Origin of the sequence: Streptomyces coeruleorubidus, assembly GCF_008705135.1 — a bacterium.
Taxonomy (GTDB): Bacteria; Actinomycetota; Actinomycetes; order Streptomycetales; family Streptomycetaceae; genus Streptomyces; species Streptomyces coeruleofuscus.
In genome coordinates this window covers 2,915,942-2,972,893 of record NZ_CP023694.1, presented here as the reverse complement: position 1 = coordinate 2,972,893, position 56,952 = coordinate 2,915,942, and the positions used below count along the sequence as shown (strand labels likewise).

The following is a 56,952-nucleotide window of genomic DNA, read 5'->3' as shown; positions in this document are numbered from 1 at the left end:
AGGGGCCGCCCGTCTTGCGCCAGCCGACCGGCGGCCGGGGGAGGCGTCCGTGCCGGGCCAGGCCACGGCCGAACGCGCGCGCCACCGCGCTCCAGCCGACGCGGAAGGCCATCCGGATCGACAGCGGGACGGAGTTGTGGACGGGCGAGCAGACGAGCTGCACCACCCGTGCGTCGGGACCCGGCCCGGACCACGAGGGCTCGGCGATGTAGGCGTGGTGCACGTCCCCGGACAGCACGCACACCGTCGCCGGGGCGTCCCGCCCCGAGCCTGCCTCGGCGATCAGCTCCGCCAGCCCGGCGAACGACTCGGGGAACGCCGACCAGTGCTCCAGGTCGGCGGCCCGCCGCACCTTCTCCCCGACCCGCGCCCAGCGCTCGCCCCGTTCGCCCCGGCACAGCGCCGCGTTCCAGCCCTCGGCGTCGTGCACCAGATGCGGCAGCAGCCAGGGCAGCGAGGTGCCGAGGAGGAGGTGGTCGTACGACCCGGGGTTGTCAAGGACCTGCTCGCGCAGCCAGGCCTCCTCGCCCGGGTCGAGCATCGCGCGGCGGTCCTCGGCGAGGACCCGGGCCGCCCGGCTGTCGATCATCAGCAGGCGTACGCGCCCGAAGTCGCGCCGGTAGCTCCAGCGGGCCGTGGCCGCGTCGGCGTCGGCCCGGGCGGCGAAGGTGCGCAGCACGTCCGTGCCGTCGGGGACCTTGCGGACGCCCTCGTACACCGGGTCGGCCGCCAGTTCCTCCAGTGAGAGGTTCCCCAGGTGCTGGTGGACCCAGTACGACATCAGGCCGCTCAGCAGCCGCTCCTGCCACCAGTCGGTGGCCCGCATGTCGTCGAGCCAGGCGGCGGAGGTGTTCCAGTCGTCGATGACGTCGTGATCGTCGAAGATCATGAAACTGGGCACGGTGGACAGCAGCCAGCGGATGCGGGGGTCGAGCCACGACTCGTAGTAGAGGTGCGTGTATTCCTCGTAGTCCGCCACTCCGTTGCCCGGCGGGTCGTTCAGATCGCGGCGGCCCGCCAGCCAGCGCTGCGTCGTCTCGGAGGTCTCGTCGGCGTACACCTGGTCGCCGAGCAGCAGCAGGACGTCGGGACGCTCGCCCTCCGGGTCCGCGACGAGGCGGGTGGCCAGCGCGTCCAGGGCGTCCGGGCCCACGGGGTCGTGCCCGCCGGCCGGAGGGGCGGCCCAGCGGCAGGAGCCGAAGGCGACACGGAGGCCGCCCTCGCTGCCCGGCGCGTGGATCGCCGACGGCGGGAAGGGGGAGTCGGGCAGGGGCCACACGGGGGTGTCGTCGAGGAGCACCTCGTACGTCGTGGACGTACCGGCCGTGAGGCCGGTCACCGGGATCAGCGCGTAGTGGTGACCCGCCACCTGGAAGGTCGGGGCAGTGCCGCCGGCGCCGTCGGCGCAGCGCACCGCGGCCGTGCACGGACGGCTCGTCTCGACCCATACGGTCGCGGACGAGCCGTCGGTGTACCTCAGCAGCGGTCCGAGCCGCAGTCCGGCCATCGTGGCCCCCTCTCCGTCGCCCCGTACGGTACGGAACGACGGAGGTCAGCGGGGAGGTTCCGACACGGAATCGCGCGTGTCAGCAGTTCGCGAGGTAGTTCTGGAGCGCGGACTTCTCGGCCGAGTCGACCGAGAGGCCGTAGTAGTACTTCACCTGGACCCAGGCGCGGACGTAGGTGCAGCGGTAGGTCGTCCGGGAGGGCATCCAGGTGGCCGGGTCCTGGTCGCCCTTGGCCTGGTTGACGTTGTCGGTGACCGCGATGAGCTGCGGGCGGGTCAGGTCGTTGGCGAAGGACTGGCGGCGGGAGGTCGTCCAGGAGTCGGCGCCGGAGTCCCAGGCCTCGGCCAGCGGGACGAGGTGGTCGATGTCGACGTCGGAGGCGGCGGACCAGGTGGCGCCGTCGTAGACGGAGTACCAGCTGCCGCTGGTGGCGGCGCAGGAGGAGTCCTGCTGGACGTTCGAGCCGTCGCGCTTGAGGACGACCTCGCGGGTGTTGCAGGAGCCGGACTGGGTGATCCAGTGCGGGAAGAGGTCTCGGTTGTAGCCGGTGCGGTCCTCGGTGGCCACGGTGAGCGAGGCGAGGTAGGAGCGGGCGGTGGCCCCGCTGACGGGGGTGGGCAGGGCGGCGGAGGCGGCCGGGCCGTTGAGAAGGCCGGCCGAGGCTATGAGACCGGTGAGGCCCGCGAGTATGCTGAGCCGTCGACGCGCGTAGAACTTCGGCATGCGAACTCCCTTGAGGGGTGGGGGCGTTGGGCTGCGAGCGAGGGAATGCTCGTCGCGCCGTGTTGCGGGGAGGTGTGCGCCCGGTGAGAAGTTAGTGACGCGTGCATGACATGACAAGCTTTAAGGCGGAACTTTTCGCTCCAGGGGTGTCGCGTACCATGGACGGCGCAGAAGGGGAGTAGCTCTTCGCCGGACCGTCGACATACTGCTCAGCCCGCCTGAGCCGGCGCCCGGAGGCAGGTCCTACTGGTCCGTCCAGGGGCCCCGCCAGCGAGACCTTCGGCAAGCAGTGCACGCCCGTGCCCCACGGCACGGGTGCCGAGTGTGCTGCCGTGCCGAGGTGTCGTGTGTGAAGATCCAGCACTCTCGGTGGGGCGGCCCCGACCGATTGAGGAACCCTTGATCAGCCTGACCGTGACGGCCGTCGTCTTCGGCGTCGTCTTTCTCGCCGAACTGCCGGACAAGACCGCCCTGGCCGGCCTCGTCCTCGGCACCCGCTATCGCGCCTCCTACGTCTTCGCCGGTGTCGCCGCCGCGTTCGCGCTGCATGTCGCGCTCGCCGTCGCGGCGGGCAGCGTGCTCACGCTGCTGCCGCAGCAGATCGTGCAGGCGCTGACGGGCGTGCTCTTCCTGGGCGGGGCAGCGGTCCTGCTGCTGAAGAAGGGCGAGGACGAGGAAGAGGTCCGCAAGCCGGAGAACCAGTCCTTCTGGAAGGTCTCGGGCGCGGGGTTCATGCTCATCCTGGTCGCCGAGTTCGGTGACCTCACGCAGATCATGACCGCGAACCTGGCCGCCCGCTACGACGACCCGCTCTCCGTCGGCCTGGGTGCGGTGCTCGCGCTGTGGGCGGTGGCCGGGATCGGCATCGTCGGCGGAAAGGCGCTGATGAAGAAGGTTCCGCTGCGGCTGATCACGCAGATCGCGGCGCTGGTGATGCTCGCTCTCGGGGTGTGGAGCCTGTGGGAGGCCGTGACCGGGTGAGCCGGGGCGACCGGGTGAGCCGGGGGCGAGCTGAACGGTGGGTGAACGTCTGCGGGGGGCCCTGGCGCGATCCGGGGATGTTTTGTACCGTGGAGAAACAAAGTGGCCCTCGCCCGTTTTCCCTGACCGGCGGGCGGGGCCGCCTTGTTCCTCCGGGGGCTGCCGAGTGCCCTCGTCCGAGCCCTGAGCCTTGGAGCTGCCGATGACGGCCACCGCCGTGCTCACCGCCCGCGCCCTCCTGCTGGACATGGACGGCACCCTCGTCAACTCCGACGCCTCGGTCGAACGCGTCTGGCGGCGCTGGTCCGAGCGGCACGGGCTCGACGGGGACGAGGTCATGAAGGTCGTCCACGGACGGCAGGGATACGCGTCGATGGCGCTGCTGCTGCCCGGCCGGCCGATGGAGCAGAACTACGCCGACAACGCCAAGATGCTCGCCGAGGAGACGGCCGACACCGAGGGTGTCGTCCCGATCCCCGGGGCGCCTGAGTTCCTCGCCTCACTGCGGGGGCTGCCGCACGCGCTCGTGACCTCCGCCGACGTCCCGCTCTCGACGGCGCGGATGGCCGCGGCCGGGCTGGACCTGCCCGAGGTGCGGGTGACCGCGGAGTCCGTCGGGGCGAGCAAGCCCGACCCCGAGGGTTTTCTGAAGGGCGCCGCCGAGCTGGGTATGACGCCCGCGGACTGTGTGGTGTTCGAGGACTCCGGGGCCGGGATAGCGGCCGGGCGCTCCGCCGGGATGACGGTGGTCGGGGTCGGGCCCCGGGCCGCGTTCCACGCGCCGGACGTGGTGGTGGACGACCTCACGCAGGTGCGCGTGGAGGCCGCGGGGGACGGGATGATCCGTCTGTACGTCGGGTGACGGACGCTACGGTCATCAGGGGTCGGGTCGGTCAGACGTGGGCGGCGATGGTGCGCGCACACACCAGGGACTCGGTGTGTGTGGTGTCCACCTCCAGGTCGTAGCTCACGCCCTCGTGCACCAGGTGTGCCTGTGAGGCGGCCATGCCCCGGACCCGGTCGCCCCGGGCGATCTCGCGTCCCGCGGCGACCGCGCTGTCGCACCTGACGCCGACCCACAGCACGCCGAGTCCGTCCAGGGCCTTCTGCCAGCGCTGCCTGGAGTGCGGTCCGCCGAGGAAGACGTCGTCGACGATGATCCTGGCGCCGGCGCGGGCCATCGCGGCGATGCCCTCTGCCCAGGCCGCGTCCAGTGCGCGGAACTCCGCGCCTACGCTCACCCCGCCGTCCTGGGCGAAGCTGATCCCTCCGTCCGAGCCCTGCAGCTTCGCGGGCAGCGCATCGACGAACGAGTCGACGCCGAAGGCCAGCCACGGGTCCGGCAGCACCTCTTGCAGGCACCGTACGATCCCGGACTTGCCGGAGCTGGAACCTCCGTTGAGGACGATCACCTGAGTAGTCACGGCGTCACAGTAGGGCGCTCGGGCCGGTCACGGCTCCTTGGTTTCCGACTCCAGCTTGGCCCGCGTCTCCCGGTCGTAGACGCCGAGATCGTCGGTCTGGATGCCGCGTGACCACTGGTACGTGCGGACGGCCTCCTCGAGCCGGCTGTCGTAGTCGCCGTCGGTCTCCTCGTCGTAGAGGTACAACTGGCGCAGCCGGAGCTGGAGTTCGGTGACCTCCGGGCCCCGGTCGCCCGGGCGCAGGACGGTGGAGCCGCCGTTCTGGCGGGACTTGTCCGGGGGCCGGCTCTCGGGACTGGTGGCCGTGGCGGACGTCCGGGGCGCCGACGGGGTGGCCGACTGCGACGGGCTCGGCGAGGCGCTCGGCGTGGACGGCGACGGGGAGGCCGAGGGGCTCCGGGTGGCCGGCGGCGGCGGTACGGCTGGGGCCGGCGGTGCGGCCTGGGCGCTCTCCGCCGGCGGCGTGGACGCCGCGCTGCTCGACGGGGCGTCCGGCACGCTCGCCCTGAGGTCGTCCGGCAGCGCGCTGTTCCGGGACGGCGCCTCGTAGGAGAACATCCCGCTCGCGTACCCGGCCGCGGCCACCACGGCGACACAGGCCCCGGCGGCCGTGGCGAGCAGCGCGTTGCGCCGCCGGCGCCGGGGCCTCCGGCCGGACTCGTCCACTTCCGGCCTGCCCCGGTCCGGTCCACCCGTGCCGTCGAAAAGCCGCAGATCGGTGACGCTGGGCTCGGTCGCCGCGGGGGCCAGGGGCGTCGGCAGGACGGAGGTGTCCGGCGAGGCCGGCAGCACGGAAGTGTCCGGCGAGACCGGCAGCACGGTGGTCGCGTCCGGGTCGACCGGGCGCAGGGGCATGGTCGCGTCGGCGGGGGAGGGCGGTGGCGCGGCACCTTCGGCGCGCCGGGCTTGCCCGGGGTTCATCACGGGCCGTCGCGGGGCGTCGTCGGGCGTCCGCGCGGGGCCGTCGGTGTGCGGGGGCTGCGCGGGGTGGGTCTGGGGCGGTGGGGGAGTGTTGTCGGCTGCCCGCCCGGGGGTTCGCCGCGGGGCGTCGTCGGTGGCCCGCGCGGGGCCGTCGGTGTGCGGGGGCTGCGCGGGGTGGGTCTGGGGCGGTGGGGGAGTGTTGTCGGCTGCCCGCCCGGGGGTTCGCCGCGGGGCGTCGTCGGTGGCCCGCGCGGGGCCGTCGGTGTGCGGGGGCTGCGCAGGGTGGGTCTGGGGCGGTGGGGGAGCGTTGTCGGCTGCCCGCCCGGGGGTTCGCCGCGGGGCGTCGTCGGTGGCCCGCGCGGGGGCTTGGGCGTGCGAGGCCTCGGCGTGCGGCGAGGCGGCCGGACCGTCCGCGCGGGTCCGTCGCGGAGCGCCTTCGCCCGCCCGGGCGGGAGTGTCGGCAGGCGCGGCCTGGCCATGGCGGGGCGAGGCGGAACGGTTCGCCGGGGACGGCTGGGCGGGGTCGTGGGTGTGCGGGGGCTCCGCCGGGTGGGTCTGGGGCGGTAGCGGGCTGTCGTCGGCTGCCCGCCCAGGGCCCCGTCGTGGAGCCCCTTCGGTTGCCCGCGCCGGGAACTCGACGCGCAGGGCCTCCGCGGGCGTGGTCGGACCGTCCGCGTGGCTGCCTCGGGGGGCCCTTTCTCCCGCCCGGGCGGGACCGTCCGCGTGCCGCGGTCCCGCCGGGTGGGTCCGGGGCGGTCGCGGGGCGTCGTCGATCGGGCCCCCGGGTGTCCGGCGCGGGGCGCCTTCGGAGGGCTGCGCCGGGGGCTCGGTGTGGGAGGCCCCTGTAGACGCGGGCCTTCCGGCGGCGTGTGGTCGCCGTGGGGTGCCGTTGGCCGCCCGGGTGGGCTGCTCGGGGCCCGAGGCCGTCGCGTGTGAGGGCGTGGACGGGCCGTCCGCGCGGGTCCGCCGCGCGGGGTTGTCGCCTGCCCGCGTGGGCGCGTCCGTGTGCGAGGGCGACGTGGGCCGGCCCGGCGTGCGCTCGTTCTCAGGGGACCGTGTGGGCGTGTCGGGCGTGAGTTCGACGTAGGGACGGATCCGCAGCGGGTCGAAGTCCTCCGCTGCCGCCGCCTCGGTCGTGCGGGCGTCGCGGAGGGCCTCCGCGGCGCGGTGGGTGCAGGTGCAGGACGGGGTGTTGTCCGGCTGTCTGGGCGTGCCGCACTCCGGGCACGGGTGGCCGTTCGGCTGTTCCACGCGTTCCTCCCTCCCCTCGCGAACTCCAGAGATTATCCAGATCTTCTCCACAGTGCGGATGACGAGCCCCCGGAATGAAAGCTTCCAAAAGGACTCGGCGGGCCATACCCCGTCACACCGGTCACGATGGAAAATGTCACAGGACCCTCGGGAGGTCTCATGGCCGGGCATGTGCACGTCACGAAGGTGTCGGACCAGGGCGCCGCCGACCGGGAGCAGGTGTCCGGGAACGTACTGGTCTCCATCGGCGCCCTGCTCCTCGGGATGCTGCTCGCCGCCCTCGACCAGACCATCGTGTCGACCGCGCTGCCCACCATCGTCAGCGAGCTCGGCGGCATGGATCACCTCTCCTGGGTGGTCACCGCCTACCTGCTGGCCGCGACCGCCGCGACCCCGCTGTGGGGCAAACTCGGCGACCAGTACGGCCGCAAGCGGCTGTTCCAGACGGCGATCGTGATCTTCCTCGCCGGCTCCGCGCTGTGCGGCATGGCGCAGGACATGACGCAGCTCATCGCGTTCCGGGCCGTGCAGGGGCTCGGCGGCGGCGGGCTGATGGTGCTGTCGATGGCCATCGTGGGCGATCTCGTCCCGCCCCGCGAACGCGGGCGCTACCAGGGGCTGTTCGGGGCCGTGTTCGGGGCGACGAGCGTGCTCGGGCCGCTGCTCGGCGGATTGTTCACCCAGCATGTGAGCTGGCGCTGGGTGTTCTACGTCAACCTGCCCGTGGGCATCGTGGCGCTCGCCGTGATCGCGGCCGTGCTGCACATCCCGCGCCGGGCGCAGCGGCACGTCATCGACTACCTCGGCACCTTCCTCATCGCGGCCGTCGCCACCTGCCTGGTGCTCGTCGCCTCCCTCGGGGGCACGACCTGGGGCTGGGGGTCCGCGCAGATCGTCGGGCTCGCGGTGCTCGGCGTCGTCCTCGCCGTCGTCTTCGTGGCCGTCGAGCGGCGGGCCGCCGAACCCGTCCTGCCGCTGAAGCTCTTCCGCGTCCGCACCTTCACGCTCGCCGCCGTGATCAGTTTCGTCGTCGGCTTCGCCATGTTCGGCGCGATGGTCTACCTGCCGACCTTCCTCCAGGTCGTGCAGGGCATCAGCCCGACCATGTCCGGTGTGCACATGCTGCCGATGGTGCTGGGGCTGCTGCTGGCCTCGACGGCCTCCGGGCAGATCGTCAGCCGGACCGGCCGCTGGAAGGTGTTCCCGATCGCCGGCACCGGCGTCACCACCCTCGGGCTGCTCCTGCTCCACCAGCTCGACGAGCGCAGCTCCACCGCCGAGCTGAGCGGTTTCTTCTTCGTCTTCGGCCTCGGGCTCGGCCTGGTGATGCAGGTCCTCGTGCTCATCGTGCAGAACGCCGTCCCGTACGAGGACCTGGGCGTCGCCACCTCCGGCGCGACCTTCTTCCGCTCCATCGGCGCCTCGTTCGGCGTGGCTGTCTTCGGCACGGTCTTCGCGAACCGGCTCGGCGACCAGCTCACGGACGCCTTCCGGGGAGCACAGCTGCCGCCCGGCGTCTCCGTGGCCGCGCTGGAGGCCGACCCGCGCGGCATCGCCGCCCTCCCGCCCGGTCTGCGCCCGCCGGCCCTGCACGCGTACGCCGTCTCCATCACGGACGTCTTCCTGTACGCCGCCCCCGTCGCGCTCCTCGGCTTCGTGCTGGCCTGGTTCCTGAAGGAGGACCGGCTGCGCGGCTCCGTCACCGCGCCCGACGTCACGGAGACCCTGGCCAGCAACCCCGTCCAGCGGTCCTCGCACGACGAGGTGTGCCGCGCGCTGTCGGTGCTCGGCACCCGCGCGGGGCGGCGCGAGATCTACCGGGAGATCACCGCCCGGGCGGGCTACGACCTGCTGCCCGCGGCGAGCTGGGTGCTGCTGCGGATGAGGCGGTACGGCTCGGTGGAACCGGCCGTACTGGCCGAGCAGGCGCCCGTGTCGCTGGCCGTGATCATGAAGGCCGTACGCCAGGTCGAGGAGCGCAGGCTCGCCGTGCGCACGGGCCTCGACATGATCCTGACCGACCGGGGTCGCGAGGTCGCCGAGCGGCTGGCCCAGGCCCGGGAGGAGTCCCTCGCCGCGCTGCTCGGCAACTGGTGGGGGCCGGACCGGCCGACGGATCTGGTGCAGCTCGTGCGGGAGCTGAACGGCGAACTGTGCGGCTCCAGGCGGGAGCGGCCCTCCGAGGTCCGTCCGGTGGAGCACCTCGGCTGAGGCGCCGTCGGCGGGCGGTCAGGTGAGGCGCTTGGTGAACCAGTGCTCGGCGTACGGTTCGTCGTTGTGCGGCTCGGTCTCCGTGTAGCCGAGCCGGGCGTAGAGGGCGCGGGCCTCGACGAGGTCGCCGCGGGTGTCGAGCACGATCCGGTCGGCGCCGAGCGCGCGGGCGGCGTCCTCGGCGGCCCCGACCAGGAGCGCGGCGCCGCCCTTGCCGCGCATCGACTCGCGCAGGAACACCCGCTTGAGCTCGGCGGTCGTGCCGTCCAGCAGCCGTACGCCCGCGGTGCCGGCCGGCTCACCGCCGTACCGGGCGACCAGCAACCGGCCGCGCGGCGGCGCGAGTTCGGCGCCCGGCTGGGCGGCGATCTCCCGCTCCAGCTCGTCCGGGTCGGTCCGGCGCCCCTCGTGCAGCAGGTACCAGCGGTCGCTGACCCCGGTGTAGTACGCCCGCCACAGGGCGGCGGCGACGGGGGAGTCGTACGGTTCCGGGGCCACGGTCCAGGTCATGACCGCCATTCTCGGCGGGGGCCCGGCCAGGGCCGCAACCCGATATCCCGGGGCCGTGCGCGCCCTGGGGGCGGCCCGGGCGCCGTTTGGGGGCCTGCTTCCGGGCTACCCGGTCGGCGAACCGGCTCGCGAGGAGAGCCGGTTGGGCCGAGAACCCGGAAGGCATTCATGTCCACTGGCCTGATCATTGCTCTGATCGTGATCGCGGCGGCCGTCGTCATCATCGCGGCCGTCATGACCCTGCGCGCCCGAGGGGCTCGGCGCGGCCCGAGCCTGAAGCGGCGCTTCGGACCCGAGTACGACCTGGCCGTCGCCCGGCACGACGGCGACGCCAAGGCCGCCGAGCGCGAGCTCGCCGAGCGCGTGGAGCGCCACGGCGACCTGCGCGAACGAGCGCTGGAGCCGACGCAGCGCGAGCAGTACGAGGCGCGCTGGACGGCCGCCCAGGAGCGGTTCGTCGACTCGCCGCGGGAGGCGGTCGCCGAGGCGGACCGGCTGCTCGCGGAGCTCGCCGGCGCCCGGGGCTTCCCGGACGGCGGGCAGTACGAGGAGCAGCTCGCCGCGCTGTCCGTGCACCACGCCCACCACGTGGACGGCTACCGGCGCGTGCACCGCGCGGCGCACCTGCGCGCGGACGACGCCCGGGACGGCGGCACCGGTACGGAAGACATGCGTGAGGCCATGGTGGCGGCCCGCGCCCTGTTCGAGGAGCTGGTACGGCCGGCCCGCCACGATGGCGGAGGCCACGCCGCCGGCCCGCACCTGGGCGGACGCCATGAGGGCGGACGGCACAAGGCCGGGCTGAACGGCGGCCGCAAGGCCCCGGCCACCCGCGACGGACACATGCCGTGGGCGCTCCACCGACGTCAGGCGAAGGAGAGTTGAGATCGATGTCCAACATGACCCCACCGCCCGGCGACGACCCCCGCGGCTCCGCCGGCCCCGACGCCCGTAGCTCCGCCGGTCCCGACGCCCGAGGCGAGACCGCCCTGGGCACCGGCCACGGCACGGCGCCGCACGGCATCGACGGCCCGACGGACCGTGCCACCGGAATGGGGACCTCGGAAACCTCCCGGACCCCCGGGACCACCGGGACCCCCGGGACTCACGGGACCGCCGGGACTCACGGGACTGCGGAGACCGCAGGAACCCCCGGCACCCCCGGAACCTCCCGAGCACACGGCACGCACCTGCTCCCCCACGACGAGTCCGACAAACTCGTCTCCCAGTTGCACCACGCCGTCGCCGAGTTCGTCGACGCCCCCCGGGCCGCCGTCGAGGAGGCCGACCACGTGCTGGAGGAGATCGCGGCCCGGTTCACCGAGGCCGTGACGCAGCGCCGCCGCACCCTGCGCCACTCCTGGCAGTCCGTGGAGGGCGGCGAGGGCAAGCCCGTGTCGAGCGGCGACACCGAGCAGCTCCGTCTGGCCCTGAAGGACTACCGGGAGCTGGCGGAACGGCTGCTGCACGTCTGAGCCGGGTGCTCCCGAGCCCCGGTCACCGGTCCGCCCGGCGCTCCCGCCACTGCCGTACGACGTCCTCGACGTCGTACGGCTTTTTACCGAGCGGGGGCCCGGGCGGTGGCTTGAACATCATGTCGCGGATCTTGTCGTTGATCTCGCCGATGATCTTCCTGACGGCCTGCTCCGAAGGCGCCGCGTACGCGGCCAGGAGCGCGTCCTCCGCCTCCTTGCGCAGTGCCAGCGTCGGCGGCAGGACCGAGAGGCCCTCGCGGGCCATCTTCCGCTTGACCCACCACAGTTCGTCGTAGGTGGAGTCCACATCGGCCGGCAGCGGTTGGCCCGCCCCCGGCAGCCGCTCGAACTCGCCGCGTGTCTCCGCGTCACGGATCTGTTTGTCGACCCAGGACTCGAAGTCGACGCCGGGTGGCTTTCGCTCGGTCATGAACCCATTGTGCCGGACACCGTGCGGCCTGGCGTTCTATCATGCGGCGGGCTTGAAGACCCACCAGGACGTCTCAGAAGGAGCGCACGTGCTCGAACTCACCATGGCCGCCGTGTCCGCGGCGGAGGAGGGTGCCACGGCCGGCATGCTCATGGCCGACGCGCCCAGCGAGCCGGGTGCCGTGCTGCGGGTGGGCCGCGACAAGTCGGTGTGCCGGCTGTCGACGCCGGACGACTGGCTGTTCGTCTCCCGCGTCCACCTGGAGTTCCTGTGCGGGGCCGACGGGACCTGGCATCTGACCTGGCTGCGCGGTTCCCAGCCCGACCCGTCCTCCGAAGTCCGGCTCACGGTGGGGGAGTACGTCCAGCCCCTCGCCTACGGCGGCACCGTCCCGCTGCCCAGGGGCGGCAGCGGCGAGGTCATCGTCCAGGACCGCACCGCCCCGCGCAGCGTCAACGTGGGCTTCTTCCACGAGGTCTGAGCGCCTGACGGGGCACCCGCCGAGATCTGGGCCCAGTTCACCCGGGACGCCCACCGTCGGCCCTACGCCAGCACCCGCGCCAGCGCGAACCCGTCGTACCCCTTCATGCCGACCGTCTGGATCGCCGTACCGCTCAACCTCGGGTGGCTGCCGATCAGTTCGATCGCGGCGCGGGTGCCCGTCACGTCCGGGGCCGTGCTCTCCGTGTCGGTCACGCGGCCGCCGCGGACGACGTTGTCGAGGACGATCAGGCTGCCCGTGCTGGTGAGCTTCAGGGCCCACTCCACGTAGTGCGGGTTGTTGACCTTGTCGGCGTCGATGAAGACCAGGTCGAAGGGGGGCGGGTTCTCGTCGGCCAGCTGGGGCAGCGACTCCAGGGCCGGGCCCACCCGGACCTCGACGAGCTTGTCCAGGCCGGCGCGGGCGATGTTGCGGACGGCGACCTCGGCGTGCTTGGGGTCGTACTCCAGGGAGACCAGCCGCCCGTCGGCGGGCAGGGCGCGGCCCAGCCAGATGGTGCTGTAGCCGCCGAGCGTGCCGATCTCCAGGATGTGGCGGGCGCCCTGGATCTGGGCCAGGAGCTGAAGGAGCTTGCCCTGGTTGCCCGCGACGCTGATGTGCGGCAGCCCGGCGGCGTCGCTGTCGCGCAGGGCGGCCGCCAGGGCTTCGTCGTCCGGGGCGAGGCGGTCGGTGAAGTAGGCGTCGACCTCGTCCCAGACGTGCGACTCGCTCATGCACCTCTACCTTTCGTACGCATAGTTAGCATCCCTAACTAGTGGCGGTGACGAAGATACGTGGTGCACCGGTTCGCTGTCAGTGGGATATCGCCCGGCGTGTCTTGTCTCAGCCGGCCACCGACGGTTCTCGGCCGGCCACCGACGGTGCCGAACCCGGCAGGGGGCGCCCCGCGGACTCGGCCATGCGCCACACCGCGAAACCGCCGACGACGGCCGCGGCCATCATGTAGTACGCGGGCATCATCATGTTCCCGGTCGCGCCGATCAGGGCCGTGACCACCAGCGGCGTCGTGCCGCCGAACAGGGACACGGAGACGTTGAAGCCGATGGACAGGGAGCCGTAGCGGACCTTCGTCGGGAACAGTGCCGGCAGCGCCGAGGGCATGGCCGCCGTGAAGCAGACCAGCAGCAGGCCGAGGGCGCCCATGCCGAGCGCGACGGCCGGCAGGCTGCCCTCGCGGATCAGCAGCAGGGCCGGGACCGACAGCACCAGGAAGCCCGCGCAGCCGGTGGCGATGACCGGACGGCGGCCGATCCGGTCGGTCAGCGCGCCGGCGAACGGCTGGACGATCATCATCAGGGCCATCACGCCGAGCACGACGAGCAGGCCGTGCGTCTCGTCGTAGTGGAGCTGACCGGTCAGGTAGCTCGGCATGTACGACAGCAGCATGTAGTCGGTGACGTTGAAGACCAGCACCAGGCCGACGCAGAGCAGCAACGCGCGCCACTGGCCGGTGATCATCTCGCGCAGCGGCACCTTGGGGCGGTCGGTCTCGGCCTTGGCGACCTCGGCCGCGAACGCCGGGGTCTCCTCCAGGCGCAGCCGCAGGTAGAGGCCGATGATGCCCATCGGGCCCGCGACCAGGAACGGGATGCGCCAGCCCCAGGAGGTCAGGTCGTCGGCGGAGAGCAGGGCGGTCATGAGCGTGACCAGGCCCGCGCCGCCGATGTAACCGGCGAGGGTGCCGAACTCCAGCCAGCTTCCGAGGAAGCCGCGCCGCTTGTCGGGGGCGTACTCGGCGATGAAGGTGGAGGCACCCGCGTACTCGCCGCCGGTGGAGAAGCCCTGCACGAGGCGGGCCACGAGGAGCAGGATCGGCGCGCCGACGCCGATCGTCGCGTACGACGGGATCAGGCCGATCGCGAAGGTGCCCGCCGCCATCATGATCATGGTGAGCGCGAGGACCTTCTGGCGGCCGACGCGGTCGCCGAGCGGGCCGAAGACCATGCCGCCGAGGGGACGCACCAGGAAGGCCGCGGCGAAGGCGCCGAACGTGGAGAGGAGCTGCGCGGTGGGGTTGCCCGAGGGGAAGAAGACCTTGCCCAGCGTGACCGCGATGTAGCTGTAGACACCGAAGTCGAACCATTCCATCGCGTTGCCCAGCGCGGCCGCCTTCACGGCGCGCTTGACGAGTGCGGGATCGGTGACGGTGGTGCCGGGGGATTTCGCTGCGCGGCTCTTCAGGCCGGACGCGGGAGCGACGACTGAGACAGTCGACAAGACTCGCTCGCCTACCTTTCGACGGGGACAGGGACGCGGTCCGCGCGGCGGCGCTGTCGTACGGGCCGAAAAGCGACGATAGGCGGATAAAGGCCGATCACGGGCCGTACGCATTTCGTTGCAGGGGGCATCTAAATCCCGGCTGCGCAGGCACGTCTGCCCGGCTGGGAGCGGTTCCCACGTGATCTTGATGTGATCCTTCTCGCGTCACGAGAGGCAACCGCGCGCCTCGCGCACTATCGTCAACCGGACGAAGGGGGGCATACCGGGTAGAAGGTCGACGAGGCGTGGCGAATGCGGAGCGCAGCGGACGATCGGCGGAAGCCTTCGGAGCGACAGCCGTCGGCAGGACCCGCACATCCACCCGCACGCCCACCCGCGCACCTCTGCGCATGGCCTGTCTCGCGCTGTGGCTGATCGTCGCCGCCCTCGCCGCACGGCAGGTCACGGTCGTGCTCGGCACCCCGCGCGGGGAGCGGCTGACGGATCTGGAGACCTGGGTCGGGCCCAACGGCGTCCTGCACGTGAACGGCTCGCTCTACGACTCGACCCGCTTCACCGGCACCCCCTTCAACGGTCTCCTCCTCAAGCCCCTCACCCGAGCGGCCGAACAGGCCCTCGGCTGGGGCTGGACCTTCGGCACGCTGCTGCTGGTCGTCGCCCTCGGACTGATCGCCGCCCGCGCCCTGCCCCAGCCCATCGGCCGCCGCACGGCCCTGCTGGCCGCCCCCGTTGCCATCGGCCTGCTCATGCTGTCCCTGCCGGTCCGCAACACCCTGTGGCTAGGCCAGACCAGCATCATCCCCGTCCTGCTCGTCCTGCTGGGCTGTTTCGCCGCCCACGGCCAGCGGACCAGCGGCCTGCTCATCGGCGTCGCGGCCGCGCTCCAGCCCACGCTGCTGCTCTTCACGCCCCTGCTGTGGTTCACCGGCCGCAGACGCGCCGCCCTCTCCACCGGCGTCACCTTCGCCGCCTGCACCGGGCTCGCCTGGGCCGCGATGCCGCACGACTCCCACACCTACTGGGTCCACCACATGGCCGGCGTCGGCCTCGGTGGCCGGGCCGACGACCTCGGCAACCAGTCCCTGCACGGCGCCCTGCTGCGGCTCGGCCTGAACGGCCCCCTGGAGACCGCGTTCTTCCTGACGTTCGGCGCGGCCGTCGCCGTCCTGGCCCTGCGCCGCGCCGTGCGCTACTTCGACGACGGCCAGCTCCTCCTCGCCGTCGCGATCACCGGCTGCGCCGCGATCGTCGTCTCGCCCACGGCCTGGCAGCACCAGCTCCTGTGGGTGCTGCTCGCGGTCGTCGGCCGGGCCGGCAGACGCGCCTCCGACCGCCACGTCTGGCCGGTCACCGTCGTCCTGGTCATGACCCTGCCGGCCAGGATGATGCTGCCGGACATGCCGTCGCTGGACCCGCTGCGCACGAACCTCGTCCTGGTCGCCGCCCTCGCCGCCGCCACGGCCGTGCCGTTCCTCTCCCGCACCTCCCCGTACTACCGGTCGCCGACACCCACCGAGTACGCCCCCGCCGCCCCGGCCCGCTTCCGGCACATCCCGCTCGCGCCCTTCCTGCGCCGGGTCCTCACCCGACCGAACCTCCTCCTGGAGCTGCTCCTCATCCGGGTCACCTACGCCGCCTACTCCCAGGTCCGGCTCGCCGCCACCGGGGGCAGCATCTCGGCCGGCCGGGCCGAGGCCGAGGAGAACGGCCGCCAGATCCTCGGCCTGGAACGCGCCCTGCACATCGACTTCGAGCACTGGGCCAACCACACCGTCGTCACGATCGACTGGCTGCGGAACTTCCTCGACTTCTACTACGAGTCGTTCCACTTCGGCGCCCCGCTGACCGTCCTCGCCCTCCTCTACTGGCGCCGCCCCGCCGACTACCGCTGGGCCCGCTCCGCCCTGGGCATCGCCACCCTGCTCGCCCTGGTCGGCTTCTGGCTCTACCCGCTGGCCCCACCCCGGCTGATGCCGACGCTCGGCTTCATCGACACCGTCCACGGCGTCCAGGACTTCTCCCAGCCCGACTACGGCACGCTCACGTCCCTGACCAACCAGTACGCGGCGATGCCGTCTCTGCACTTCGGCTGGTCGCTGTGGTGCGGCGTCGTGATCGCCGTGCTGGCGCGCCGGTGGTGGATCAAGGTGCTGGGGCTGCTGCACCCGCTGTTCACCGCGTCCGCGATCGTCACGACGGCGAACCACTGGGTGCTGGACGCGGTGGGCGGGGCCGTCGCCGTCGGGGTGGGCTTCGGGCTCGTGTACGTGCTGACGGGGCCGCGGCCTGCGGTCGCGCGGGACGCCGTGACCGCGGCGCGAGAGAATGCCGACAGCTCCGTCAGTGCCGGTCCATGACCACTCGCACCCTGGGACCGGTCAGCAGGCGCTCACCGCACTCCGGTGAGCGGCTGGACGGCGTGAACTCACGAAGAGCGCCTGAGTCCTTCGTCGACGCGGGTGTGCAAGGAGCGCAGCGCCTGTCTCAGCTCTGCCGGTTCGATGCTCGTGAGGTCAGCGTCGAACGTCAGGAGCAGACCTGCCACCCCTGCCCATGACCACGCACCGAGCGTGAGCCGGCAGCTGGAGTCGGTGACTTGCTCGACCGTCGATCCGCCGGGCGCGAACCGGGCGACGACGGGCGCGGGCAGCGCGACGAGTGCCGACCCGCGGCACGGCCATTCCGCCGGGGTGTCGCCGCGGTCGTATGTGCTCATGACGAATGCGACCGGGTCGCCATGCGGGACGTCGCGGCGGTCGAAGGTTCTCCCCGTGGGCATGCGTGGTTCGAGGCGGTCGATTCGCATCGCGCGCCACCGGTCCGCGTCCGGCTGGAACGCGACGAGGTACCACCGTGCCGCCCACACCACGAGGTCGTGCGGTTCCAGCGTGAGCGTCGTGGGTTCGTCCTCGCCCGCGTAGTCCACGCGAACGATGTGCTGCCGGTTGATCGCGCCACCGATGACTCGGACGATCTCGGCGTCGATGGGCGCTGCGGGGAACTCCCAGTAGTTGCGCGCCGCGGAGACGGTGAATGCTTCGGCGTGGACACGGCTGCGGGCGGGCATCGCCTGCTGCAGCGTGGCGAGAGCGCGGGCCGAGTTCTCGCGGATGCCGGACAGGACCGCGGGGACGGTCTGGAGCGCGACGGCCGCCGCGACAGCCTGGTCCTCGTCGAAGACGACCGGCGGCAACCGGGTGGCGCGGCCGAGCCGGTAACCGCCGCCCGCCCCGCGCACGGCCTCGACCTCATATCCGAGTTCTCTGAGCATGCCGATGTCGCGTCGCACGGTCCGCACCGACGTCCCGAGCCTGGTGGCGAGTTCTTCGGCGGTCAGGGTCGCGCCGATCCCGAAGATCGACAGCAGCTTGAGCGTCCGCGCGGAGGTGGCGGCCATGCCTCATCCCCTCACCGAAAGCGGTCACTCGGTGGCAACTATAGCTGTCATGGTCATCGGCATGACCGCTTCACAGATCCCTCAAGAGGACAGGCGTGCACCCGCGGCTGCCTCGGTACCCATCTCCGGCGCGGGCGCGAGCGCAGCGCTCCTGGTGGTGCTCTTCGGTTCCTTCATGGACCTTCTCGACGCGACGATCGTCACCGTCGCGGCCCCGGCGGTGGCCCAGGACCTGGGGGCCGGCGACGCCGAGATCCAGTGGATGATCGCCTCCTACGTCCTCGCCCTGGGCGCGGGCCTGGTCACCGGCGGACGGCTCGGTGACCAGTACGGCCGCAAGCGCCTGTTCATGATCGGGCTGGCCGGGTTCATGGTCACCTCCGCGCTCTGCGCCCTGGCCGCCGATCCGGGAATGCTCATCGGCATGCGAGCCGCGCAGGGGCTGACCGCAGGGGTCATGGTCCCGCAGGTGTTCGGGATCATCCGGGCATCGTTCGCGCCGGGCGAGCGTGCCAAGGCGTTCGCTGCCTACGGGGCTGTGCAGGGCCTCGCGTCGGTCGCCGGCCCACTGCTGGGCGGGCTGCTCGTCGACGGGGACGTGTTCGGTCTGGGATGGCGCACGATCTTCTGGATCAACGTGCCCGTCTCGATCCTGGCACTGATCATCGGCGCGAAGGTGCTGCCGGAGTCCCGCTCCGCCTCGACCGCGCGGCCGGACCTTCTGGGCGCGCTGCTCGTGGCCACGGGCATCCTGCTTCTGCTCCTGCCGATCATCCAGACCGAGGCCTGGGGATGGATCTGGGCCAGTTACGCCCTCCTCGCCGCCGGAATCGCCGTGCTGGCGATCTTCCTCACCTACGAGCGTCGCCTCGCCGGCCGCGGGGGCGAACCCGTCTTCGATCCTGCTCTGCTCGGCATCCGTGCCTTCGCGATCGGCCTGAGCGCGTCCGTGCTCTTCTTCGGCGGACTCGGGTCGTACTTCCTCACCCTCTCGGTCTACCTCCAGAACGGCACCGACCGCACCGCCTGGGAGACCGGCCTGGTGATCCTGCCTTACGCGCTCGGCTCGATCATCACCTCAGGACTCGGGGTCGCATTCGCTGCCAAGGCCGGGAGGGCACTGCTCGTCACCGGCTCGCTCACCATCGCGGCATCCCAGCTCGTCCTGTGGGCGGTCATCAGGGACGGCAACGATCCCGGTTACTGGCACCTTGCCCTGGCCCTGTTCGTCGGCGGCCTCGGGCTCGGTCTCGCTGCCCCCATACTCGTCAACGTGGTCCTCGCCGGCATCCCCGGACGCAACGCGGGCGCCGCGGGCGGCGTGCTCTCCACCGTCAACCAGATCGGCGGCGCCATCGGCATCGCCGTTCTCGGCACGGTCTTCTTCACCGCCGTCACCGGATCGGCGACCGGCGCACCGGGACCGGCCGACTACGGTCACGCGCTCAGCATCGTCCTCGTCGTCTCCGCGGTGGTCTACGTCGTGGCGGCACTCGTGATGCTCGCGCTCCCGAAGACCGCGGCCGAGCACGTCGGCCAGTGAACCCGAGCGGGGGAGAACCGCACCCCTTGGCGGGCGCGGTTTCGCTCTCGCATTCGAACCACACGGTCTTCCCGCCCCCGCGCCGCGGCGACACACCCCACTTGCCGACCATGGCGTCGAGCAGAAGGAGCCCACGGCCGTTCTCTGAGTCCGCGTCCAGCGAGGCCGGTGTGCAGGGGAGTTGGTCACTACCGTCCGACACCTCCACCCGCACGCCGGCCGGCTGCCGCAGCAACAGCAGCGCGCAGCGGCGATCCGGGACGTGCTGTACGACGTTCGCCAGCAGCTCGGTCACGCCCGCTCGACGGCGTCCGACAGCTCGGGCATGCGCCACTCTTCGAGGAAGGAGCGGACGATACGGCGGACGTGGCGGGGTGCGTGTTCACCGACGGTGAGGCGCATCGTGTACTCCGCTGAAGGAGGTGTACGACCCGCACTCGGCGATGATCACCCCGACGAGCACGGCGTACAGATCAGCAGCGTCTCGAGCTGGCGCAGTGTCAGGTTGGTGCGCCAGTACGCCGCGACGAGCAACCCCCGGTCTTCCAGGGGCAGCCCCCACGGCCGGCCCCGCCGCATCGGATCCGCACCCTCGCGGCGCAGCGCGGTCATCAACTTCCCGAAATCGCGCGGGCTCAACCCGGAGAAAGGGGCTGTCCAGGACGGCTCCGACGCTTGCACTGAACGACCAGGCACGGCTCTGGGAGCCCCGCCGCCTGCGGCTCCGCCTGTTCAGCCCGGCCGGCCAGCTCGTCGCCACCGGCCGCCGCCGGATCCTCCGCCTCGCTCACCACTGGCCCTGGACCCATGTCGTCACCAGCGCACTCGGACGGCTCGATCATCTGCCCAACCCAGTCTGACCAGTAGTTTTTCCATCCCTGCGAGCAGCACCACGTCTCCGGAGCAGTGGAACTCCGCGCCCACCCGACACGTCAGGTCGGGCCACCGGCCTGCCCGCCAATAGCCACGGAACGCGAAACGGTCCGCCGACTACGTCGGCAGACCGTCACGAAGGATCGAGGTTAGGAGATTACGATTCGCTGAAACCGTATCCGCAGTCCCATTCGTGCCCGATGGACTTCTCGTACAGGCATACGGCGATTTCGATCTTCTTGCCTTCCGGCGCATTGTGTCGCTCAGTGCCTTCCGGCCTGTTATCACAGAAGTCCGAGGACCCATCCATGTCCCTGATGGACGCGGAGCCGCCAGGCCACTTGAAGATAGCCTTGACTCTGTGGCTTACTCGGTGAACCACTCTGATTTTACGGAGGGCACACCAGCGGCATGGCTGTCAAGGAGCATGTAAACCTGCCATCTGCCGACGTCGTAGTCGCTGATCTTGCCGCAGCCAGCGTCTCCACCATCACTGACGGATCGGACCATCTTGACATTCAGCGTTACGGGGTCCTTCTCGTACACATAGCCAGTGACACCCGCGCCATCCGCTTTGGTGTCACAGACCTCGAAAACGTCACCATCGTCGTGGAAGGCCATGTCGCCTCGCCCAGCGGAAAGGGATATCACCTTATTGTCCCACTGAACTCCCACATCATCCGCAGCCCAGGCTGGCGTAGATCCAGCATAGACCAAGGCGAGGGATGCGCCGGCAACTGCAATCCGGGTGAACGATTTGACCATAGCCGTTCCTTTCTTGTTTCAGTGATGAGTACGCGCTTTAGCTGGGCGCATCTGAGTTAACATCAGTGGAGAGGCTTTTGATCACGCCGAGCCTGACTTAGAGTCGCAGGCCCACTTCTTCTTGGATCCCGACTCGTAAAGGCACGCCGTAACCACGTACCCGGCTCCCTCCGGTATCTGCACTACCTTTATATTCCCGGGCTTGTTATCGCAGAAATCGGACGATCCATCAGAGTCTACGATTTCCGCACCGTGAGGACCGTAATCGTTCCACGTTACTAGGGCGATGACGCTGTGACCATCCGTCTCTGTATCGCAGGCCTGAAGTCTTTCCGGGCTCGAGTTGCCAAACAAGATCGCCTTGCCTCCCATAATGCTGCCCCCATCGGCTGTGTAAACAAGGGTCGTGTTTCCGGCGGCTTGCGCACTACCGGAGGCGAGTATCATTGCGGTGGGCATGGCAATTGCCACAGTTACAAGATGGCGCATGCGCAGCTTGCGAAACATTTTTCTCCCCATTGGGTCATTGAGTCATTGGGTCTCACGGAACACCAAACCGGTGGATCTCGCTAAGCGCAGGAACCCCCTATTCATGGCGCGCGAATCCTGTCGTCGCACAGACATGCAATGCGATGGACAATTCCCGGCGGTGATCAGGACTGTATACCGGGAGTTCATTCTCGACCACTGTTTTCGGCGCTTCGCCGGTCAAGCCTCGCTTACCGCCAGCGACTCTCTGATGTATTCGCGGTTATCTAAGAATGGGATTAAGGGGGCAAGACGGGTGACGGAGTGACAGATTCCGCTCACGCTCCGTATGGAACGTGAAGCGCGTCACGTTCTTTCGGTGCGGTATCTTGGTCGCATTCACCCCATTTTCCAGGAAAGTTGCCCATTTATGGTGTTACGGGCATTGAATCAATCCCCGAAAGATGCGGTTGATCACCAATCCGTTTGTGATTGGTCTATATATCGGATTTTTCGAACGCATGCTGGGAAGAGGAGGGTGAACGACTCTGCTCGCCTTGCGGCGGCTTCTTCCTCGCCTGACCACTCGTGACCTCTGGTGGTTGCCCGGCCACCGCTCCCCACGAGAGCTCGTAACAGGATCATGATCCGGCCCTTGTGAGGTGACTCCAGCAGATCAGACTGCAGGCCAACGAGAGGAAGGCGTCGTGGAGTTCGAGGCGTCGTTCCATCGGATGGCGAGGCGTTTGAACTGGTGGAGCAGGGCGAAGGTTTGCTCGACGACGTAGCGGAGCTTGCCTAGGCTCTTGATGTTCAGGGGCGCCCTTGCGGGAGATCATCGGCATGATTTGGCGTTTGCGCAGTTCACGACGGGCGGCCCGGGAGTCGTACGCTTTGTCGTCCAGGAGACGGACTCAGGGCGTCGGCGGGGGATGGCCCTGGCGGTCGGCTACGGGCGGGATGCCGTCGACCATGGCGAGGGTCTGGGTGATGTCGTTGACGTTCGTGCGGGGTGACGACGTGGAGCGGGGTACCCCGTCCGTCGCAGATCAGGTGGTGTTTGCTGCCCGTTTTCCGGCGGTCGACCGGCGACGGGCCGGTCGCTGCTCCCCGCTGTTTCGGGCGGATGTGGGAGCCGACCGCACACGCGCGGGACCAGTCGAGCTCGCCGGCCGCGTTCGGGTTCGCCCATAGCAGGCGGTGCAACTAGTCGAAGACTCCTGCCTGTTGCCAGCGGTCCGGGCGCCGCCAGCAGGTCTGTCCGGAGCCGCACCCTAGCTCCAGCGGCAAACAGTTGCCAGGCGATGTCCTGGTGTAGGGCGTACAGAACGCCCTGCAGGCACAACCGGTCGTCCACCGGCTTCGGCGCCGACTTCCGGCCTGGTTTCAGCAGGTGGCGGAGCTGGAGGCGCGGGCGACGGAGATCTGCACTTTCCAGACGCACGCGATTCACGGCCTTCTTCAGACGCCCGAGTACGCACGTGCTGTTCTCGGTGTATTGGACGGCACCGACCTGGAAGACCGCACTGCCGTCCGGCTGGCTCGGCAGCGCATCCTCGACAAGGAGCAGCCCCCGATCCTCTGGATCGTCGTCAGCGAGTCCGTCCTGTACCAGGAGGTGGGCGGCCCGGAGACCATGCGTAGGCAACTGGCCCATCTGTTGGCCTTCGAGCACATCCCGCTGGTCAACATCCAGATCCTGCCGTTCTCGGCTGGGGCGCACGCGGGAGCGAATGCGTCGAGTGCGCGCCGATCGGGGCCCTGGCCTGGCGCGCGTCGACGTACAGCGGCGACCAGGGCGGCCAGTGCCTCGAAGTCGCCGAAATTCCGCACACCACCGTCGCCATACGCGACTCCAAGAACCCGGCGGGACCGATCCTCAAGCTCGACCCCGCCACGTTCACCACCTTCATCAACTGGACGGCGGCTACAGCCGCTGAATGATCGTGCCCGTGGCCAAACCGCCGCCCGCACACATGGTGATCAGCGCGAACTCCTTGTCCGCGCGCTCCAGTTCGTGAAGCGCCGTCGTGATGAGCCGGGCCCCGGTGGCTCCCACCGGGTGCCCGAGCGCGATCGCGCCGCCGTTCACGTTCACCTTCTCCAGGTCCTGCTCGAAGACCCGCGCCCAGCTCAGTACGACCGATGCGAACGCCTCGTTGATCTCCACGAGGTCGATGTTCTTGAGGGACATCCCGGCCTTGCCCAGCACGGCCTTGGTCGCGTCGATCGGGCCGTCCAGGTGGAAGTGGGGGTCTGCCCCGACCAGCGCCTGGGCCACGATCCGGGCCCGGGGCCTCAGCTTCAGGGCGCGAGCCATCCTCTTCGACGCCCACATGATCGCCGCCGCCCCGTCGGAGATCTGCGACGAGTTGCCGGCCGTATGGACCGCCGTCGGCATGATCGGCTTCAAGGCCGCCAGCGCCTCCGCCGTCGTGTCGCGCAGGCCCTCGTCCTTGTCGACCAGGCGCCACATGCCCTGCCCGGCGTGCTGTTCCTCCTCCGTCGTGGGGACCTGGACCGCGAACGTCTCGCGTTTGAAGCGCTCCTCCGCCCAGGCGTGGGCGGCCCGCTCCTGGGAGGCGAGGCCCAGGGCGTCGACGTTCTCGCGGGTCAGGCCGCGGTGGCGGGCGATGCGCTCGGCGGCCTCGAACTGGTTCGGCAGGTCGACGTTCCACTCGTCGGGGAACGGCTTGCCCGGCCCGTGCTTCGAGCCCGACCCGAGCGGCACCCGGGACATCGACTCCACGCCGCAGGAGATGCCGACGTCGATCACGCCCGTGGCGACCATGTTGGCCAGCATGTGGGAGGCCTGCTGGGAGGACCCGCACTGCGCGTCGACGGTCGTCGCTGCCGTCTCGTAGGGGAGCCCCATCGCGAGCCAGGCCGTGCGCGCGGGGTTCATGGACTGCTCGCCGGCGTGGGTGACCGTACCGCCGACGATCTGCTCGACGCAGTCGGCCGGGATACCGGTGCGGCCGAGGAGCTCGCGGTAGGTCTCGCCCAGGAGGTAGGCGGGGTGCAGATTGGCGAGCGCGCCTCCGCGCTTGCCGATGGGGGTGCGTACGGCTTCGACGATCACGGGTTCGGCAGCCATGGGTGCGGGTCCTCTCCGGGAGGCTACGCGGAACTAGTACGCGTTCTAGTTCTGCCAGCAGTGTGCTGATGGCTGCTCTCCGACCGCAAGAGTCGTGCGAGTAATTGGGGGGTCCGTGCCCCTTGCTACTTGTAGAACCCGTTACTACCGTCACCGCAACTCCGCACAACTGATGGGCCGTCAGAATCAGAGTCGGTACGAGTGGTGGGAGCCGCCATGTCCTGTCCCGCGCTGCCCGAGGGGTTCGACTTCACCGACCCGGACCTGCTGCACAGCCGTGTGCCGCTGCCGGAGTTCGCCGAGCTGCGCCGGGTGGAGCCGGTCTGCTGGGTGCCGCAGCCGGCGGGTCTCGCCGGTTTCCAGGACGAGGGATACTGGGCGGTCACCCGGCACGCCGACGTCAAGTACGTCTCCACGCACCCCGAGTTGTTCTCGTCGTACCTCAACACGGCGATCATCCGCTTCAACGAGCACATCGACCGCGACTCCATCGACGCGCAGCGGTTCATCCTGCTGAACATGGACCCGCCGGAGCACACGCGGGTGCGGCAGATCGTGCAGCGCGGGTTCACGCCCCGGGCGATCCGCGCGCTGGAGGAGCGGCTGCGGGCCCGTGCCCACGCGATCGTGGCGAACGCCCGCGCGCACACCGGCCCCTTCGACTTCGTCACCCAGGTCGCCTGCGAACTGCCCCTCCAGGCGATAGCCGAGCTGATGGGCGTGCCGCAGGAGGACCGGGACAAGATCTTCGACTGGTCCAACAAGATGATCGCGTACGACGATCCCGAGTACGCCATCACCGAGGAGGTCGGCGCCGAGTCGGCCACGGAGATCATCGCCTACGCGATGAACATGGCCGCCGACCGCAAGCAGTGTCCCGCCCACGACATCGTCACGCAGTTGGTGGCGGCGGAGGACCAGGGCAACCTCAATTCAGACGAGTTCGGGTTCTTCGTGCTCATGCTGGCCGTCGCGGGCAACGAGACCACCCGCAACGCCATCACTCACGGCATGCACGCCTTCCTCACCCACCCCGGGCAGTGGGAGCTGTACAAGAGGGAGAGGCCGTCGACGACGGCGGAGGAGATCGTGCGCTGGGCGACCCCGGTCGCCGCCTTCCAGCGCACCGCCACCCAGGACACCGAGCTGGGCGGCAAGCTGATCCGCAAGGGCGACCGGGTGGGGCTGTTCTACGCCTCCGCCAACCATGACCCCGAGGTCTTCGACGAGCCGGACGACTTCGACATCACCCGCGATCCCAATCCCCACCTCGGTTTCGGAGGCGGCGGCCCGCACTACTGCCTGGGCAAGTCCCTCGCCGTGCTGGAGATCGACCTCATCTTCAACGCGATCGCCGACGCCATGCCGGGTCTCCGACTGGTCGACGATCCACGCCGGTTGCGATCGGCGTGGATCAACGGGGTGAAGGAACTCCGGGTTCGGTCCCAGTGACGGTCAGTGCGGTTGGCGTAGTCCCGCGACGAGGAGCGCGACCAGCCGGCGCGCGTCGTAGCGGGGGTCGGTGTCGGCGCCGACGCAGAGGTTCCCGATGCCGCGCATGAACTGGTAGGCGTCGAGGTCGGAGCGGATCTCGCCGGAATCGGCGGCGGCGTCGAGCAGTTGGGTGCACACCGGCAGGAGGCGGTCGAGGAAGTAGGTGTGCAGCGGCCCGAAGCAGGTGCTGTCCCCCTGCATCGCGGTGGCCAGGCCGTGCTTGGTGACCAGGAAGTCGACGAAGAGATCGACCCACCGCACCAGGGCGGCATGGGGCGTCGGGCCGGCCGCCAGCAGGGCCGGGCCGGCTTCGGCGCAGGCGTCGACCTGGTGGCGGTAGACGGCGATGACGAGATCCGCCCGGGTGGGGAAGTGGCGGTAGATCGTGCCCGTCCCGACGCCGGCCTTGGCCGCGATGTCCCGTACCGGCGCGTCCACGCCCGAGCTGACGAAGACCTCGGCGGCCGCGTCCAGCAGGGCCTGCTGGTTGCGCCGGGCGTCCTTGCGCTTGGACCGGGCTGAGCTTCCGGAGCTCTGGCCGCTGTCGTTCACCGTGACGTCCTTCCGTGCGGTTGAACTTCCGTGCGGTTGTAAAGCGGAACGGTGTTCCGTATCTTGGGTGTCGTAATCGGAACGACGTTCCGTTTCATTCATGATGACAGACCTGACCGGAAGGCACTCCCATGCCCGGCACTTCCCTGTCCGACGCGACCACGGTGATCTCCGCGAAGCCGGTGGTCCTGCCCGCCCCGGGCCGTGGCGAGGACCTTCAGGTCCGCGTGTCCGCCCCCGCCACCGGCGGCGATCTGCCCGTGGTCGTCTTCTCGCACGGCTTCGGCTGGTCGATGAACGGCTACGCCCCGCTGGCCGACTTCTGGGCCGCACGGGGCTTCGTGGTCCTCCAGCCCACCCACCTGGACTCCAGGACGCTGGGCCTGCCCGCCGACGATCCCCGTACGCCGCGGATCTGGCGCTTCCGCATAGAGGACCTCAAGCGCGTGCTGGACGGACTCGACGTTCTGGAAGCCTCCGTGCCGGGCCTCGCCGGGCGCGTCGACCGCGACCGCGTCGCCGTGGCCGGCCACTCGTGGGGAGCCCAGACGGCGAGCACGCTCCTGGGCGCGCGCGTCCTCGACCCCGACGGTGTTCCCGGCGAGGACATGTCCGACCCCCGTGTGAAGGCGGGTGTGCTGCTCGCCACGGCCGGCCTGGGCGACGACCTGACGCCGTTCGCCGTCGAGCACCTCCCCTTCATGAGGCCGTCCTTCGACACCATGACCACGCCGGCGCTCATCGTCGCCGGGGACCGCGACGACTCCGCGCTGTCCACGCGCGGACCTGACTGGTTCACCGACCCCTACACCTACAGCCCGGGAAGCAAGAGCCTCCTCACACTGTTCGGGGCGGAGCACTCGCTCGGGGGCATCCCCGGCTACGAGGTGGCGGAGACGACCGACGAGAGTCCCGCACGCGTCGCCCTGCTCCAGCACCTCACCACCTCCTACCTGCGCAGCGCCCTCCACCCCGGGGACACCAGCTGGAAGGCGGCGGTGATCGCGCTGGAGGAGGACCCCAACCCGTTGGGGAAGATCGAGAGCAAGTAGAAGCTCCAGAACAAGTGGACGAAGGCGACGGCCCCGGGGATCAGGGGGCCGCCGCCTTCGGTTCTTGGGGGGTGGGCCTGGTCAGAGAAGCAGGCCCACCGGATGCCCGCAACAACCCCTTTTACTAGGTCTGGTCGCATGCGCCCGGAAGGCCTGTCCCGTGACCGGGCATTGTTCCTACGGCCCCGCTTCGTACGTGACGCGGGTCATGTGGGGGGCTTCACGTCCGGGGCGCGTCGAACGTGACCGGCGTCTCGAAGGCCGCCCGGCGAGTGGCGCGGCGCAGCGCCCGGAGGATCGCGGGGCCGAGCGTGAGCGTCAGGACGACCGTGACGACGGCCCGGCCCAGGTCCCAGCCCAGCGAGGTGGCCAGGCAGTACGCGAGGAAACGGGCCAGGTTGCCGGCGACCGCCGCGTGCGGGTCGAAGGCGACGTGGGAGGCGAGGGCGCTCATGAAGGGCCAGCCGGCCAGGTTCATGACCGTGCCGTAGGCGAAGGCGGCGAGGAAGCCGTAGGCCGCGAGCAGCACGAGCTCCGCACGGCCGCGCAGCCGGTCCGGGCCCGGCAGCAGGCCCGCGCCCATCGCGAACCAGCCCATCGCCAGCATCTGGAACGGCAGCCACGGGCCCACCCCGCCCGTGAGCAGCGCGGACGCGAACATCGTCACCGAGCCGAGGACGAACCCGAACCCCGGGCCGAGGACCCGCCCGCTCAGCACCATCAGGAAGAACATCGGCTCGATCCCGGCGGTACCGGCGCCGATCGGCCGCAGGGCCGCACCCGTGGCGGCCAGCACGCCGAGCATCGCGACCGCCTTCGGGCCGAGACCGGTCTCCGAGATCGCCGCGGCCACCACCGCCACGAGCAGCACCAGCAGGCCCGCGAAGAGCCAGGGCGCGTCCTGCGCGTGGGCGCTGAGCCGCGAGGTGGGCGGGGTCAGGAACGGCCAGCCGAAGGCGACGACGCCCACGGCGCTGACGAGGGCCAGCGCGGCGACCGAGCGGGGGCCGAGGCGGACGGCCCGGGCCTGACGCTGGGCGCTCACGAGTCGGTCCCGGGCTGGAGGGCCGCGCGGACCTGGGAGACCGTGAGCCAGTGCTGCGGGGCCAGGATCTTGGTGACCTGCGGGGCGAAGGAAGGGGAGGAGACCACGACGTCCGCCGTCGGGCCGTCGGCGATCACCTCGCCGTCGGCGAGCAGCACCACCCGGTGGGCGATCTCGGCGGCCAGCTCCACGTCGTGCGTGGCCAGCACGATGGCGTGCCCCTCGGCGGCGAGGGTTCGGAGCACCGCGACCAGGCGGGCCTTCGCCGCGTAGTCCAGGCCGCGGGTCGGCTCGTCCAGCAGGAGCAGCGGGGGCCGGGCGGTCAGCACGACGGCCAGGGCGAGGGCGAGCCGCTGGCCCTCCGAGAGGTCCCGGGGGTGGGTGTCGTCGCTGACGCCGGGGAGCAGTTCGGTGACCAGGGCACGGCAGGTGCCGGGTTCCGCGTCCGCGTCCTGGTCGGCCGCCGCGCACTCGGCGGCGACGGTGTCGGCGTAGAGCAGGTCGCGGGGTTCCTGCGGGACGAGGCCGACTTTGCGGACGAGGGCCTTCGGCGGTGTGCGGTGGGGGACTGCGTCCCCGACCCGGACGGATCCGCCGCTGGGGGTGACCAGGCCGACCAGGGAGTTGAGCAGGGTGGACTTCCCGGCGCCGTTGCGGCCCATGAGGGCGATCGTCTCGCCGGGGGTGATGGTGAGGTCGATGCCGCGGAGGGCTTGGATGCGGGATCGGGTGACCGAGAGGGCTTGTACTTCGGCTGTGCGGCTTGTGGGGGGCTGGTCGCGCAGTTCCCCGCGCCCCTGAGGGACGATGCCCTCCCGAACCTCGAGTTGTTTGCGTAGGTCTGATGCTCGGCGGCGGGCGTCGCGGACGGTCATCGGCAGGGGGCTCCAGCCCGCCAGGCGACCCAGGGCCACCACCGGTGGATACACCGGGGAGACGGCCATCACCTCTGCCGGAGGGCCCAGCACGGGGGCGGCGCCCGGGCCCGGCAGCAGGACGACCTGGTCGGCGTACTGGATGACGCGTTCCAGGCGGTGTTCGGCCATGAGGACCGTCGTGCCGAGATCGTGCACGAGTCGCTGGAGGACCGCCAGGACCTCCTCGGCGGCGGCCGGGTCGAGCGCGGAGGTCGGCTCGTCCAGGACGAGGACGCTCGGGTGCGGGGTGAGGACCGAGCCGATCGCGACGCGCTGCTGCTGGCCGCCGGAGAGCGTGGCGATCGGACGGTGGCGCAGGCCCGCCAGGCCGAGCAGGTCGAGCGTCTCCTCGACGCGGCGCCGCATCACGTCGGGGGCGAGGCCCAGCGACTCCATGCCGTAGGCGAGTTCGTCCTCGACGGTGTCGGTGACGAAGTGGGAGAGGGGGTCCTGGCCCACAGTGCCGACGACGTCGGCGAGTTCGCGCGGCTTGTGGGTGCGGGTGTCGCGGCCCGCGACCGTGACCCTGCCCCGCAGGGTGCCGCCGGTGAAGTGCGGGACGAGCCCGCTGACCGCGCCCAGGACGGTGGACTTGCCGACACCGGACGGGCCGGCGAGGAGGACCAGTTCGCCCTCCGGGACCTCGAAGTCGACGCCCTGGACGGTGGGTTCACCGGCACCGTCGTACGTCACGGACACATCCTCGAAGCGGATCACGACGGCTCCTTGGGGTCGGGGGCGACGAAAGCGGGCAGCAGACCGAGGAGGATCGCCGCCGCGGGCCAGAGGGGGAGCGTGGGAGCCACGAGCGGCACCACGCCGGGGTGCAGGGCCGCGGGGTTCCGGGCGGCGGCGAGCGTGAGGAGCGCGGCGACCGCCGCGCCCGAGGTGACGACCAGCCAGGCGCGCACGTCCCAGCGGTCGGGGCGGTACCGGGTGCGCAGCGAGCGCCGTCCGCCGAGCCGGAGACCCGCGAGGGCGGCGGCGAGACCGGTGAGGAGTACCGGGATGCCGTACGCGGCGCCCTCGGCGGTGAGCAGACCGTACGTTCCGGCGCACACGCCGAGCAGCCCGCCGAGGGTGAGGGCGGCGGTGGTGCGGCGGACGGCGGCGGGGACCTGGGCGGTACGGCCGTAGCCGCGGGCGTCCATCGCGGCGGCGAGCGACACCGAGCGCTCCAGCGCGTCCTCCAGGACCGGCAGGCCCACGTGCAGCAGGCCCCGGACGCCCTTGTCCGGGCGGCCGCGCAGACGGCGGGCGGCGCGGAGGCGCTGGACGTCGGCGATGAGGCTGGGCGCGAAGGTCAGGGCCACGACGACCGCGACGCCCATCTCGTACAGGGCGCCCGGGAGGGACTTGAGCAGGCGGGAGGGGTTGGCGAGGGCGTTCGCGGCGCCGACGCAGATGAGCAGGGTGGCCAGCTTCAGGCCGTCGTACAGGGCGAAGGTGAGGGCCTCGGCGGTGACCTCGCCGCCGAGGCGGATGCCCTGGGCCCAGGCGGGGAGGCCGACTTCGGGGAGGGTGAGGAGGGTGTGCGTGCCGGGGATGGGTGAGCCGAGGATCACGGCGAAGAGGAGGCGGATGAGCAGGACGGCGAAAGCGAGTTTGACGAAGGCGCCGTAGGAGCGGGACCAGGGGGTGTCGGGGCGGCGGGTGGCCACGACGTAGGCGGAGACCGTGATGAGGAGGGTGAGGAGGAGGGGGTTGGTGGTGCGGGTGGCCGCGGTGCCGAGGGAAAGGGACCAGAGCCACCAGGCACCGGGGTGGAGGGATGCGCCGTAGCTAGGACTGGCCACGCCGCCGTACCTGCCAGATCGCTGCCCCGCCCAGTACCGCCACCACGGCGATTCCCGCCACCAGGCCGAGGGACGGGCCGTCGTCCGAGGTGGCCTTCTTCTGCGCGGACGGCTTCTGCTTCCCGGCCACTTGTTCCCCGCAACCCTTCTCCGGGTAGCCCGAGATGGCACACAACAGGGCGTTCGTGTCGTAGCGCAACGGCTTGGCCACCGTGGCGAGGGCCTCTGCCGTCGTCGCGTCGGGAGACACCTGTGCGCAGGCCGTTCGAGGCGCGGGCGGCGTTTCGCCGGACGGCGCGTCCGTCGTCGTGCCGAAGTCGAGCAGCAGGGCCACCCGCTTCTTGCCGTCCTGCGCGGGCGTTTTCGCGCAGATCGTCTCGAAGTCCGCCCGGCCCCGCGGCCGGGACGCATCCGCGGAGTCCTCGCTCACCGCGAAGCGGAAGCCCTGGACGTCGCCGTCCGAGGGGCGGGCCATGGACGGGCCCTGGGTGGCGTAGACCCAGTGGTCGCCGTCGCGGTCCCAGAACGACCAGTACCGGTACCCGGCGGCCTGGGCCTGGCCCGCTCCCGCACACAGCAGGAGCGCGGCCAGGAGAAGGAGAACGGCCCGGCGGATCACGGCTGCTGCCTGTTCCTGCGGCCGCTGAAGAGGAAGCCGATGCCGACACCGGCGACGAGGCAGACACCCACGTACCACCAGACGCCGAAGGGGCCCGAGTCCGCGTCGCTCTCCTCTTCCGCGGCCTGGGTCTTCTCTGCGGTCTGCGGGGCCGGGCCCGTCGCGTTCAGCTGCTTCACCAGGTCGGTGCCGCCGAAGTCGCGCGGGTTCGTGCCCGTCGCGTGGGCGGCGAAGATCAACTGGGCGTAGGCGGCGGGACCGTTCTGGGAGGCCCAGGCCGAGGCGTTCTTCTCCAGCCAGCTCAGGGACCTCTCCGCCTGCCCGGTGTCGCCCCGCGCGGCGAGCGCGACGACCGCGTCGGCGGTGTTGCCGTAGTCGGGCTGGGGATCCGCGCCCGGGAGGGCCGAGGTGAGGTGGCCGTCCTCGGCGAGAGCCTTGGTGAGGTAGGCGGCTCCGTTGGCCGCGGCCTGCTGCGGCGTCTTCTTGTCCTCGCAGGCTTGGCCCTTCGCGGCCTCGGTCTTCTCGCCGGGCTTCACCACCATGCCCTTGCCCAGTGAGCCCAGCACACCCGCCGCCGTGGCGTCGGCGTTGGCGGCGAGCCTGCCCTTCTTGTCCGGCTGGAACGCGAAGGCGCCCGCGTCGTCGCCGTCACAGCCGAGGGTCAGCTTCTGGAGCGCGTCGTAGGGCGACTTGCCGCCCTTCTCGACCTGTTGCGGCTTCTCGCCGGCGGCGGTCAGCGCGCCGATGACGACGGACGTGGAGTTGGTGTCGCTGGCGCCGCCGGGCGTGTAGCCCCAGCCGCCGTCCTTGGTCTGGACGGACTTCAGCCAGGCGACGGCCTTGCCGGTGACGGCGTCGTGCCCGCCGAGGGCGGTGAGGGCCTGGACGGCGGCTGCCGTCTGGTTCGTGTCGACCATGGTCTTGGCGTCGCACGCGGCGGTGGGATCGGCGCGGTACGGGGCGAAGGAACCGTCCGCGCACTGCTGGCGCACCAGCCACTCCACGGACTTCGCCGCCGGCTTCACACCCACCGTCTTCTGCGCGAGCAGGGCGAGCGACTGGCGCCAGACGCCGTCGAACTTCGGGTCCTTGCCGCCGTACAGGGCGGAGGGGAACGCCTGGGACGGAGAAGGGGACGGGTCGGCGGCGGCCGGTGTGGCGGCGCCGACCACGGCGACGGCGGCCAGGACCGCGGCGCTGCGGCGGACGTTCATGATCGGCGGGTGCCTCTCCCTGTGGGGGAGCCGGGCAGCACGGGGCACCCCCGGCGGCTCGGCTCCGTATACCTCGACGGTGCCGTACACCGGCGGGCTGCCGGGCACGTGAGCCGGTCACGATCCGCACGGGGCGATCCGGCTCACCGCCCTGCGGGCGGTACACGGTTGCGGGTCAGCGCCGGAATTGCACCGGCTTCCCCCCGTACGGGTGTGATGACGACCCGCTTACTGTACCCGCACGTCCAAAACGGGCTGAGGGCGCCGGTGGGGGCGGATAGCTTCGCCCCATGGCGACGACACCACCTGGGAGGCTGCTCGGCTCGGGCCGCCGCGCCGACGTGTACGAGATCGACGAGGCGTGGGTGCTGCGGCGTGAGCGGGAGGGTGGGGGAGACGCGGCCGGGGAGGGCGCGGTGATGGGGCACGTGCACGCCCATGGCTACCCGGTGCCCCGGGTCCGCCCGTCCGGCTCACGCACCGACCTGGTGATGGAACGGCTCTCCGGCCCGACCATGCTCCAGGCATGCCTCGCGGGCACGCTTGACGCGACGGAGGCGGGCTCGATCCTCGCCCGGTTGCTGCGCCACCTGCACGCCATCCCCGCCCTGCGCTCCACCGACCCGGCGGTCCGGGTGCTCCACCTCGATCTGCACCCGGAGAACGTGATCCTCACGCCCGACGGTCCCCGCGTCATCGACTGGTCGAACACGGAGGAGGGCGACCCGGCCCTGGACTGGGCGGCGTCCGCCGTGATCCTCGCCCAGGCCGCCGTCGCCGATGATCCCCTCTCCGTCCCGGCCCGCACCATGCTGACCGCCCTCCTGGACGGTCCGTCCTCCCACACCCGGGCCGCCCTGACGGAGGCCCTGCGCCGCCGGTCCGTCAACCCGACGATGAGCCCTGCGGAAGTGGAACTGCTGGGCGCAGCCGAGGAGTTGATCCTGTCTCAGGGGCGGACACGCCAGCACTCAAGCTAACGTGGGCCTCCACGACCACACGCAGGAGCGTCCATGACTGATCAGGTGCGGAACTCCGGGCAGGAGCCGCTCCCCAAGATCGACACCTCCGTGCCGCACTCGGCCCGGATCTGGAACTACTGGCTGGGCGGGAAGGACAACTACGAAGTCGACCGTGTGGCCGGTGACGCGTTCCGCGAGATCTTCCCCGGTATCGAGACCGGAGCCCGCGCCGCCCGCTACTTCCTCGCCCGCGCCGTCCGCCACCTCGCCGCCGAGGAGGGCATCCGCCAGTTCCTGGACATCGGCACCGGGCTGCCCAACGTGGACAACACCCACCAGATCGCCCAGCGGGTGGCGCCGGAGAGCCGGATCGTCTACGTCGACAACGACCCGCTGGTGCTGGCCCACGCCCGCGCCCTGCTCACCAGCACCGAGGAAGGCGTCACCAACTACGTCGACGCCGACCTGCGCGAGCCGGGCACGATCATCCGGGAAGCCGGGAAGACGCTGGACTTCGACCAGCCCGTCGCCCTCATGCTGATGGGCATCCTCGGCCATATCGAGGACCACGACGAGGCGCGCTCGATCGTGTCGCAGCTGGTGGACGCCCTGTCTTCCGGCAGCTACCTCGTGCAGTACGACAGCACCGACACCAGCGAGGACTACGTCGCGGCCATCCAGCAGTACAACGACGGCGGCTCGATCCCGTACATCCTGCGCAGCCCCGAGCAGATCGCCCGCTACTTCGACGGTCTGGAGCTGCTCGAGCCGGGCGTCACGTCCTGCTCGCGCTGGCGCCCCGACGCCGCGGCCCTGGATCTCCCCGCGGAGGTGCACCAGTACGGCGGTGTCGCCCTGAAACGCTGACTTCTCAGGTCTCCTGAAGGATGCGGTGGAGGATGGTCGGAGTCTCGTCCGGTGACTCGGCTTCGACCACCAGCCGGTTCATCGCGTCCCAGTAGCACTCGATCTCGGCCGGCCGGTCGGGATAGAGACCGGTGGTGAGCTGCTCGAGGTAGACCACGTCGGGCAACTCGCCGCCGGGCAGGCGCAGAATCGTGACCGGGCCGCCCTCCGCGGCGTGGCCGCCACTGCTGAACGTCAGGATCTGGACCGTGACCTGCGGAAGCCCGCAGATCTCGATGAGATGCCTGAGCTGCGCGCGCTGGACGTCGGGGCCGCCCACCGGGCGACGCAGCGCCGCCTCGTCGATCACGGCCCACAACCGGGTCGCCGGCCGCCGGTGCAGAATCCGCTGGCGGGTCATCCGCAGCGCGACCCGGCGGTCCAACTCCCCCGCCCCGGCGTCCGGGTGCGCGAGCCGGATGGCGGCGCGTGCGTAGTCGGGGGTCTGGAGCAGCCCGGGAACGCGCTGGACCTGGAAGCAGCGGATGACGCTCGCCGCCTGTTCCGCGCCCAGGTAGGTCTGCATCCAGGTGGGCACCACGTCGCTGTAGTACTGCCACCAGGCGGGGGTGTTGGCCTGCTCGGCCAGCGCCAGCAGGGTCGCGCGCTCGGCCTCGTCCGTGACGCCGTAGAGCGTGAGCAGATCGGCGACGTCGCGCAGCTTGAACCCGTGCCGGCCGGTCTCCATCCTGCTGATCTTGGACGCGGAGGCCCGGATGACATGACCCGCGTCCGCACGGCCGATGCCCCGCTCCTCCCGCAGCCCGCGCAGCCGTGCGCCCAGCGCCAGCCGCGGCACCATGGGCCCGGCCGATCCGCTGTCCAGGGCTCCGCTGCCGGGCGTCGTACGAGCGGCCTCTTCGGTGCCCATGGGCATGTCTCCTTGCGGGGGAACGCAACTCCGCACGCCTGTGAGCGCGCCGCGGCATATGCATCCTAGGGCCACGCCCTGACACCATCCGGCTCATGTCAGAGGCGAGTTCGCCCGCGGCGTGGCTCCGCCGAAGGGCAGGTGCAGCGTCCGGGAGGCGAGCAGCCAGGCGCCGTCGGCCCTGTGGAACGTGTCCTCGTAGTGCCCGACCTGGACCGGCGGCCCGGCCGGGACCATACCGCCGTCGTAGCCGTCGACGCGGTACGTCGTGAAGTACGAGACCGCCTCGGCTGCGTCCGGGGACACCACCGTGACCAGGACGTTGGACATCGTGCGGCGGGACAGCCGGTCGGCGGGGCGGGAGCCGAAGTAGGCGCGCAGGGCGTCCCGGCCCTTGACCCGCCGCCCGTCCTCCGGCCACTGCCAGACGCCGTCCTCGGTGAACAGCTCGGCCACGGAGGAGGGTTCACCCAGGTCGAGCCGGTGGACGAAGTCGATGATCACGCGCTCGCAGGCGCGTTCGGCGAGGAGGCGTTCCATGGGGTCCATGGTCGTTTCGTAGCACCCCGGCGGCCCGTCCTCCGCCTGGTTTGCCACCTCATTGCACCGCCGTGTACGTCACCGGATCGCTCCCCGGCACCGCCTCCGCCCTGCCCGCCTTGACCAGCCGGCGCAGATGGGACTCGGCCTCCGAGACGGCGATGGTGCGGGAGCCGTGGGGGATATAGGCCCAGGGCCGGTTCCACTCCATGCGCTCGGCGACCTGCCAGGGCGTGAGCGGCTCGGCGAGGAGGGCCAGCAGGTCGGTGAGGCGGGCCTCGTGGTGGGCGAGCAGTTCGCGGACGCGGGCGGCGGCGTCGGGGAACGCGTGCTGGTGGGCCGGGAGCACCTCGGCGGGGGCCAGGCGGCCGACGCGTTCGAGGGAGTCGAGGTAGTCGCCCAGGGGGTCGGTGACCGTGGTGTCGTCGGGGTCCTCGTAGAGGCCGATGTGCGGGGTGATCCCGGGCAGCAGGTGGTCGCCGGAGAACAGGCGGCCGTGGCCGGGGAGTTGCGCCGGGTGGGTCTCCTCCAGGTGGAGGCAGACGTGGCCCGGGGTGTGCCCCGGGGTCCAGATCGCGCGCAGGCGGCGGCCGGGGAGGTCGAGGAGTTCGCCGGGGACGATGTCGCGGTCGGGCAGGGCGGGGGAGAGGCCGGGCAGGGTGCGGGGCCGGGCCGCGCGCAGGGGTGCGATGTGCTCCTCCGGGGCGCCGGCCGCGGCGAGCTTGGCCGTCATGTACGAGAACCAGCGCTCGGGGCGGGCCCCCCGGGTCCGCCGTACGACCGCGGTGTCCGCCGCGTGCATCGCGATCCAGGCGCCCGAGGCCTCACGGACCCGGCCGGACAGGCCGTGGTGGTCGGGGTGGTGGTGGGTGACGACCACACCGTGGATCCCGTCGACCGAGGTGCCGCAGGCGGTGAGGCCGGACGCGAGGGTGTCCCAGGACGCCGGGTCGTCCCAGCCGGTGTCGATCAGTACCGGGCCCCGGTCGGTGTCGACGACGTACACCAGCGTGTGGCCGAGGGGGTTGTCCGGGATGGGGACCCGCAGGGACCGGACACCTCCGCCGTGGTCGTACACCGCCGGGGCGGGCTCGCGGTCCTGGCTGCTCTGCATGTGCCCTCCGTTCCACGGCCATTGCCCACTATAACGAGAACTGGTATCAGTTTCTGAAACACCGTCAGATGTGAAGGCAGTCGGCCATGACCGAGCTCGTGGAACACGGACAGCTGTTCGTCGGCGGGGAGTTGACCGACCCCCTGGGTACGGACGTCATCGAGGTGATCTCGCCGCACACGGAAGAGGTCATCGGGCGCGTCCCGCACGCCTCGACGGCGGATGTCGACCGGGCCGTGGGAGTGGCCCGCCGGGCCTTCGACGAGGGCCCCTGGCCGCGCATGAGCCTCGACGAGCGGATCGAGGTCGTGAGCAGGATCAAGGACGGGATCGCCGCCCGGCACGACGAGATCGCCCGCCTGATCTCCGCCCAGAACGGCTCCCCGTACTCCTGGAGCGTCCTCGCCCAGGCCCTCGGGGCGGTCATGGTCTGGGACTCGGCGATCACCGTCGCGCGGAACTTCACGTACGAGGAGCGGCGCGACGGCGTGCTCGGCCGCATCCTCGTCCGGCGCGAGCCCGTCGGGGTCGTCGCCGCCGTCGTCCCCTGGAACGTCCCGCAGTTCGTCGCCGCCGCCAAGCTGGCCCCCGCGCTGCTCACCGGCTGCACGGCCGTGCTCAAGCCCTCGCCCGAGTCACCGCTGGACGCGTACCTGCTCGGCGAGATCGCGCGGGAGGCCGGGCTGCCGGAGGGCGTGCTGTCGATCCTGCCCGCGGACCGGGAGGTGAGCGAGTACCTGGTCGGGCACCCCGGCGTCGACAAGGTGTCCTTCACCGGGTCGGTCGCGGCCGGCAAGCGCGTGATGGAGGTGGCGGCCCGCAACCTCACCCGCGTGACGCTCGAACTGGGCGGCAAGTCGGCGGCCGTCGTCCTGCCCGACGCGGACGTCGAGACGGCCGTGGCGGGCATCGCCCCCGCGGCCTGGATGAACAACGGGCAGGCCTGCGTCGCCCAGACCCGCATCCTCCTCCCGCGCTCCCGCTACGACGAGTTCGCCGACGCCCTGGCCGCCGCGGCGGGCGCGCTGACGGTCGGCGACCCGCTGGACCCCGCCACCCAGGTGGGCCCGCTGGTGGCGAGGCGGCAGCAGCGGCGCAACCTCGACTACATCCGCATCGGGCAGGAGGAGGGCGCCAAGATCCTCACCGGCGGCGGACGCCCGGCCGGCCTCGACCGCGGCTGGTACGTCGAGCCGACCCTCTTCGGCGACGTCGACAACTCCATGCGCATCGCCCGCGAGGAGATCTTCGGCCCGGTGATCTGCCTGCTGCCCTACGACGACGAGTCCGACGCCGTGAAGATCGCCAACGACTCCGACTACGGGCTGAGCGGCAGCGTGTGGACGGCGGACGTCGAGCACGGCATCGAGATCGCCCGCCAGGTCCGTACCGGCACCTACTCGGTCAACACCTTCAGCCTGGACATGCTGGGCCCCTTCGGCGGCTACAAGAGCTCGGGCCTGGGGCGGGAGTTCGGGCCCGAGGGGTACGGCGAGTACCTGGAGCACAAGATGATCCACCTCCCGGCGGACGCGTAGCGATGGGTGACCGCTGGCACGTCGAGGTCGACCGCTCCCTGTGCATCGGCTCGGCCCAGTGCCTCCACCACGCGCCGGGCGGTTTCCGCCTGGACTCCGCCCGGCAGTCCCATCCGGTCGCCCCGGACACGGACGCGAACGAGCGGGTGCTGGAGGCGGCGGAGAGCTGTCCGGTGGAGGCGATCACGATCACGCTGGGGGACAGCGGGGAGCCGGTGTTCCCGCCGGAGGACTAGGGAGGACCTCCCCTTTGGAGGACACTCCCTTTTGCCCGAAAAATCATGTTTTCGGGGGTTCCATTCCTGGCTGGTGGTTCTACCCTGGAATCAGGCCTACGGGACGAGTGAGGGAGTCCGACCGGAGTAGCCGACTCTGGCAGGAAGCCTCGGCTTCCGCCGGTGCCGACTGCGACGGTAGGGCTGAGAGGCCGGAAGGTCGAAGGACCGAGAGGTCCGGCGACCGGAAGGCGACCCCCAGAACCTGATCCGGACCATGCCGGCGAAGGGAACCCGTCTCGTAGGTCATTCGTGTGCGTCCGGCGCCGTCAGGTCGATCAGGCGGCACACCGTCTCGATGTCGATCTTGACCTGGGCGATGGAGGCGCGGCCCGACAGCCAGGTGATGAGGGCCGAGTGCCAGGTGTGCTCGATGACCCGGACCGCCGAGAGCTGCTCCGCGGTGGGGTTTTCCAGCCCCATCGCGTCCAGGATGATCGCCGTCGTCTGCCGCGAGACCTGGTCGACCTCCGGGCTCACGCTGCGGTCGGCGAAGGTGAGGGCGCGGACCATCGCGTCGGCCAGATGTGGTTCGCGCTGGAGGGCGCGGAAGGCCCGCATCAGCGTCTCCGCGACCCGCTCGGCCGCCTTCTCGCCCTGCGGGGGCTTCTTCCGCAGTGTGCCGTGCATGTGCTCCAGCTGGTCCTGCATCGTGGCGACCAGCAGATGGATCTTGGAGGGGAAGTAGCGGTACAGGGTGCCGAGCGCCACCTGTGAGGACTCCGCGACCTCGCGCATCTGCACGGCGTCGAAACCGCCCCGGCTGGCCAGCTGCGCGCTCGCGTGCAGGATGCGGCGACGGCGGGCCTCCTGTCGCTCCGTCAGGGGCGGGGAGGCGGGGGCTGTGACTCTGGCGTCCACCTTGGCCACCTTGTTCACCTTGGCGCTCACCTGGGCTTCCGCGGGCATGGGCCGGTCCCGTTCCGTGACCGTCCGTGAGGACGAGTGATCAGACAGCATGGCACGGCACCGGCCGTGGCGTGAATCACCTGATCCACTGGTCACAGCGCCCTTACCTGCCGGTAGATTCAGAGCCTCCGGACGATCAAGTCTGAAACTTGTTCTAGATTAGCGTCCCGGCGTAATCTCGCGGGACAGAGCAGGGAGAAGGGGGCCGAGAGTGACCGCTGAGGCCAGCGAGGCCGGGGCTCCGGAGGCCCCCGCGGCCGACGGCTTGCGACCGCTCAACATCGCGCTCCTCACCTATAAAGGAAACCCGTTCTGCGGCGGCCAGGGCGTCTACGTCCGGCACCTCTCACGCGAACTGGCCCGCCTCGGCCACCGGGTCGAGGTCATCGGCGCACAGCCGTATCCCGTGCTCGACGAGGGCTACGACGGGCTGAGCCTCACCGAACTGCCCAGCCTCGACCTCTACCGCCAGCCGGATCCCTTCCGCACGCCGAAGCGTGACGAGTACCGCGACTGGATCGACGCGCTCGAAGTCGCGACCATGTGGACCGGCGGCTTCCCCGAACCACTGACGTTCTCGCTGCGCGCCCGCCGCCATCTGCGCGCCCGCCGCGGCGAGTTCGACGTCGTCCACGACAACCAGACGCTCGGGTACGGGCTGCTGGGAGACGTGGGCGCGCCCCTGGTGACCACGATCCACCACCCCATCACCGTCGACCGGCAGTTGGAGCTGGACGCGGCGGAGGGCCGGCAGCGGCGCTTCTCCGTGCGGCGCTGGTACGGCTTCACGCGCATGCAGAAGCGCGTCGCGCGGCGGCTGCCGTCCGTGCTCACCGTCTCCGGCACGTCGCAGCAGGAGATCGTCGACCACCTCGGCGTCCGCCAGGACCGCATCCACGTCGTCCACATCGGCGCCGACACCGACCTGTTCTCGCCGGACCCCTCGGTGCCGGTCGTACCGGGGCGGATCGTGACGACGTCCAGTGCCGACGTGCCGCTGAAGGGCCTGGTCCACCTCGTCGAGGCGCTCGCCAAGGTCCGCACCGAGCACCCCGCCGCCCACCTCGTCGTCGTCGGCAAGCGTCCGGCCGAGGGGCCCGTCGCCCAGGCCATGGCACGGTACGGCCTCGACGGCGCCGTCGAGTTCGTCAAGGGCATCTCCGACGCGGAACTCGTCGACCTCGTGCGCTCCGCCCAGGTCGCGTGCGTACCGTCGCTCTACGAGGGCTTCTCGCTGCCGGCCGCCGAGGCCATGGCGACCGGGACGCCCCTGCTCGCCACGACCGGCGGGGCGATCCCCGAGGTCGCCGGCCGGGACGGGGAGACCTGCCTGGCGGTGCCGCCGGGCGACTCGGACGCACTGGCGGCCGGGCTGGGCCGGCTCCTGGGCGACGCGGAGTTGCGCGCGCGGCTCGGCGCGGCCGGGCGGGAACGAGTACTGCGGCACTTCACGTGGGCCAGGGCCGCGGAGGGCACGGTGGCGCGCTACCGCGAGGCGATCGCCAGGTCCCAGGCCGGCGAGACGGGCCGCCCGGCAGCGCCGGGCGACCGTTCCGTGGTGACGCCCCTGGCCTCCGGCGGTTCCGCGGCGGGCGGGAACCGCTCGGCGACCCCGGCTCCCGCAGGTGCTGTCTCCGCAGCCACCACAGATGTAGAAGGCGTCAACTCCGAAAGCAGGGCCACGTGCTGACCGTCGACTTCTCCCGGTTCCCGCTCGCCCCGGGCGACCGAGTCCTGGATCTCGGCTGCGGTGCCGGCCGGCACGCCTTCGAGTGCTACCGGCGCGGCGCGCAGGTCGTGGCCCTGGACCAGAACGCCGAGGAGATCCGCGAGGTCGCGAAGTGGTTCGCGGCGATGAAGGAGGCGGGCGAGGCCCCCGAGGGCGCCACCGCCACGGCCATGGAGGGCGACGCCCTGGCACTGCCCTTCCCCGACGAGTCCTTCGACGTCGTGATCATCTCCGAGGTGATGGAGCACATCCCGGACGACAAGGGCGTCCTCGCGGAGATGGTGCGCGTGCTGAAGCCCGGCGGACGCATAGCCGTCACCGTCCCGCGCTACGGCCCCGAGAAGGTCTGCTGGACCCTGTCCGACGCCTACCACGAGGTCGAGGGCGGCCACATCCGCATCTACAAGGCGGACGAGCTGCTGGAGAAGATCCGTGAGGCCGGTCTGGAGCCGTACGGCACCCACCACGCCCACGCGCTGCACTCCCCGTACTGGTGGCTGAAGTGCGCGTTCGGCGTCGACAACGACAAGGCGCTGCCCGTGCGGGCGTACCACAAGCTGCTCGTCTGGGACATCATGAAGAAACCGCTGGCCACCCGGGTCGCGGAGCAGGCGCTGAACCCACTGATCGGCAAGAGCTTCGTGGCGTACGCGACCAAGCCGCACCTGCCGCGTCTTTCCGGCACCGGGGCGGACGCCCAGTGACGACTCCCCGGACGGAACACCTGGTCCTGCCCGGGGTCCTCACCGCCGGGCAGGCCGCCGCGACCGTCGCCGGCATCCTCTCCGTGCAGCGCGAGGACGGCGCGATCCCGTGGTTCCGGGGACACCACCTCGACCCGTGGGACCACGTCGAGGCCGCGATGGCCCTCGACGCGGCCGGTGAACACGAGGCAGCCGAACGGGCCTACCTGTGGCTGGCCCGGCACCAGAACGAGGACGGCTCCTGGTACGCGGCCTATGCGGACGGGGACTTCGCCGAGGTCACCGACCGGGGCCGGGAGACCAACTTCGTCGCCTACATAGCCGTCGGCGTCTGGCACCACTACCTCTCCACCGGCGACGACACGTTCCTGGAGCGGATGTGGCCGGCGGTGTACGCGGCGGTGGAGTTCGTGCTGCGCCTGCAGCAGCCGGGCGGGCAGATCGGCTGGCGGCGCGACGACGACGGCACGGACACCGCCGACGCCCTGCTCACCGGCAGCTCCTCCATCCACCACGCCCTGCGGTGCGCACTGGCGATCGCCGAACAGCGGGAAGAGGCGCAGCCGGACTGGGAGTTGGCGGCGGGCGCGCTGCGGCACGCGATACGCCGGCACCCGGAGCGGTTCCTCGACAAGAACCGTTACTCGATGGACTGGTACTACCCCGTGCTCGGCGGTGCCCTGACCGGTGCCGAGGCCAAGGCCCGCATCGAGGAGGACTGGGACCGCTTCGTCGTCCCGGGACTGGGGGTGCGCTGCGTGGTCCCCAACCCGTGGGTGACGGGCGGCGAGTCCGCCGAACTGGCGCTGGCGCTCTGGGCGATGGGGGAGTCGGACCGCGCACTGGAGATCCTCCAGTCGATCCAGCACCTGCGCGATCCGGAGAGCGGCCTGTACTGGACGGGGTACGTCTTCGAGGACGACGCGATCTGGCCGCAGGAGCTGACCACGTGGACTGCGGGGTCGCTGTTGCTGGCCGTGGCCGCGCTGGGGGGACACGAGGCCACGTGCCGGGTCTTCGGCGGCGAGGGCCTGCCACTGGGGCTCGAGTCGGACTGCTGCGCCTAGGAGTTCCGGTGGGCGCGGGGGTTGGCGGGCGCGGGTTGTGAGTTGTGTAGCTCGCGCCCACGCGGCGGAGCCGCATATCGACACAGCCCCGCGCCCCTGAGGGCGAACCCCTCACGGCATTTTCAGTGCCGGTGTGCGCGATTGGCGATCGCGTGGCCCACGAACAGGTAGACCACCGCTGCCAGGCCGTAGCCGGCGACCACTCGGGCCCATGCCTCGTCGAACGTGAAGAGGTCGTGGGACCAACCCGCCAGCCAGCGGGCCGCGTCATGGATGAACTGGACGAAGTCGTTCGCCCGGTTCGCGTCCAGCAGGTACATCAGAATCCACAGGCCCAGGATGAGGGCCATGATGTCGGCGACGACCGCGATGATCGTGCCGGCCTGATTCGCACCGTTGCGATATCGAGGGGACATGCCAACCGGGTAGCCCGTGAAACCTCGTTCAAACCCGGGCCCGGTGCGCCGCGCCCCACCGGCCTTCGCCGTGCGCTTCTTCCCGCGTTCAACCGACGTTCCCGGCAGGGCCGTTCGGGGTACACCCGCATCACCGACGATCCTGGCCCGGCACACGGGGAGAACGCAGGTGTCACGGGGGGAGAACGCAGGTGCCCGCGAACAGACCCGCTACCGAAGAGCCGCGGTTAACCGTCACCAGACCCCCGCGCCGACGTCTGCGCAGAGCGCTGGCGTCGGCGCTGCCCGTCCCGGTCATCGGGCTGGTCCTGCTCGTGACCTCCGGGAACCTGCTGCTGCCGCTGCGGCAAGTGGTCACCATAGAGGCCAAGATGGCCTCGAAGAGGGACTTCTTCCAGGACCCCGTGGTGGAGCGGCTGCTCATGAAGCACGGCTTCCGCGTGCACATCACCAACATGGGCTCGCGTGAGATCGCCAAGCAGGACTACGAGGGGTACGACGTCGTCTTCCCCTCCGGCCAGCCGGCCGCCGACCTGATCAGCCGGGAGCGCGCCCGGGCGAACCGTCCGGTGCTGCTGTACCGCCCGTTCGTCAGCCCCATCGTGCTGGCCACCTACCGGGACTACGCCGAGGTGCTCAGGGTCGAAGGCGTCGCGAAGGGCCTGCCGGGCTCGGGCGGCCGGCCGATGTACTACACCCTCGACATGCGGAAGTTCCTCGATCTCGCGCACGGCAAGAGCGCGCGCGCCAAGAGCAGGGGGGTCCAGCGCAAACCCAAGGACGGCTACCGCTGGAACGAGATCGACGACGAGAAGCGCGTCCGCAACGGCAACAAGATCCTCGCCCAGACCTCGGACATCTGCGAGTCCAACTCCGCCGGCACCTACCTCGGACTCGTGGCCTTCGTCGAGCACGGGAACGACGCGCCGGACAACGAGGCCGAGGCCGAGCAACTCGCCCGGAAGATCAAGCCGCTCCTCATCGAACAGGGCCTGCCGTCCTCCGAACGGGCCGAAACGTATCTGTCCCCCGACGGGCCGAGCATCGCCCCGATTTCGGTGATCTACGAGCACCAGTTCCTCGCCCACCAGATCGGTCACCAGGCCGAGAAGGGCACGACCGACGACGAGCGCGTCCTGCTCTACCCGTCCACACGCTTCGTCACCGAACCCCAGCTCGTCGCGCTGACCGGCGACGGCGCCCGGCTCGGCGAACTGGTCAGCAAGGACCCAGAACTCCAGCAGCGGGCCATGGAGTTGGGCTTCCGGGCCCGCAACGCCGGCAGCGGCGCGACCAGCGACGAGCTCACCCGGTTCCTCACCGAACGGAAGATCCCGGTGCCCACCACATCCTCCGACGACACCCGGGCGGTCCTGCCCAGCCTGCCCCTGCTGGAGAAGATGACCGAGATCGTCGGAGACTGCCCGGACCGGACGGGCAGCCGGTGAGGCGCGGCGCGGGCCTGCTGGCGCTCTGTCTGGCGCTCGTCACCACCCTGCTCACCGCCTGCTCGGGCGGCGACGGCGACGACCCGGTCCGGCTGCGCGTGCTCGCCGGTCCCGACCTCGCCGTACTGGGCCCGCTGCTGGGGGAGTTGAAGGACGAGACCGGCGTCGACCTGCGTCTGGACCACCGGGCCGACGCCGAGACGAAGACCCCCGACAGCGACAGGTACGACCTCGCGTGGCTGTCGTCCGACCGCTATCTGCGTCTCACCGACAAGAACGCGACCCGGGGGTGGCAGCGCACGCCCACCATGACCTCCCCCGTCGTCATCGGCCTGAAGCCGGACGTGGCACGGAAGCTGCGCGCCCAGGTGCCCGGCTCCCGGCTCACCTGGGCGGACATCGCGGACGCCGCCGCCACGGGCACCGTCCGCTTCGGCATGGCCGACCCCCGGCACGCCGGCAGCGGTCTCGCCGCCCTCGTCGGCGTCGCCACCGCCGCGGCCGGCACCGGAGCCGCTCTGCGCCCCGAGGACGTCTCCTGCGACCGGCTGCGCGGCTTCCGCTCCGGCCAGACCCTCACCGCCGACACCGGCCCCGCACTCGTCGACTCCTACGTCGATCACCAGGACGAGGCCAACGCCCTCATCACCTACGAGTCCGATCTGCTCGCCCTCAACGCCACCGACCGCCTCGACGACCGCCTGGAGATCGTCCGCCCCGAAGACGGCATGGTCCTGGCGGACTTCCCGCTGCTCCTGCTGAACCCGGCCCACCGGACCGCGTACGGCAAGGTCACGCAGTGGCTGCGGCGCGACTCGGTGCAACGCCGGATCATGCGGCACACTCTGCGCCGCCCCGTGAACACGGCGGTCACCCGGGACCCGCGGCTGCGCGAACCGGTCGGCAACGCGCTCTTCTACCCCGACCGGCCCGCCGTCGTGGAAACCCTGCTGGCGGACTACGGTGACCCCGACCGCCGCACCACCAGCCAGGTGGTCTTCCTGCTCGACTTCTCCGGCTCGATGCGCGGCGCCCGGATGGCCGCCCTGCGCGGGGCCTTCGCCGGACTCAGCGGCGCGGACCTCTCCCACTCCGGCAAGTTCACCCGCTTCTACCGGGGTGAACGGCTGACCGTCGTCCGGTTCGGCGGCCGGGTGCTGGAGGAGAAGACCGTCACCGTCACCGGCCCGAGGGACCTGACCGCCCTCGCCGGCACCGTCGCCCGGGGCGGCTACGGCGACGCCACCGCCGTGTGGTCCGCCCTCGACCACGGCTACCGCACCGCCGCCCGGGAACTGGCCGCCGACCCCGACCGCTCCGTCTCACTCGTCCTGATGACGGACGGCGAGAACAACGCGGGCCTGTCCTATCCCGAGTTCGTACGCCGCCACAAGGCGCTGCCCGCCGCCGTGCGCGACGCCGTTCACACCTACCCCGTCCACTTCGGCGAGGCCGACGCAGGCGAACTGCGGCGCGCGGCGGCGAGGACGGGCGGACGGATGGTGGACGCCGCCGGCTCGTCCCTTTCCGAGGCCTTCAAGGAGATCCGTGGCTGTCACTGACGCACTGTGGTGGAGCCTTTGGTGGCCGTGGATGACGGTCTGGCTGGTGACGGCCGCCGGCGTGCTGGTGCTCGCGGTGGTCCTGGTGCGCCATGCCCGGGAGCGGCGCAGGCACCTGCGGCACTGGCAGTCGGCGTACAGCATCTGCCTGTACCTGGACGAGCAGGCGGTCATGGACCTGTACGAGCTCGGCAACTACCGGTCCGCGCTGGAGGAGGCCGTCGAGCTGCGGACGAAGGTCGACACGAGTGTCGGCTTCTGGAGCCGGGTGCTGACGTGGCTGTTCCGGTTCCGGCTGAAGCGGGACGTCAGCCAGGAGACGTTCCGCAAGTTCGTGCGCAAGGACAAACCGATCAACGTGATCGGCGTGGTCATGGAGGCCTTCGACCGGGCCGACGCCATCGTCCACGCCGACCTGACCACCCTGACCGTCGTCCCGAACCGGAACCTCGCCGACGACCTGGCCGACGGCCGTGCGGTGACCCTGAGCCGCATCGGCGAATTCGTCTCGGTCAAAGGCGTCTTCACCCGTGTGCCGGACGTGGCGGAGGGATTCGAGCTGCGGGCCGAGTACGGCGAGGAGCAGCCCCCGGTGTCCATGCGCGTCGTGGCCCCCGGGAACGCGCGCCGCTCGATCCCGGCCGGCACGTTCACGGCCCGCTGCCTCGGCAAGATGACCGGCTGGCGCGAGGACACCCGCGAGGTGACGCTGGAGGCGATCGCGATCTTCTGGTGACCGCCGCCGCTCACCGGGAGCCGAGCTCGGCGAGCACGCGCAGGGTGTGCGGGTCGGGGGCGAGGGCGAGGAGGTCGGTCACCGGCCCCTTCCGCCACAACTCCAGCCGCTCCGCGATGCGTTCACGCGGTCCGACCAGGGAGATCTCGTCGGCGAAGGCGTCCGGCACCGCGAGGACCGCCTCCTCCCGGCGGCCTGACAGGAACAACTCCTGGATGCGGCGGGCCTCCTCCTCGTACCCCATGCGGGCCATGAGGTCGGCGTGGAAGTTGCGGGCCGCGTGACCCATGCCGCCGATGTAGAGGCCGAGCATGGCCTTGACGGGCAGCAGGCCCTCGGCGACGTCGTCGCAGACCCGGGCCTGGGCCAGGGGTGCGACGAGGAAGTTCTCGGGGAGTTCGCGCACGGCGGGGCCGTAGACCTCCGGCCGGGTCGGCGACCAGTACAGCGGCAGCCAGCCGTCGGCGATCCGGGTCGTCTGGGCGACGTTCTTCGGCCCCTCCGCACCGAGCAGGATCGGCAGGTCGGGCCGCAGGGGGTGGGTGATGGGCTTGAGCGGTTTGCCGAGGCCGGTGGCGTCGGGGCCCCGGTAGGGGTGGGAGTGGAAGCGGCCGGCCAGCTCCACCGGCGCCTCCCGCCGCAGCACCTGCCGTACGACGTCGACGTACTCGCGGGTGGCGGTGAGCGGCGAGGAGGGGAACGGGCGGCCGTACCAGCCCTCGACGACCTGCGGGCCGGACAGTCCGAGGCCCAGCATCATGCGGCCGCCGGAGAGGTGATCGAGGGTCAGCGCGTGCATCGCGGTCGTCGTCGGCGAGCGGGCCGCCATCTGCGCAACGGCCGTGCCCAGCCTGATCCGTGAGGTGTGCGCCGCGATCCAGGCGAGCGGCGTGAAGACGTCCGAGCCCCACGACTCCGCCGTCCACACCGAGTCGTAGCCCAGCCGCTCGGCCTCCTGCGCGAGCGCCACGTGGTCGGGGGAGGGGCCGCGCCCCCAGTAGCCGAGCGCGAGACCGAGCCGCATGCCTGCCTCCTGACGGTATGTCAGCCAACGGGGCGACGACTGTACGGCAACGGCCCCCCACCCGGAAGGGCGAGAGGCCGTACGTCGTGCGGGGGCTCAGCCGCGCTGGATGCCCGACGTGTCCTGGAGGACACCGCGGCGACCGTCCTGCGTCTGCGCGACCAGGGCCGCGCCACGCTGCTCGACGGCCAGGTACCAGGTGCCCGGCGCGAGTTCGGCGATCGGCGTCGGCGAACCGTCCTCGGCGAACAGCGGCCGCGGCACCGGCACCGCGAACCAGAACGGCGAGAAGTCCCCGGCCGGGGGCTGCGGCGCCTGGGCCTGCTGGGGCTGCGGCTGACCACCGTAGGGCTGACCCGGCTGCCCGGGGCCGGGCTGTCCCGGCTGGGGCTGGCCGTAGCCACCCGGCTGCTGGGCGCCCGGGTAGCCGTAGCCGCCGGGGGGCTGAGCACCGTAGGGCTGCGGGGTGGCGGGGCGAGGCGCCGGGAGGAGGGCGCCCTTGAGGGCCGGGACGAGAGGCGTGGCGAGGGCGGCGGCGGCCAGGAGCAGCGTGGCGACGAGGGCGAGGGTCAGGCCGAGGCCGGCGCTGGGACCGTCGGAGGTGCTGCCCTCGAAGTTGTCGGCTCCGCCGGCCGGGTCGAAGATGTTGCCCAGCGCGCTCCACGCGGCGAACACCGTGAGGGCGACGCCGAACTGGCCCAGGTCGAGACCCGCGATCTTCGGGACCTGCGGGAGACTGCGGGCGACGACGACGAGCGCGGCGCCGATGATCCCCGCCAGAACGACACTGAGCACGACCGGCCCGCTTGCCCACAGACTGGGAAGGTCGGCGCTGTCAGGGACACCATCGATCGAGTAGAGGTCGAGGAACGACGCGATGAAGAGCAACACCGCTGCTCCGATCACCACGCCGTCGCCTCGAGTGAGGGAGCGGATATTCACTTCAGGTCCTTCGCAGGTCGTCTCGTCGTCGGTAGAGGCGTCGCTGTCACCATGCCGTCGTCGGGCCCCGGTGTGAAGCGTGGGGGTGGCCCCTCATCGTACGAACGGACCCTATCGTCCGCCCGACCAGGGTGTCCGCCCGGATCAGCCCGCCGAGAGCTACCCGCGCAGGAAACTCACGATTCCCTCAGAGATCCCTTGCGCCGCCTTCTGCCGCCACGCGCCGCTGGTCAGCAACGCCGCGTCCTTGCTATCGCGCATGTTGCCGCACTCGATGAACACCTTGGGAACCGTTGACAGATTGAGACCGCCCAGGTCCTTACGCGTGACGAGACCGCTGCCGTCGCCGACGTAGTTGGACGGCGCGCTGCCGGTGACGGCCACGAAGCGGCCCGCGACGCGCTCGCCGAGATCGCGGGAGGGGGCGACGATCGCACGGGTGTCGGCGGCGCCCGCGTGCACGGTGCCGGGCAGGATGACGTGGAAGCCGCGGTTGCCGGCGCCCGAGCCGTCCGCGTGGACCGAGACCACGGCGTCGGCCTTCGCCTCGTTGCCGATCCGGGCCCGCTCGTCCACGCACGGGCCGTACGGCCGGTCGGCGTCCTGCGTCAGTTTCACCGTGGCGCCCTGCTCTTCGAGGAGTGTGCGCATCCGGTGTGCCACGTCCAGGGTGAACTTCGCCTCGGTGTAACCGTCGTTGGTGGACGTGCCCGTGGTGTCGCACTCCTTCCAGTTCGTCCCGATGTTCACCTTGCGGTTGATCTCGGACGGGTGCTGGAAGTTCTCCGGATTGTGCCCGGGGTCGATGACGACGACCTTCCCCTTGAGCGGGCCGGAGGCCGGAGCGGGCGCGGAGGTCGAGGACGCCGTCGGCGCCGGAGAGGCGCTCGGCTCCTTGCCGTCGTCGGTGGGCGCGCCTGACGCGGAGGGCGGCGAGGACCGCACGGTTGCCTGCCCCGAGCCGTCTCCGTCCCCGGAGCCGCCCACCGTCTCGTACACGAGCCAGCCGAGCAGCGCCCCGGGCACCAGCGCGGCGAGCGCGACGGTCAGGGGGCCGCGGCGGGAGCGGCGGGGCTGGGGAGGTTCGAAGTCAGGGCCTACGTACGACACGTCTGCCACCCTAGCGGCCGCCGCCGGCCCGCTGCGGGTCGAGCACGGCCCAACGGGTGGCGGCTACCCGTCGTTGGCGTCGGGGTCCCCGTGCCGTACCGCCTCCTTCACCCGCGCCTCGATCTCCTGGCGGGGAGTCTGCTCCTGCTTCGCGTACGCGGTCACCGCCGCCTGGACGTCGCGGGCGAGGTCGCGCCAGGCGCGCCAGGCGGTCTCCCACGTGGTGGTCTGCTGGGGGCTCCACTTGGTCTGGGTGGGCGGACCGTACGCGTCCTGCAGTTGCCGCACGCGGGCGTACGCCTCGTCCGCCGCGCGCTGCTTCTCCACGAGCTCTGCGAAGGTGTGTGCCACGCGGCCGGATCCTTGGGCAGCGGCGGTCGCCCGCCGACTCGCCACGCCGCCCGTGGGCCGACCGGGAGGGGGCGGAGGGCGCGCAGTTCACCCGCCCAGCCGTTCTGCTAGATGCCCGGGCCGGTGCGCCGCAGGACCCGCAGCGAGTCCGTGGCCGAGACCTCCGTGAACGCGCCGGAGGCGAGGGCCCGGAGGTAGACGCGGTAGGGGGCCTGGCCGGTGAACTCGTCCTGCGGGTCGGGGAAGACGTCGTGGATGGCGAGCAGACCGCCCTCGGCCAGGTGCGGGGCCCAGCCCTCGTAGTCGGCGGTGGCGTGCTCGTCCGTGTGGCCGCCGTCGATGAAGACGAGGCCGAGAGGGGTCCGCCAGATCGCCGCGATCTGCGGGGAGCGGCCGACCAGGGCCACCACGTGGTCCTCCAGGCCCGCCCGGTGCAGCGTGCGGCGGAACGTGGGCAGCGTGTCCATCACGCCGAGCTCGGGGTCGACCGTCTCCGGGTCGTGGTACTCCCAGCCCGGCTGCTGCTCCTCGCTGCCGCGGTGGTGGTCGACGGTCAGGGCGCAGACCCCGGCCTCGCGGGCCGCGTCGGCGAGCAGGACCGTGGACCGGCCGCAGTACGTGCCGACCTCCAGGAGCGGCAGCCCGAACCGCCCGGCCTCCACCGCCGCCGCGTACAGGGCCAGGCCCTCGTCCACGGGCATGAACCCCTTCGCCGCCTCGAACGCGGCCAGGATCTCGGGCTTGGGGGTCGGGGGCATGGGGTTCCTCTCGCTCGTACGACTCCGTGCGCCCATGGTGCCGTACCGTTCCTAGAGTCTGAGCATGAGTTGTACGTGCTCAGCCGGACGCCCCGAACGGTGTTGGGCGTCCTGGTCCCCCGCGTTCGCTCCGCATCCGGCGCGCATGGATCGTGTCCGTGGTCCGGGAATGCGGGGGCGGGTTTCCTCACGCCCTTGGGCGCCCGGTCCGGCCTGGGCGGTCCGATACCCAGCAGCATCGCTCTGGTGCTGCGGGGGCGGTGCCGCCCGTCGCCGGATCGGGTGCCCGAGGGCGCGCCTTCCGATCGCCACCGCGGCGGCATCATGCCGGGTGGTGGCGCGTTTATTGCTGGTGAGGGGTTTCTGCCAATGTTGGGCCCCCCACTGGGAGGTGTAGGCCGGGTCTACGGCGACGATGGTGATCCCCAGCTCAGCGGCCATGCTGACCAGCCGCGCTCGCAACCTGGACACCGGCATGCCGGAGATCAGCTTGCGGAACCGTTTCCGACTGCCGTGCTTCTCTCGAGTCGTCTCCGCTTGGAAGTCCAGGTCCTCGATCGCCAGACTCAGGCCGTGGCGCTTGGCGAAGTGCAGCAGGCGTACCAGCGCGTGCCGTACCTGGGCATCGCGGTAGGTGGCGGGCCCGTCGAGGCCGAAGAAGAACCGGCGCGGGGCGCCGACCGGGTTGCCGTGCGCGTCCAGGCGCCATGCCGCGAGGTGGTCGGCGTTGGTGTCGACGCCGATCATCCCGCCGGCGCGGGCCTGAGCCAGTGGAACCGTCTTGACCGGCGGGATCGTCCACGAGGCGGTCACATACCAGCGGTTCCGGTCGGTGTCGAGGTGGATGCGGTAGGCCACGGCCCGGTGCGCCGCCACACGGTCGGCCCACTCCTCGCCACGGTGGTGGAAGGCGACGGTTCCGGTGAGGACGTACCGGCCGTGCCCGGTGTTCGCCAGATACGCGAGCGGCGCGGGGAGCTTGATGCTGACCTCACCGTCCGGGGTGAGGCGGATCGTCTCGTTCCCGAACCGCTTCCCGCTCTCCCCGTCGGCCTGAAGGAACCAGCGCGACGCTTCCCACCGCTGGCGCCAGGCTGCCTCGGTGAGCTGTGCTTGGTCGAGGTGGTGGCGGTTGCGGGCCAGCCGTTTCCCGCCGCGTACGACGCGCACCCGCCCGGCTTCGCGGTCGGCACGCTCGGCGGCGAGCCGGTCCTCAAGCACGCGCAGGCGACGTGTCTTGGCGAACCACTCCTGCCGACTCCGGTAGCCGCCCGGCGCCCGTTTGGTGCCTTTCTCGCCCACCGGCAGCGACAACCGGTGCGCGATCGTGCGCACACCGGCTTCCAGAGCCTGGATGTGGGCGAGTTGCGCACGCCGCGACAGCGCCCACTGATCATGCGTGGCCTTGGTGATACTGCCCGCCCACCGCGACGAGGACTCCGCACTCAGAGCGCGTTTACGCTGCGCCCACGTCTGCGCAGAGTGCTGCAGCCCCTCTGCGCAGCGCCGCTTCAGGTCACGCGAAGCAAGCGACCCCAGGTGCTTGCCGACCAGGCGCAGCACCTCCTCGTCCCCAGCGGACAGGCCCTTGAGCCGGGTACGGATCGCGACGCCGGAGGAACCGAGGACGACGAACGGCTCCGACAGCACACGCGCAATACCCACCCCCGTCCCCCTTCCCTGCGGCCCTGGCTACGTCTGTCACCCACCCGACGCCCCACGTCCGAAAAGGTCACGCATTCGATCTGGGAACGCCCATTCCCTCCCCCCGTAAACCACACACCACCACCCGGACACTCAATCCACACACGCCATAACTCACTTTCATGGGGCTGAGACCGTGTGTCCTGGCAGCGGCAGGTCCAGGTCGACTGGCCGCTCGTCCCCCGTGTGGGTCGCGGACGAGGCGAGCGGGGCGTGGCCCGCGGCGCGGGCGGCGAGGACGTAGGAGCCCGGGTCGGGGACGGTGAGCGTGTAGCTGCCGTCCTCGGCGGAGAGCGTCGCGCCCGCCTGGCGGCCCCGGCGGTCGATCAGCGTGACCTTGGCGCGGGCGACCGGCGTGCCGTCGGCCGCCAGCACCCGGCCGCGGAAGCCGCGCAGGACCTGCTCGGCGCGCTCCAGTGCCGCGTCCTCCTCGCTGCTGGCGCGCAACTGCGGTTTGTCCGACGGGCGGCGGCCCGGCAGGAAGAGGGCCAGGAGCAGGCCCACGGCGACCGCGCCGGTCGCGATCAGGAAGGAGACCCGGAAGCCGTGCATGGTCGGGATCTCGACGCCGCCGACGTTGTCCGCGGTGTTCGCCAGCACCATGCCGATCACGGCGCTCGACACCGACGTGCCGATGGAGCGCATCAGGGTGTTGAGGCCGTTCGCCGCACCGGTCTCCGAGGCCGGGACCGCGCCCACGATCAGGGCGGGCAGCGAGGAGTAGGCGAGGCCGATGCCCGCGCCCAGCAGGACCGAGATGACCAGGCTCTGCCAGGCGGCGCTCATCAGGCCGAGGCCGGCGCCGTAGCCGATCGCGATGATCAGCAGGCCGAGGATCAGGGTGACCTTGGGGCCGTACTTCGCGGACAGCCGGGCGTAGACGGGCGCGGTGAACATCATCGTCAGGCCGAGCGGCGCGACGAGCAGACCCGCGACGACCATCGACTGGCCGAGGCCGTAGCCGGTGGACTTCGGCAGCTGGAGAAGCTGGGGCAGGACCAGGGAGACGACGTAGAAGGAGACGCCGACCATGATCGAGGCGAGGTTGGTGAAGAGGACGGCCGGACGGGCCGTGGTGCGCAGGTCGACCAGCGGCGCCTTGACGCGCAGCTCCATCACGCCCCACAGGAACAGGACGACCGCGGCGGCGGCGAACAGGCCGAGCGTGGTGCCGGAGGACCAGCCCCAGTCGCTGCCCTTGGTGATCGGCAGCAGGAAGAGCACGAGACCGGCGGAGAGGCCGATCGCGCCCGGCAGGTCGAAGGAGCCCTCGGCGCGCATCGGCGACTCGGGCACGACGAGCAGGGTGAGGGCGATGGCGAGGACACCGAGGCCGGCGGCGCCGTAGAACAGGGCGTGCCAGTCGGTGTGCTGGGCGACCAGGGCGGCGGCGGGCAGGGCGAGGCCGCCGCCGACGCCTATGGAGGAGCTCATCAGGGCCATCGCCGAGCCGAGCCGTTCGCGGGGCAGCATGTCGCGCATCAGGCCGATGCCGAGCGGGATGGCGCCCATCGCGAAGCCCTGGAGCGTACGGCCGGCGATCATGAGCAGCAGGTCGCTGGTGAACGCGCTGACCAGGGCGCCGACGACCATGACCGACAGGCTCGTGATCAGCATGCGCCGCTTGCCGTAGAGGTCGCCGAGGCGGCCCATGATCGGGGTGGCCACCGCGCCCGAGAGGAGGGTCGAGGTCAGGACCCAGGTGGCGTCGCTGGGGGCGGTGTCCAGCAGTTGCGGCAGGTCCTTGATGACCGGGACGAGCAGGGTCTGCATCACCGCGACAACGATGCCCGCGAAGGCGAGTACCGGGACCACGGCCCCGCGCGCTCCGCCGGCGGGACGGACTGTCGTCGTCTGCGTCATTGAGGAGGGCCTCCAGGCCGGGGTGTGTTCGGGGGGCGCGTGGTTACGTGGGGTGTGAACCTTGTATGCGTAGGCAACTATTCCGTTGCTTCGGCACTCTAACGAAATCTTGACCTTCTCTTGCGGAAGGGGGCCGGAGCTGCCGTGGTCCTAGGTCCAAGAACCTGGTCCAAAAACCGATGCCCACGGGCTGGAGTGGTTGAGAGCATGACACCCATGGTCGAAGCCGCCGAAATAACCCGTACGCCCCGCCGTACCGCGCCTCCCACCTGGCTCGTGGTCGCGCTCACCTGTGCCGGGCAGTTCCTCGTCGTGCTGGACGTGTCCGTGGTCAACGTGGCGCTGCCGTCGATGCGGACCGGGCTCGGACTGAGCGAACAGGGCCTGCAATGGGTGGTGAACGCCTACTCCATAGCCTTCGCCGGGTTCATGCTGCTCGGCGGGCGGGCCGGGGACCTCTACGGCCGCAAGCGGATGTTCCTCATCGGGCTCGGACTGTTCACCTTGGCCTCGCTGGGCGGCGGACTGGCGCAGGAGGAGTGGCAGTTGCTGGTGGCGCGGGCCGTGCAGGGGCTCGGGGCGGCGGTGCTGGCGCCCTCGACGCTGACGATCCTCACGGCCTCGGTGCCGGAGGGCGCCGCCCGGGCCCGGGCCATCGGGACCTGGACGGCGGTCGGTGCCGGCGGCGGCGCGGCGGGCGGCCTGGTCGGCGGGCTCCTGGTGGAGACGTTGTCGTGGCGGTGGGTGCTGCTGATCAACGTGCCCGTGGGGGCGGTGGTGCTGTGCGCGGCCGCCTGGGTCCTCACCGAGGGCCGGGCCGGGGACGGGCGGCGGCTCGACCTGCCCGGCGCGCTGCTCGTGACGGGTGGGCTCGGCACGCTGGCCTACGGCATCTCCCAGACGGAGGCCGCGGGCTGGACGGCGGCGGCCACGCTGCTGCCGCTGTTCGCCGGGCTCGCGCTGATCGGGCTGTTCCTCGCGGTCGAGGCCCGGACGGAGAGTCCGCTGATGCCGCTCGGGCTGCTGAAGCTGCGGTCGGTGTCGTCGGCGAACGTGGCGATGTTCCTGTGCGGCTTCGCGATGTTCTGCATGTGGTTCTTCATGACGCTGTACGCGCAGAACGTCCTGGGCTACACCCCGTTGGAGGCCGGACTCGCCTTGGTCCCGAGCTCCCTGGCCGTCATCTTCGGCTCCAAGATCGCGCCCCGGCTCATGCGGGGGGTGGGGGCCCGGAATGTGGCGGTGCTGGGCACGCTGGTCGCCGTGGCGGGCTTCGCCTGGCAGTCGACGATGACCCCCGAGGGCGCGTACGCGACGACGATCCTGGTCCCCGGAGTCCTGATGATGCTCGGCGCGGGCCTGGCGGCGACGCCGCTGGCCTCCCTGGCCACGTCCGGGGCGGCGCCCGAGGAGGCCGGGCTGGTGTCCGGGCTCG

General features: G+C 71.2%; 51 protein-coding genes and 3 pseudogenes (2 of these 54 only partly in view). 24 read left to right on the top strand and 30 right to left on the bottom strand.

Annotated elements, in window-relative coordinates; all coding sequences use genetic code 11:
- Together CP976_RS13715 and CP976_RS13710 are read right to left on the bottom strand one after the other, a co-directional pair.
- Positions 1-1,507, bottom strand: the 5' portion of a protein-coding gene (locus CP976_RS13715; RefSeq protein WP_150480614.1) for an alkaline phosphatase D family protein. 131 nt of this gene lie to the left of the window's left edge; 1,507 of the gene's 1,638 nt are visible here — the first part of the coding sequence; its start codon is at positions 1,505-1,507; its stop codon lies off the left edge, out of view.
- Between the two features lie 79 nt (positions 1,508-1,586).
- Entirely contained in the window at positions 1,587-2,231 is a 645-nt protein-coding gene (locus CP976_RS13710) for an HNH endonuclease family protein (RefSeq protein WP_150480613.1), read from the bottom strand.
- A gap of 399 nt (positions 2,232-2,630) precedes the next feature.
- On the opposite strand from CP976_RS13710, the gene CP976_RS13705 reads away from it, so the two are divergent.
- Together CP976_RS13705 and CP976_RS13700 are read left to right on the top strand one after the other, a co-directional pair.
- A complete protein-coding gene (locus CP976_RS13705) occupies positions 2,631-3,212 on the top strand; it encodes a TMEM165/GDT1 family protein (protein ID WP_086604837.1) in 582 nt (193 codons plus the stop codon).
- Positions 3,213-3,414: 202 nt separating this feature from the next.
- Positions 3,415-4,074 carry an HAD family hydrolase gene (locus CP976_RS13700; RefSeq protein WP_150480612.1) on the top strand — a complete coding sequence of 220 codons (660 nt, stop codon included), beginning with the start codon at positions 3,415-3,417 and terminating at the stop codon, positions 4,072-4,074.
- Positions 4,075-4,105: 31 nt separating this feature from the next.
- On the opposite strand, the gene cpt is transcribed toward CP976_RS13700, so the two are convergent.
- Together cpt and CP976_RS43685 are read right to left on the bottom strand one after the other, a co-directional pair.
- Entirely contained in the window at positions 4,106-4,636 is a 531-nt protein-coding gene (cpt, locus tag CP976_RS13695) for a chloramphenicol phosphotransferase CPT (RefSeq protein ID WP_190146800.1), read from the bottom strand.
- 27 nt (positions 4,637-4,663) lie between these two features.
- A complete protein-coding gene (locus CP976_RS43685) occupies positions 4,664-6,808 on the bottom strand; it encodes a peptidoglycan-binding domain-containing protein (RefSeq protein WP_150480611.1) in 2,145 nt (714 codons plus the stop codon).
- A gap of 159 nt (positions 6,809-6,967) precedes the next feature.
- Between CP976_RS43685 and CP976_RS13685 the strand changes: the two genes are divergently transcribed.
- The gene (locus CP976_RS13685) at positions 6,968-9,019 is read left to right on the top strand and encodes an MDR family MFS transporter (RefSeq protein ID WP_150480610.1); all 2,052 of its coding nucleotides are present in this window, start codon (positions 6,968-6,970) and stop codon (positions 9,017-9,019) included.
- A gap of 18 nt (positions 9,020-9,037) precedes the next feature.
- Here CP976_RS13685 and CP976_RS13680 read toward each other — a convergent pair whose 3' ends face one another.
- Entirely contained in the window at positions 9,038-9,529 is a 492-nt protein-coding gene (locus tag CP976_RS13680) for a GNAT family N-acetyltransferase (protein ID WP_150480609.1), read from the bottom strand.
- 168 nt (positions 9,530-9,697) lie between these two features.
- On the opposite strand from CP976_RS13680, the gene CP976_RS13675 reads away from it, so the two are divergent.
- Positions 9,698-10,414: a hypothetical protein gene (locus CP976_RS13675; protein WP_190146801.1), complete on the top strand. Its 717-nt coding sequence runs from the start codon at positions 9,698-9,700 to the stop codon at positions 10,412-10,414.
- Between the two features lie 5 nt (positions 10,415-10,419).
- The gene (locus CP976_RS13670) at positions 10,420-11,004 is read left to right on the top strand and encodes a hypothetical protein (RefSeq protein ID WP_150480608.1); all 585 of its coding nucleotides are present in this window, start codon (positions 10,420-10,422) and stop codon (positions 11,002-11,004) included.
- Positions 11,005-11,026: 22 nt separating this feature from the next.
- Here CP976_RS13670 and CP976_RS13665 read toward each other — a convergent pair whose 3' ends face one another.
- A complete protein-coding gene (locus CP976_RS13665; protein ID WP_150480607.1) occupies positions 11,027-11,434 on the bottom strand; it encodes a DnaJ family domain-containing protein in 408 nt (135 codons plus the stop codon).
- A gap of 88 nt (positions 11,435-11,522) precedes the next feature.
- On the opposite strand from CP976_RS13665, the gene CP976_RS13660 reads away from it, so the two are divergent.
- The gene (locus tag CP976_RS13660; RefSeq protein ID WP_150480606.1) at positions 11,523-11,915 is read left to right on the top strand and encodes an FHA domain-containing protein; all 393 of its coding nucleotides are present in this window, start codon (positions 11,523-11,525) and stop codon (positions 11,913-11,915) included.
- A 62-nt stretch (positions 11,916-11,977) separates the two neighbouring features.
- Here CP976_RS13660 and CP976_RS13655 read toward each other — a convergent pair whose 3' ends face one another.
- Positions 11,978-12,649 (bottom strand): O-methyltransferase, encoded by a 672-nt coding sequence (locus tag CP976_RS13655; RefSeq protein WP_150480605.1) that lies wholly within the window; start codon positions 12,647-12,649, stop codon positions 11,978-11,980.
- A 109-nt stretch (positions 12,650-12,758) separates the two neighbouring features.
- The gene (gene proP / locus CP976_RS13650; RefSeq protein WP_150480604.1) at positions 12,759-14,153 is read right to left on the bottom strand and encodes a glycine betaine/L-proline transporter ProP; all 1,395 of its coding nucleotides are present in this window, start codon (positions 14,151-14,153) and stop codon (positions 12,759-12,761) included.
- A 287-nt stretch (positions 14,154-14,440) separates the two neighbouring features.
- Here proP and CP976_RS13645 point away from each other — a divergent pair, with 287 nt between their 5' ends.
- The gene (locus CP976_RS13645) at positions 14,441-16,513 is read left to right on the top strand and encodes a bifunctional glycosyltransferase 87/phosphatase PAP2 family protein (RefSeq protein WP_150480603.1); all 2,073 of its coding nucleotides are present in this window, start codon (positions 14,441-14,443) and stop codon (positions 16,511-16,513) included.
- A gap of 68 nt (positions 16,514-16,581) precedes the next feature.
- Here CP976_RS13645 and CP976_RS13640 read toward each other — a convergent pair whose 3' ends face one another.
- Positions 16,582-17,553: a helix-turn-helix transcriptional regulator gene (locus CP976_RS13640; protein ID WP_150480602.1), complete on the bottom strand. Its 972-nt coding sequence runs from the start codon at positions 17,551-17,553 to the stop codon at positions 16,582-16,584.
- A gap of 61 nt (positions 17,554-17,614) precedes the next feature.
- Between CP976_RS13640 and CP976_RS13635 the strand changes: the two genes are divergently transcribed.
- On the top strand, positions 17,615-19,096 hold the full coding sequence (locus CP976_RS13635) for an MFS transporter (protein ID WP_150480601.1): 1,482 nt from the start codon (positions 17,615-17,617) through the stop codon (positions 19,094-19,096).
- Between the two features lie 477 nt (positions 19,097-19,573).
- On the opposite strand, the pseudogene CP976_RS13625 reads toward CP976_RS13635, so the two are convergent.
- A pseudogene (locus CP976_RS13625) lies at positions 19,574-19,777 on the bottom strand (helix-turn-helix domain-containing protein); the annotation flags it as partial.
- Between CP976_RS13625 and CP976_RS13620 the strand changes: the two are divergent.
- Positions 19,765-19,956, top strand: a pseudogene (locus CP976_RS13620) (transposase); the annotation flags it as partial. The pseudogenes CP976_RS13625 and CP976_RS13620 sit on opposite strands and share 13 nt — an antisense overlap.
- Before the next feature lie 379 nt (positions 19,957-20,335).
- On the opposite strand, the gene CP976_RS13615 reads toward CP976_RS13620, so the two are convergent.
- The gene (locus CP976_RS13615; RefSeq protein ID WP_150480600.1) at positions 20,336-20,734 is read right to left on the bottom strand and encodes a hypothetical protein; all 399 of its coding nucleotides are present in this window, start codon (positions 20,732-20,734) and stop codon (positions 20,336-20,338) included.
- A gap of 1,828 nt (positions 20,735-22,562) precedes the next feature.
- Here CP976_RS13615 and CP976_RS43680 point away from each other — a divergent pair.
- Positions 22,563-22,943 (top strand): annotated as a pseudogene (locus CP976_RS43680) (DUF5753 domain-containing protein); the annotation flags it as partial.
- An 11-nt stretch (positions 22,944-22,954) separates the two neighbouring features.
- A complete protein-coding gene (locus CP976_RS43675; protein WP_150485337.1) occupies positions 22,955-23,146 on the top strand; it encodes a DUF397 domain-containing protein in 192 nt (63 codons plus the stop codon).
- Here CP976_RS43675 and CP976_RS13600 read toward each other — a convergent pair.
- Positions 23,130-24,299, bottom strand: coding sequence for a steroid 3-ketoacyl-CoA thiolase (locus CP976_RS13600; RefSeq protein WP_150480599.1), 1,170 nt, complete (start codon positions 24,297-24,299; stop codon positions 23,130-23,132). The genes CP976_RS43675 and CP976_RS13600 overlap by 17 nt on opposite strands.
- Before the next feature lie 216 nt (positions 24,300-24,515).
- Here CP976_RS13600 and CP976_RS13595 point away from each other — a divergent pair, with 216 nt between their 5' ends.
- Positions 24,516-25,751: a cytochrome P450 gene (locus tag CP976_RS13595; RefSeq protein WP_150480598.1), complete on the top strand. Its 1,236-nt coding sequence runs from the start codon at positions 24,516-24,518 to the stop codon at positions 25,749-25,751.
- Positions 25,752-25,754: 3 nt separating this feature from the next.
- On the opposite strand, the gene CP976_RS13590 is transcribed toward CP976_RS13595, so the two are convergent.
- Positions 25,755-26,345, bottom strand: coding sequence for a TetR/AcrR family transcriptional regulator (locus tag CP976_RS13590; RefSeq protein ID WP_150480597.1), 591 nt, complete (start codon positions 26,343-26,345; stop codon positions 25,755-25,757).
- 131 nt (positions 26,346-26,476) lie between these two features.
- On the opposite strand from CP976_RS13590, the gene CP976_RS13585 reads away from it, so the two are divergent.
- A complete protein-coding gene (locus CP976_RS13585; RefSeq protein WP_150480596.1) occupies positions 26,477-27,397 on the top strand; it encodes an alpha/beta hydrolase family protein in 921 nt (306 codons plus the stop codon).
- A gap of 220 nt (positions 27,398-27,617) precedes the next feature.
- Here CP976_RS13585 and CP976_RS13580 read toward each other — a convergent pair whose 3' ends face one another.
- The 5 genes from CP976_RS13580 to CP976_RS13560 are packed head-to-tail and all read right to left on the bottom strand — an operon-like array spanning position 27,618 to position 32,988.
- On the bottom strand, positions 27,618-28,442 hold the full coding sequence (locus CP976_RS13580) for an ECF transporter S component (protein ID WP_150480595.1): 825 nt from the start codon (positions 28,440-28,442) through the stop codon (positions 27,618-27,620).
- Entirely contained in the window at positions 28,439-30,076 is a 1,638-nt protein-coding gene (locus CP976_RS13575; RefSeq protein ID WP_150480594.1) for an ABC transporter ATP-binding protein, read from the bottom strand. Before CP976_RS13575 ends, CP976_RS13580 begins: the two co-directional genes overlap by 4 nt.
- A complete protein-coding gene (locus CP976_RS13570; protein ID WP_150480593.1) occupies positions 30,073-31,155 on the bottom strand; it encodes a CbiQ family ECF transporter T component in 1,083 nt (360 codons plus the stop codon). The genes CP976_RS13575 and CP976_RS13570 overlap by 4 nt, the downstream gene beginning before the upstream one ends.
- Positions 31,142-31,774: an SCO2322 family protein gene (locus CP976_RS13565; RefSeq protein WP_150480592.1), complete on the bottom strand. Its 633-nt coding sequence runs from the start codon at positions 31,772-31,774 to the stop codon at positions 31,142-31,144. Before CP976_RS13565 ends, CP976_RS13570 begins: the two co-directional genes overlap by 14 nt.
- Entirely contained in the window at positions 31,771-32,988 is a 1,218-nt protein-coding gene (locus tag CP976_RS13560) for an SCO2321 family membrane protein (RefSeq protein WP_150480591.1), read from the bottom strand. The genes CP976_RS13565 and CP976_RS13560 overlap by 4 nt, the downstream gene beginning before the upstream one ends.
- Before the next feature lie 290 nt (positions 32,989-33,278).
- Here CP976_RS13560 and CP976_RS13555 point away from each other — a divergent pair, with 290 nt between their 5' ends.
- Together CP976_RS13555 and CP976_RS13550 are read left to right on the top strand one after the other, a co-directional pair.
- Positions 33,279-33,968 (top strand): phosphotransferase, encoded by a 690-nt coding sequence (locus tag CP976_RS13555; protein ID WP_150480590.1) that lies wholly within the window; start codon positions 33,279-33,281, stop codon positions 33,966-33,968.
- Between the two features lie 33 nt (positions 33,969-34,001).
- Positions 34,002-34,817: an SAM-dependent methyltransferase gene (locus tag CP976_RS13550; protein WP_150480589.1), complete on the top strand. Its 816-nt coding sequence runs from the start codon at positions 34,002-34,004 to the stop codon at positions 34,815-34,817.
- 4 nt (positions 34,818-34,821) lie between these two features.
- Here the strand turns inward: CP976_RS13550 and CP976_RS13545 are convergent, their stop codons facing one another.
- From CP976_RS13545 to CP976_RS13535, 3 genes are all read right to left on the bottom strand, one after another.
- A complete protein-coding gene (locus CP976_RS13545; RefSeq protein ID WP_150480588.1) occupies positions 34,822-35,727 on the bottom strand; it encodes a helix-turn-helix domain-containing protein in 906 nt (301 codons plus the stop codon).
- A gap of 93 nt (positions 35,728-35,820) precedes the next feature.
- On the bottom strand, positions 35,821-36,276 hold the full coding sequence (locus CP976_RS13540) for a nuclear transport factor 2 family protein (RefSeq protein ID WP_150480587.1): 456 nt from the start codon (positions 36,274-36,276) through the stop codon (positions 35,821-35,823).
- Between the two features lie 49 nt (positions 36,277-36,325).
- Entirely contained in the window at positions 36,326-37,381 is a 1,056-nt protein-coding gene (locus tag CP976_RS13535) for a Strvi_7410 family MBL fold metallo-hydrolase (protein ID WP_150480586.1), read from the bottom strand.
- 86 nt (positions 37,382-37,467) lie between these two features.
- On the opposite strand from CP976_RS13535, the gene CP976_RS13530 reads away from it, so the two are divergent.
- Positions 37,468-38,919 carry an aldehyde dehydrogenase gene (locus CP976_RS13530; RefSeq protein ID WP_150480585.1) on the top strand — a complete coding sequence of 484 codons (1,452 nt, stop codon included), beginning with the start codon at positions 37,468-37,470 and terminating at the stop codon, positions 38,917-38,919.
- Positions 38,920-38,921: 2 nt separating this feature from the next.
- The gene (locus CP976_RS13525) at positions 38,922-39,155 is read left to right on the top strand and encodes a ferredoxin (protein ID WP_150480584.1); all 234 of its coding nucleotides are present in this window, start codon (positions 38,922-38,924) and stop codon (positions 39,153-39,155) included.
- 285 nt (positions 39,156-39,440) lie between these two features.
- Here the strand turns inward: CP976_RS13525 and CP976_RS13520 are convergent, their stop codons facing one another.
- Entirely contained in the window at positions 39,441-40,103 is a 663-nt protein-coding gene (locus tag CP976_RS13520) for a TetR family transcriptional regulator (protein WP_150480583.1), read from the bottom strand.
- Positions 40,104-40,314: 211 nt separating this feature from the next.
- On the opposite strand from CP976_RS13520, the gene CP976_RS13515 reads away from it, so the two are divergent.
- From CP976_RS13515 to CP976_RS13505, 3 genes are read left to right on the top strand one after another with little or no spacing between them, the layout of a single operon-like run.
- Positions 40,315-41,793: a glycosyltransferase family 4 protein gene (locus CP976_RS13515; RefSeq protein WP_150480582.1), complete on the top strand. Its 1,479-nt coding sequence runs from the start codon at positions 40,315-40,317 to the stop codon at positions 41,791-41,793.
- Positions 41,787-42,536 carry a class I SAM-dependent methyltransferase gene (locus tag CP976_RS13510; protein ID WP_020275921.1) on the top strand — a complete coding sequence of 250 codons (750 nt, stop codon included), beginning with the start codon at positions 41,787-41,789 and terminating at the stop codon, positions 42,534-42,536. Before CP976_RS13515 ends, CP976_RS13510 begins: the two co-directional genes overlap by 7 nt.
- Positions 42,533-43,603 carry a prenyltransferase/squalene oxidase repeat-containing protein gene (locus CP976_RS13505; RefSeq protein WP_150480581.1) on the top strand — a complete coding sequence of 357 codons (1,071 nt, stop codon included), beginning with the start codon at positions 42,533-42,535 and terminating at the stop codon, positions 43,601-43,603. The genes CP976_RS13510 and CP976_RS13505 overlap by 4 nt, the downstream gene beginning before the upstream one ends.
- 122 nt (positions 43,604-43,725) lie before the next feature.
- On the opposite strand, the gene CP976_RS13500 is transcribed toward CP976_RS13505, so the two are convergent.
- Positions 43,726-44,019 carry a hypothetical protein gene (locus CP976_RS13500; RefSeq protein ID WP_059416357.1) on the bottom strand — a complete coding sequence of 98 codons (294 nt, stop codon included), beginning with the start codon at positions 44,017-44,019 and terminating at the stop codon, positions 43,726-43,728.
- 314 nt (positions 44,020-44,333) lie between these two features.
- Here CP976_RS13500 and CP976_RS13495 point away from each other — a divergent pair, with 314 nt between their 5' ends.
- From CP976_RS13495 to CP976_RS13485, 3 genes are read left to right on the top strand one after another with little or no spacing between them, the layout of a single operon-like run.
- A complete protein-coding gene (locus CP976_RS13495) occupies positions 44,334-45,467 on the top strand; it encodes a hypothetical protein (RefSeq protein WP_229875232.1) in 1,134 nt (377 codons plus the stop codon).
- Positions 45,464-47,029 carry a vWA domain-containing protein gene (locus tag CP976_RS13490; protein ID WP_150480580.1) on the top strand — a complete coding sequence of 522 codons (1,566 nt, stop codon included), beginning with the start codon at positions 45,464-45,466 and terminating at the stop codon, positions 47,027-47,029. The genes CP976_RS13495 and CP976_RS13490 overlap by 4 nt, the downstream gene beginning before the upstream one ends.
- Entirely contained in the window at positions 47,016-47,765 is a 750-nt protein-coding gene (locus tag CP976_RS13485) for a hypothetical protein (protein ID WP_150480579.1), read from the top strand. The genes CP976_RS13490 and CP976_RS13485 overlap by 14 nt, the downstream gene beginning before the upstream one ends.
- Before the next feature lie 10 nt (positions 47,766-47,775).
- Here the strand turns inward: CP976_RS13485 and CP976_RS13480 are convergent, their stop codons facing one another.
- The 7 genes from CP976_RS13480 to CP976_RS13450 form a co-directional block, all read right to left on the bottom strand.
- Positions 47,776-48,789 (bottom strand): LLM class F420-dependent oxidoreductase, encoded by a 1,014-nt coding sequence (locus CP976_RS13480; RefSeq protein WP_150480578.1) that lies wholly within the window; start codon positions 48,787-48,789, stop codon positions 47,776-47,778.
- A 96-nt stretch (positions 48,790-48,885) separates the two neighbouring features.
- On the bottom strand, positions 48,886-49,731 hold the full coding sequence (locus tag CP976_RS13475) for a hypothetical protein (RefSeq protein ID WP_150480577.1): 846 nt from the start codon (positions 49,729-49,731) through the stop codon (positions 48,886-48,888).
- 159 nt (positions 49,732-49,890) lie between these two features.
- Positions 49,891-50,841, bottom strand: coding sequence for an N-acetylmuramoyl-L-alanine amidase (locus CP976_RS13470; protein WP_150480576.1), 951 nt, complete (start codon positions 50,839-50,841; stop codon positions 49,891-49,893).
- Between the two features lie 63 nt (positions 50,842-50,904).
- A complete protein-coding gene (locus CP976_RS13465; RefSeq protein WP_150480575.1) occupies positions 50,905-51,192 on the bottom strand; it encodes a hypothetical protein in 288 nt (95 codons plus the stop codon).
- 107 nt (positions 51,193-51,299) lie between these two features.
- Positions 51,300-51,950 carry a class I SAM-dependent methyltransferase gene (locus CP976_RS13460; protein WP_150480574.1) on the bottom strand — a complete coding sequence of 217 codons (651 nt, stop codon included), beginning with the start codon at positions 51,948-51,950 and terminating at the stop codon, positions 51,300-51,302.
- A gap of 51 nt (positions 51,951-52,001) precedes the next feature.
- Entirely contained in the window at positions 52,002-53,615 is a 1,614-nt protein-coding gene (locus CP976_RS13455; RefSeq protein WP_150480573.1) for an IS200/IS605 family element transposase accessory protein TnpB, read from the bottom strand.
- 159 nt (positions 53,616-53,774) lie between these two features.
- Positions 53,775-55,517 (bottom strand): MFS transporter, encoded by a 1,743-nt coding sequence (locus CP976_RS13450; RefSeq protein ID WP_150480572.1) that lies wholly within the window; start codon positions 55,515-55,517, stop codon positions 53,775-53,777.
- A gap of 207 nt (positions 55,518-55,724) precedes the next feature.
- Here CP976_RS13450 and CP976_RS13445 point away from each other — a divergent pair, with 207 nt between their 5' ends.
- Positions 55,725-56,952 carry the 5' portion of an MFS transporter gene (locus tag CP976_RS13445; RefSeq protein WP_150480571.1) on the top strand. The gene runs 200 nt beyond the window's last position, so the window shows 1,228 of its 1,428 coding nt (coding positions 1-1,228); its start codon is at positions 55,725-55,727; the stop codon falls past the right edge of the window.

Coding starts and splice junctions, on each gene's coding strand:
- CP976_RS13615 (WP_150480600.1), bottom strand. CDS start 20,734: ATGGTCAAATCGTTCACCCGGATTGCAGTTGCCGGCGCATCCCTCGCC.
- CP976_RS13675 (WP_190146801.1), top strand. CDS start 9,698: ATGTCCACTGGCCTGATCATTGCTCTGATCGTGATCGCGGCGGCCGTC.
- CP976_RS13635 (WP_150480601.1), top strand. CDS start 17,615: ATGACCGCTTCACAGATCCCTCAAGAGGACAGGCGTGCACCCGCGGCT.
- CP976_RS13560 (WP_150480591.1), bottom strand. CDS start 32,988: ATGAACGTCCGCCGCAGCGCCGCGGTCCTGGCCGCCGTCGCCGTGGTC.
- CP976_RS13595 (WP_150480598.1), top strand. CDS start 24,516: ATGTCCTGTCCCGCGCTGCCCGAGGGGTTCGACTTCACCGACCCGGAC.
- CP976_RS13545 (WP_150480588.1), bottom strand. CDS start 35,727: ATGGGCACCGAAGAGGCCGCTCGTACGACGCCCGGCAGCGGAGCCCTG.
- CP976_RS13585 (WP_150480596.1), top strand. CDS start 26,477: ATGCCCGGCACTTCCCTGTCCGACGCGACCACGGTGATCTCCGCGAAG.
- CP976_RS13710 (WP_150480613.1), bottom strand. CDS start 2,231: ATGCCGAAGTTCTACGCGCGTCGACGGCTCAGCATACTCGCGGGCCTC.
- CP976_RS13550 (WP_150480589.1), top strand. CDS start 34,002: ATGACTGATCAGGTGCGGAACTCCGGGCAGGAGCCGCTCCCCAAGATC.
- CP976_RS13520 (WP_150480583.1), bottom strand. CDS start 40,103: ATGCCCGCGGAAGCCCAGGTGAGCGCCAAGGTGAACAAGGTGGCCAAG.
- CP976_RS13670 (WP_150480608.1), top strand. CDS start 10,420: ATGTCCAACATGACCCCACCGCCCGGCGACGACCCCCGCGGCTCCGCC.
- CP976_RS13540 (WP_150480587.1), bottom strand. CDS start 36,276: ATGGACCCCATGGAACGCCTCCTCGCCGAACGCGCCTGCGAGCGCGTG.
- CP976_RS13655 (WP_150480605.1), bottom strand. CDS start 12,649: ATGAGCGAGTCGCACGTCTGGGACGAGGTCGACGCCTACTTCACCGAC.
- CP976_RS13685 (WP_150480610.1), top strand. CDS start 6,968: ATGGCCGGGCATGTGCACGTCACGAAGGTGTCGGACCAGGGCGCCGCC.
- CP976_RS13555 (WP_150480590.1), top strand. CDS start 33,279: ATGGCGACGACACCACCTGGGAGGCTGCTCGGCTCGGGCCGCCGCGCC.
- CP976_RS13600 (WP_150480599.1), bottom strand. CDS start 24,299: ATGGCTGCCGAACCCGTGATCGTCGAAGCCGTACGCACCCCCATCGGC.
- CP976_RS13535 (WP_150480586.1), bottom strand. CDS start 37,381: ATGCAGAGCAGCCAGGACCGCGAGCCCGCCCCGGCGGTGTACGACCAC.
- CP976_RS13480 (WP_150480578.1), bottom strand. CDS start 48,789: ATGCGGCTCGGTCTCGCGCTCGGCTACTGGGGGCGCGGCCCCTCCCCC.
- CP976_RS13525 (WP_150480584.1), top strand. CDS start 38,922: ATGGGTGACCGCTGGCACGTCGAGGTCGACCGCTCCCTGTGCATCGGC.
- CP976_RS13450 (WP_150480572.1), bottom strand. CDS start 55,517: ATGACGCAGACGACGACAGTCCGTCCCGCCGGCGGAGCGCGCGGGGCC.
- CP976_RS13460 (WP_150480574.1), bottom strand. CDS start 51,950: ATGCCCCCGACCCCCAAGCCCGAGATCCTGGCCGCGTTCGAGGCGGCG.
- CP976_RS13640 (WP_150480602.1), bottom strand. CDS start 17,553: ATGGCCGCCACCTCCGCGCGGACGCTCAAGCTGCTGTCGATCTTCGGG.
- CP976_RS13665 (WP_150480607.1), bottom strand. CDS start 11,434: ATGACCGAGCGAAAGCCACCCGGCGTCGACTTCGAGTCCTGGGTCGAC.
- CP976_RS13530 (WP_150480585.1), top strand. CDS start 37,468: ATGACCGAGCTCGTGGAACACGGACAGCTGTTCGTCGGCGGGGAGTTG.
- CP976_RS13700 (WP_150480612.1), top strand. CDS start 3,415: ATGACGGCCACCGCCGTGCTCACCGCCCGCGCCCTCCTGCTGGACATG.
- CP976_RS13680 (WP_150480609.1), bottom strand. CDS start 9,529: ATGACCTGGACCGTGGCCCCGGAACCGTACGACTCCCCCGTCGCCGCC.
- CP976_RS13500 (WP_059416357.1), bottom strand. CDS start 44,019: ATGTCCCCTCGATATCGCAACGGTGCGAATCAGGCCGGCACGATCATC.